50 protein-coding genes and 1 pseudogene (2 of these 51 running past the window's edge) are annotated in these 57671 nt (G+C 45.4%); 28 read left to right on the top strand and 23 right to left on the bottom strand.

Features of this window, described 5'->3' with window-relative positions; all coding sequences use genetic code 11:
• A protein-coding gene (panB, locus tag NBH01_RS04270; protein ID WP_008761374.1) for a 3-methyl-2-oxobutanoate hydroxymethyltransferase crosses the window boundary here: on the top strand, positions 1 to 629 show its 3' portion. It extends 193 nt beyond the left edge of the window; the window shows 629 of its 822 coding nt (coding positions 194-822); its start codon lies off the left edge, out of view; its stop codon occupies positions 627 to 629.
• Between the two features lie 8 nt (positions 630 to 637).
• Entirely contained in the window at positions 638 to 1795 is a 1158-nt protein-coding gene (locus NBH01_RS04265) for an MFS transporter (protein ID WP_055298344.1), read from the top strand.
• Positions 1796 to 1923: 128 nt separating this feature from the next.
• Here the strand turns inward: NBH01_RS04265 and NBH01_RS04260 are convergent, their stop codons facing one another.
• On the bottom strand, positions 1924 to 4140 hold the full coding sequence (locus NBH01_RS04260; protein ID WP_011107405.1) for a RelA/SpoT family protein: 2217 nt from the start codon (positions 4138 to 4140) through the stop codon (positions 1924 to 1926).
• A gap of 106 nt (positions 4141 to 4246) precedes the next feature.
• On the opposite strand from NBH01_RS04260, the gene NBH01_RS04255 reads away from it, so the two are divergent.
• From NBH01_RS04255 to NBH01_RS04235, 5 genes are all read left to right on the top strand, one after another.
• Complete coding sequence (locus NBH01_RS04255) at positions 4247 to 5764, top strand: DUF4301 family protein (RefSeq protein ID WP_225658505.1); 1518 nt, start codon at positions 4247 to 4249, stop codon at positions 5762 to 5764.
• A 265-nt stretch (positions 5765 to 6029) separates the two neighbouring features.
• The gene (locus NBH01_RS04250) at positions 6030 to 6653 is read left to right on the top strand and encodes a chloramphenicol acetyltransferase (protein WP_008765580.1); all 624 of its coding nucleotides are present in this window, start codon (positions 6030 to 6032) and stop codon (positions 6651 to 6653) included.
• Positions 6654 to 6737: 84 nt separating this feature from the next.
• Positions 6738 to 7913, top strand: a complete 1176-nt coding sequence (locus tag NBH01_RS04245) for an acyloxyacyl hydrolase (protein ID WP_229036350.1) — start codon at positions 6738 to 6740, stop codon at positions 7911 to 7913.
• Positions 7914 to 7963: 50 nt separating this feature from the next.
• Positions 7964 to 9130, top strand: a complete 1167-nt coding sequence (purT, locus tag NBH01_RS04240) for a formate-dependent phosphoribosylglycinamide formyltransferase (protein ID WP_196044951.1) — start codon at positions 7964 to 7966, stop codon at positions 9128 to 9130.
• 97 nt (positions 9131 to 9227) lie between these two features.
• On the top strand, positions 9228 to 10163 hold the full coding sequence (locus NBH01_RS04235; protein ID WP_008765583.1) for a hypothetical protein: 936 nt from the start codon (positions 9228 to 9230) through the stop codon (positions 10161 to 10163).
• Between the two features lie 130 nt (positions 10164 to 10293).
• On the opposite strand, the gene NBH01_RS04230 is transcribed toward NBH01_RS04235, so the two are convergent.
• The 3 genes from NBH01_RS04230 to NBH01_RS04220 all read right to left on the bottom strand — a co-directional run bounded on the left by NBH01_RS04230 (position 10294) and on the right by NBH01_RS04220 (position 11488).
• Positions 10294 to 10395, bottom strand: a complete 102-nt coding sequence (locus NBH01_RS04230; RefSeq protein WP_149192761.1) for a smalltalk protein — start codon at positions 10393 to 10395, stop codon at positions 10294 to 10296.
• Positions 10396 to 10464: 69 nt separating this feature from the next.
• Positions 10465 to 10914, bottom strand: a complete 450-nt coding sequence (locus NBH01_RS04225) for an N-acetylmuramoyl-L-alanine amidase (RefSeq protein WP_055298347.1) — start codon at positions 10912 to 10914, stop codon at positions 10465 to 10467.
• A 64-nt stretch (positions 10915 to 10978) separates the two neighbouring features.
• Positions 10979 to 11488, bottom strand: coding sequence for an HU family DNA-binding protein (locus NBH01_RS04220; RefSeq protein ID WP_225658507.1), 510 nt, complete (start codon positions 11486 to 11488; stop codon positions 10979 to 10981).
• A gap of 278 nt (positions 11489 to 11766) precedes the next feature.
• Here NBH01_RS04220 and NBH01_RS04215 point away from each other — a divergent pair, with 278 nt between their 5' ends.
• Positions 11767 to 12012, top strand: coding sequence for a DUF4248 domain-containing protein (locus NBH01_RS04215; RefSeq protein ID WP_008761384.1), 246 nt, complete (start codon positions 11767 to 11769; stop codon positions 12010 to 12012).
• Positions 12013 to 12236: 224 nt separating this feature from the next.
• Here the strand turns inward: NBH01_RS04215 and NBH01_RS04210 are convergent, their stop codons facing one another.
• Together NBH01_RS04210 and NBH01_RS04205 are read right to left on the bottom strand one after the other, a co-directional pair.
• Positions 12237 to 14612 carry a DUF3987 domain-containing protein gene (locus NBH01_RS04210; RefSeq protein ID WP_250700006.1) on the bottom strand — a complete coding sequence of 792 codons (2376 nt, stop codon included), beginning with the start codon at positions 14610 to 14612 and terminating at the stop codon, positions 12237 to 12239.
• A gap of 99 nt (positions 14613 to 14711) precedes the next feature.
• Positions 14712 to 15122: a hypothetical protein gene (locus tag NBH01_RS04205; RefSeq protein ID WP_008765587.1), complete on the bottom strand. Its 411-nt coding sequence runs from the start codon at positions 15120 to 15122 to the stop codon at positions 14712 to 14714.
• Between the two features lie 622 nt (positions 15123 to 15744).
• On the opposite strand from NBH01_RS04205, the gene atpD reads away from it, so the two are divergent.
• The 11 genes from atpD to NBH01_RS04150 all read left to right on the top strand — a co-directional run bounded on the left by atpD (position 15745) and on the right by NBH01_RS04150 (position 27985).
• Complete coding sequence (gene atpD / locus NBH01_RS04200; RefSeq protein WP_008761388.1) at positions 15745 to 17262, top strand: F0F1 ATP synthase subunit beta; 1518 nt, start codon at positions 15745 to 15747, stop codon at positions 17260 to 17262.
• Between the two features lie 18 nt (positions 17263 to 17280).
• The gene (gene atpC, locus NBH01_RS04195; RefSeq protein WP_011107410.1) at positions 17281 to 17526 is read left to right on the top strand and encodes an ATP synthase F1 subunit epsilon; all 246 of its coding nucleotides are present in this window, start codon (positions 17281 to 17283) and stop codon (positions 17524 to 17526) included.
• 42 nt (positions 17527 to 17568) lie between these two features.
• The gene (locus tag NBH01_RS04190) at positions 17569 to 18003 is read left to right on the top strand and encodes a hypothetical protein (RefSeq protein ID WP_008765589.1); all 435 of its coding nucleotides are present in this window, start codon (positions 17569 to 17571) and stop codon (positions 18001 to 18003) included.
• Positions 17987 to 19093, top strand: a complete 1107-nt coding sequence (atpB, locus tag NBH01_RS04185; RefSeq protein WP_011107411.1) for a F0F1 ATP synthase subunit A — start codon at positions 17987 to 17989, stop codon at positions 19091 to 19093. The genes NBH01_RS04190 and atpB overlap by 17 nt, the downstream gene beginning before the upstream one ends.
• 58 nt (positions 19094 to 19151) lie before the next feature.
• A complete protein-coding gene (gene atpE, locus NBH01_RS04180) occupies positions 19152 to 19409 on the top strand; it encodes an ATP synthase F0 subunit C (protein WP_004295758.1) in 258 nt (85 codons plus the stop codon).
• A 12-nt stretch (positions 19410 to 19421) separates the two neighbouring features.
• Positions 19422 to 19925: a F0F1 ATP synthase subunit B gene (gene atpF, locus NBH01_RS04175; protein WP_008761391.1), complete on the top strand. Its 504-nt coding sequence runs from the start codon at positions 19422 to 19424 to the stop codon at positions 19923 to 19925.
• Between the two features lie 5 nt (positions 19926 to 19930).
• Positions 19931 to 20491, top strand: a complete 561-nt coding sequence (locus NBH01_RS04170) for a F0F1 ATP synthase subunit delta (protein ID WP_008761392.1) — start codon at positions 19931 to 19933, stop codon at positions 20489 to 20491.
• A complete protein-coding gene (gene atpA / locus NBH01_RS04165; RefSeq protein ID WP_008761393.1) occupies positions 20491 to 22074 on the top strand; it encodes a F0F1 ATP synthase subunit alpha in 1584 nt (527 codons plus the stop codon). Before NBH01_RS04170 ends, atpA begins: the two co-directional genes overlap by 1 nt.
• A gap of 89 nt (positions 22075 to 22163) precedes the next feature.
• The gene (locus NBH01_RS04160) at positions 22164 to 23060 is read left to right on the top strand and encodes a F0F1 ATP synthase subunit gamma (protein WP_008761394.1); all 897 of its coding nucleotides are present in this window, start codon (positions 22164 to 22166) and stop codon (positions 23058 to 23060) included.
• 165 nt (positions 23061 to 23225) lie between these two features.
• The gene (locus tag NBH01_RS04155; RefSeq protein WP_250700005.1) at positions 23226 to 25193 is read left to right on the top strand and encodes an LruC domain-containing protein; all 1968 of its coding nucleotides are present in this window, start codon (positions 23226 to 23228) and stop codon (positions 25191 to 25193) included.
• Between the two features lie 233 nt (positions 25194 to 25426).
• Entirely contained in the window at positions 25427 to 27985 is a 2559-nt protein-coding gene (locus NBH01_RS04150; protein WP_234141092.1) for a helix-turn-helix domain-containing protein, read from the top strand.
• A gap of 98 nt (positions 27986 to 28083) precedes the next feature.
• Here NBH01_RS04150 and NBH01_RS04145 read toward each other — a convergent pair whose 3' ends face one another.
• The 3 genes from NBH01_RS04145 to NBH01_RS04135 all read right to left on the bottom strand — a co-directional run bounded on the left by NBH01_RS04145 (position 28084) and on the right by NBH01_RS04135 (position 30417).
• Positions 28084 to 28704, bottom strand: a complete 621-nt coding sequence (locus NBH01_RS04145) for a LysO family transporter (RefSeq protein WP_008761396.1) — start codon at positions 28702 to 28704, stop codon at positions 28084 to 28086.
• Complete coding sequence (locus NBH01_RS04140; protein WP_008765593.1) at positions 28701 to 28979, bottom strand: LysO family transporter; 279 nt, start codon at positions 28977 to 28979, stop codon at positions 28701 to 28703. The genes NBH01_RS04145 and NBH01_RS04140 overlap by 4 nt, the downstream gene beginning before the upstream one ends.
• A gap of 529 nt (positions 28980 to 29508) precedes the next feature.
• On the bottom strand, positions 29509 to 30417 hold the full coding sequence (locus tag NBH01_RS04135; RefSeq protein ID WP_008765594.1) for an SDR family oxidoreductase: 909 nt from the start codon (positions 30415 to 30417) through the stop codon (positions 29509 to 29511).
• A gap of 204 nt (positions 30418 to 30621) precedes the next feature.
• On the opposite strand from NBH01_RS04135, the pseudogene NBH01_RS04130 reads away from it, so the two are divergent.
• Positions 30622 to 30738: pseudogene (locus NBH01_RS04130) on the top strand (RtcB family protein); the annotation flags it as partial.
• A 225-nt stretch (positions 30739 to 30963) separates the two neighbouring features.
• Here NBH01_RS04130 and NBH01_RS04125 read toward each other — a convergent pair.
• The 3 genes from NBH01_RS04125 to NBH01_RS04115 all read right to left on the bottom strand — a co-directional run bounded on the left by NBH01_RS04125 (position 30964) and on the right by NBH01_RS04115 (position 34331).
• A complete protein-coding gene (locus tag NBH01_RS04125) occupies positions 30964 to 32145 on the bottom strand; it encodes a clostripain-related cysteine peptidase (RefSeq protein ID WP_250700004.1) in 1182 nt (393 codons plus the stop codon).
• Between the two features lie 349 nt (positions 32146 to 32494).
• Positions 32495 to 33394, bottom strand: coding sequence for a helix-turn-helix domain-containing protein (locus NBH01_RS04120; RefSeq protein WP_048695520.1), 900 nt, complete (start codon positions 33392 to 33394; stop codon positions 32495 to 32497).
• Between the two features lie 34 nt (positions 33395 to 33428).
• A complete protein-coding gene (locus NBH01_RS04115) occupies positions 33429 to 34331 on the bottom strand; it encodes a helix-turn-helix domain-containing protein (protein ID WP_048695516.1) in 903 nt (300 codons plus the stop codon).
• Between the two features lie 248 nt (positions 34332 to 34579).
• On the opposite strand from NBH01_RS04115, the gene NBH01_RS04110 reads away from it, so the two are divergent.
• Positions 34580 to 35596 carry an SDR family oxidoreductase gene (locus NBH01_RS04110; protein ID WP_113748480.1) on the top strand — a complete coding sequence of 339 codons (1017 nt, stop codon included), beginning with the start codon at positions 34580 to 34582 and terminating at the stop codon, positions 35594 to 35596.
• Between the two features lie 150 nt (positions 35597 to 35746).
• Here the strand turns inward: NBH01_RS04110 and NBH01_RS04105 are convergent, their stop codons facing one another.
• From NBH01_RS04105 to NBH01_RS04095, 3 genes are all read right to left on the bottom strand, one after another.
• Complete coding sequence (locus NBH01_RS04105) at positions 35747 to 36283, bottom strand: occludin (protein WP_250700003.1); 537 nt, start codon at positions 36281 to 36283, stop codon at positions 35747 to 35749.
• Positions 36284 to 36485: 202 nt separating this feature from the next.
• Positions 36486 to 37181 (bottom strand): response regulator transcription factor, encoded by a 696-nt coding sequence (locus tag NBH01_RS04100; protein ID WP_016267442.1) that lies wholly within the window; start codon positions 37179 to 37181, stop codon positions 36486 to 36488.
• 12 nt (positions 37182 to 37193) lie between these two features.
• Positions 37194 to 38708 (bottom strand): sensor histidine kinase, encoded by a 1515-nt coding sequence (locus tag NBH01_RS04095; RefSeq protein ID WP_234141094.1) that lies wholly within the window; start codon positions 38706 to 38708, stop codon positions 37194 to 37196.
• 133 nt (positions 38709 to 38841) lie between these two features.
• Between NBH01_RS04095 and NBH01_RS04090 the strand changes: the two genes are divergently transcribed.
• Complete coding sequence (locus NBH01_RS04090; protein ID WP_113748481.1) at positions 38842 to 40950, top strand: outer membrane beta-barrel family protein; 2109 nt, start codon at positions 38842 to 38844, stop codon at positions 40948 to 40950.
• Positions 40951 to 40956: 6 nt separating this feature from the next.
• Here the strand turns inward: NBH01_RS04090 and aspD are convergent, their stop codons facing one another.
• Together aspD and aspT are read right to left on the bottom strand one after the other, a co-directional pair.
• On the bottom strand, positions 40957 to 42585 hold the full coding sequence (gene aspD / locus NBH01_RS04085; RefSeq protein WP_234141095.1) for an aspartate 4-decarboxylase: 1629 nt from the start codon (positions 42583 to 42585) through the stop codon (positions 40957 to 40959).
• A gap of 60 nt (positions 42586 to 42645) precedes the next feature.
• Complete coding sequence (gene aspT, locus NBH01_RS04080; protein WP_011107422.1) at positions 42646 to 44340, bottom strand: aspartate-alanine antiporter; 1695 nt, start codon at positions 44338 to 44340, stop codon at positions 42646 to 42648.
• 206 nt (positions 44341 to 44546) lie between these two features.
• On the opposite strand from aspT, the gene NBH01_RS04075 reads away from it, so the two are divergent.
• On the top strand, positions 44547 to 46214 hold the full coding sequence (locus NBH01_RS04075) for a formate--tetrahydrofolate ligase (protein ID WP_055218080.1): 1668 nt from the start codon (positions 44547 to 44549) through the stop codon (positions 46212 to 46214).
• Positions 46215 to 46600: 386 nt separating this feature from the next.
• On the opposite strand, the gene glyA is transcribed toward NBH01_RS04075, so the two are convergent.
• The 5 genes from glyA to pyrB all read right to left on the bottom strand — a co-directional run bounded on the left by glyA (position 46601) and on the right by pyrB (position 50856).
• On the bottom strand, positions 46601 to 47881 hold the full coding sequence (gene glyA, locus NBH01_RS04070; protein WP_008761412.1) for a serine hydroxymethyltransferase: 1281 nt from the start codon (positions 47879 to 47881) through the stop codon (positions 46601 to 46603).
• Positions 47882 to 48101: 220 nt separating this feature from the next.
• Positions 48102 to 48839, bottom strand: coding sequence for a porin family protein (locus NBH01_RS04065; RefSeq protein WP_008761413.1), 738 nt, complete (start codon positions 48837 to 48839; stop codon positions 48102 to 48104).
• Positions 48840 to 48855: 16 nt separating this feature from the next.
• Positions 48856 to 49422: a flavin reductase family protein gene (locus tag NBH01_RS04060; protein ID WP_008761414.1), complete on the bottom strand. Its 567-nt coding sequence runs from the start codon at positions 49420 to 49422 to the stop codon at positions 48856 to 48858.
• Positions 49423 to 49456: 34 nt separating this feature from the next.
• The gene (pyrI, locus tag NBH01_RS04055; protein ID WP_008761415.1) at positions 49457 to 49918 is read right to left on the bottom strand and encodes an aspartate carbamoyltransferase regulatory subunit; all 462 of its coding nucleotides are present in this window, start codon (positions 49916 to 49918) and stop codon (positions 49457 to 49459) included.
• The gene (gene pyrB / locus NBH01_RS04050) at positions 49915 to 50856 is read right to left on the bottom strand and encodes an aspartate carbamoyltransferase (protein ID WP_008761416.1); all 942 of its coding nucleotides are present in this window, start codon (positions 50854 to 50856) and stop codon (positions 49915 to 49917) included. The genes pyrI and pyrB overlap by 4 nt, the downstream gene beginning before the upstream one ends.
• Before the next feature lie 205 nt (positions 50857 to 51061).
• Between pyrB and NBH01_RS04045 the strand changes: the two genes are divergently transcribed.
• From NBH01_RS04045 to NBH01_RS04025, 5 genes are all read left to right on the top strand, one after another.
• Positions 51062 to 53401 carry a transglycosylase domain-containing protein gene (locus NBH01_RS04045; RefSeq protein ID WP_016267452.1) on the top strand — a complete coding sequence of 780 codons (2340 nt, stop codon included), beginning with the start codon at positions 51062 to 51064 and terminating at the stop codon, positions 53399 to 53401.
• Between the two features lie 10 nt (positions 53402 to 53411).
• Positions 53412 to 53792 (top strand): 2-amino-4-hydroxy-6-hydroxymethyldihydropteridine diphosphokinase, encoded by a 381-nt coding sequence (locus NBH01_RS04040; RefSeq protein WP_008761418.1) that lies wholly within the window; start codon positions 53412 to 53414, stop codon positions 53790 to 53792.
• Positions 53789 to 54541 carry a 3-deoxy-manno-octulosonate cytidylyltransferase gene (gene kdsB / locus NBH01_RS04035; RefSeq protein ID WP_008761419.1) on the top strand — a complete coding sequence of 251 codons (753 nt, stop codon included), beginning with the start codon at positions 53789 to 53791 and terminating at the stop codon, positions 54539 to 54541. The genes NBH01_RS04040 and kdsB overlap by 4 nt, the downstream gene beginning before the upstream one ends.
• A 3-nt stretch (positions 54542 to 54544) precedes the next feature.
• Positions 54545 to 55828, top strand: coding sequence for a M16 family metallopeptidase (locus tag NBH01_RS04030; protein ID WP_054959078.1), 1284 nt, complete (start codon positions 54545 to 54547; stop codon positions 55826 to 55828).
• A gap of 83 nt (positions 55829 to 55911) precedes the next feature.
• On the top strand, positions 55912 to 57081 hold the full coding sequence (locus NBH01_RS04025; protein ID WP_250700002.1) for an MORN repeat-containing protein: 1170 nt from the start codon (positions 55912 to 55914) through the stop codon (positions 57079 to 57081).
• A 212-nt stretch (positions 57082 to 57293) separates the two neighbouring features.
• Here NBH01_RS04025 and NBH01_RS04020 read toward each other — a convergent pair whose 3' ends face one another.
• A protein-coding gene (locus NBH01_RS04020; RefSeq protein ID WP_225679888.1) for a ribose-phosphate pyrophosphokinase crosses the window boundary here: on the bottom strand, positions 57294 to 57671 show its final stretch. It continues 561 nt past the right edge of the window; only the last 378 of its 939 coding nucleotides appear in the window; the start codon falls outside the window, past its right edge; it ends in the stop codon at positions 57294 to 57296.

Raw genomic sequence — 57671 nt, 5'->3', positions numbered from 1 at the left:
CATTGCCTATTACTCTCGATCAGATGATTTATCACGCTAAATCAGTAGTACGTGGCGTAAAACGCGCTATGGTCGTAGTAGACATGCCTTTCGGTTCCTATCAAGGTAACGAAATGGAAGGTCTTGCTTCTGCCATCCGCATTATGAAGGAAAGCCATGCCGATGCTTTGAAACTGGAAGGCGGAGAAGAAATCATCGATACGGTGAAGCGTATCATCAGTGCGGGTATTCCGGTGATGGGACACTTGGGACTGATGCCTCAGTCTATTAATAAATACGGTACTTACACGGTACGTGCCAAAGATGACAACGAAGCTGAAAAGCTGATTCGTGATGCTCATCTTCTCGAAGAGGCAGGCTGCTTTGCCATCGTACTCGAAAAGATACCGGCTACTCTTGCAGAACGTGTGGCTTCCGAACTGACGATACCTATTATAGGTATTGGTGCCGGTGGTCATGTTGACGGACAAGTATTGGTCATTCAGGATATGCTTGGAATGAACAACGGATTCCGTCCGCGCTTCTTACGTCGTTATGCAGACCTGTATACGGTGATGACTGACGCTATCAGCCGTTACGTATCCGACGTGAAGAATTGCGACTTCCCTAACGAGAAGGAACAATATTAAAACAGTATATGGCAGTTAAATTGTGGACAGTTCATTTTATGCGGATATGCGTAGCTAATTTGCTGTTGTTTATCTCCTTGTATATCTTGTTTCCGGTACTTTCCGTTGAGATGGCAGACCGTCTCGGAGTACCGGTGGCACAGACAGGAGTGATCTTTCTTTTTTTCACTTTAGGAATGTTCCTTATCGGTCCGTTCCATGCTTATCTCGTAGATGCTTATAAGCGTAAGTACGTATGTATGTTCTCTTTTGCCACGATGGTGGCAGCAACGGCAGGATACGCCTTTGTGACGAACATCACGGAACTTATCTTGTTGAGCACCGTACAGGGACTGGCTTTCGGAATCGCTACCACCGCAGGAATCACACTTGCCATTGACATAACGAACGCTACACTTCGCAGTGCCGGAAATGTCAGTTTCTCCTGGATGGCACGTCTGGGGATGATTATAGGCATTGTTCTGGGTGTCTGGCTTTATCAGAGCTATTCCTTTAAAAATCTATTGTCCGTATCGGTGATTACCGGAGCAGCAGGTGTTTTGATGGTATCCGGAGTGTATGTGCCTTTCCGTGCACCGATTGTGACCAGGCTTTATTCATTCGATCGCTTTTTGCTGTTGCGGGGATGGGTGCCTGCCATCAATATGATTCTGATCACCTTCGTTCCGGGGTTGTTGATTCCGCTTGTACACCGTTTCCTTAACGATTCCGTATGGGGAAGCAGTGGAATCCCTATACCGTTCTTTGTCGGTACGGGCATCGGATATCTTGCCTCCCTGCTGCTGGCGCGTCTGTTTATTCTGAAAGAAAAAACTTTGCGGCTGGTGCTCGTCGGCATCATACTGGAGATTGTAGCCATCACTCTACTGGCCTCCGGCTTTCCGGTAGGCGTACCTTCCATACTCTTGGGTTTGGGACTGGGGTTGGTGATGCCGGAATTTCTGGTCATGTTCGTGAAACTGTCACATCATTGTCAGCGGGGTACGGCAAATACCACTCATCTGTTGGCCAGCGAAGTCGGATTCGCATCCGGAATAGCTGTTGCGTGTTACTTCGATTTGGAAGCGGATAAGATGCTCTATACAGGACAGGTGGTAGCTGTGATTGCTTTGATTTTCTTTATACTGGTTACATATCCATATTATAAGAGAAAGAAAGTGAGATAAATCGTTTCGCACTATTTCCGTGACATGATTGTCTATCATAAATAAAAAGACTGGCGTTATCCTGACGGAGATAATGCCAGTCTTTTTATTAAAGACCTGTCAACAGATTTGCTGTTAGCATAGAGTGCTTAGTTTCTGCTTACCTGTTTAACTCCCTTCACTGTCCGCAGCTTTTTGATCAGCGCTTCCAGTCGTCCGGTATCACCCACCATGACCGTAAGCGTTCCGGAGAATAGTCCGTCGTTGGAATTGATTCCGATGGACCGCAGACTGATTCCATTCTCTTTGGAAATGATGGAAGTAATATTGGTAACAATGCCGATATCATCATGACCTACTACGCGCAGCGTAATCGGATACTGCGTACCGACTGACTTGCCAGCCCAACGCGCTTTAACAATCCGGTATCCGAACCGTTCGCGCATCTGATTGGCATTCGGACAGTCTGCCCGGTGAATCTTGATACCTCCGCTCACGGTTACAAATCCGAATACATCATCCCCATAGATCGGGTTACAGCATTTGGCCAGTTTAAATTCCAGTCCTTTCAGATTCTGATCAATGACTAGTACATCCTCTTTTGAACTAGGTTCTTCCTGAGTTGCCTGCAAATTATATCCTTCGGCACTGCGATACACAATCTCATCGTGCGTGTCATTGTCCCGTCTCTGCTGTTCAAGGTATTTGTCCAGAATGTCGTTGACATCCAATGTCTCGTCAGCAATCTTCTGATAAAACTCTGTCACATTTTTAAAGCCCAGCCGCTTGATCAGGCGCATCATGGTGGCTTCGTCATACTCCATCTTCCGGTTCTTGAACTTCCGTTCCAGTGTCTCTTTGGCGAAATCGTGCTGGCGTGCTACCATCTCTTTGAGTGCCTGCCGTATCTTGGTGCGGGCTTTGGAAGTCGTCACGATGTTGAGCCAGTCCTGTTTGGGAGTCTGGGTATTCGACGTCATGATTTCTACCTGATCACCGCTGTTCAGTTTCTGTTTGAGCTGTACATTTTTGCCGTTTACTTTCGCACCGATACACTTGCATCCCAGTTTGCTATGGATGTGGAATGCGAAATCGAGCACAGTAGCTCCTTTGGCAAGTTTGAATAAGTCTCCTTTAGGCGTGAATACAAATACCTCATCCTCGTAGAGGTCCATTTTGAACTGATCCATCACTTTCAGTGAGTCGTTATCCGCATTTTCAAGCGCTTCACGTACCGAAGTCAGCCATTCGTCCAGTCCTGTTTCCCCTTTGATACCTTTGTATCTCCAGTGTGCGGCGAGTCCCCGTTCAGCGATCTCGTCCATCCGGCGGGTACGGATCTGTACTTCCACCCATCTTCCTTCCGGGCCCATCACGGTAATGTGCAACGATTCATAACCGTTGCTCTTTGGAATCGAGAGCCAGTCCCGCAGACGTTTCGGGTTCGGCTGATACATATCCGTTACGATAGAATAGACCTGCCAGCATTCCTGCTTTTCTTTGGCCGGGTCCGGTTCGGAATCCAGAATGATACGGATAGCGAACAAGTCATAGATACCTTCAAACGGAGTCTTCTGCTTCTGAATCTTATTCCAGATGGAATGGATGGATTTGGTACGTCCCTTGATGTCGAACTTCAGTCCGGCTTCCTTTACCTTCTTCTGGATAGGATCGATGAAAGAAGCGATATACTTGTCGCGGGATGCTTTCGTCTCGTTGAGCTTCTCCTTTATAAAGTAGTAGGTTTCCCGCTGCGTATATTTCAGCGACAAGTCTTCCAATTCCGATTTCAGCTTGTAAAGTCCCAGTTTGTGGGCCAGCGGAGCATATAGGTAAGCAGCTTCGTTCGCTACTTTCACCCGGTCTTCCTCGTTGCCTGTATCCTTGATTTGGCGCATGATGTTCACACGGTCTGCGATCATAATCAGGATGACGCGCATATCTTCGGCAAAAGAGAGCAGGAGATTGCGGAAATTCTCCGATTCTATCGCCGGACTTTTGGAGTACAGTTCGTTTGTTTTCACCAGTCCTTTGATGATACTGCCTACATCTTCGCCATATTCGGCATTCACTTCTTCGATAGACAGGATATGTGCCTTCACTATTTCGTGAAGCATGATGCCGACCAGACACGAACCTTTCATGCCGATTTCTTCGGCTACGATAACTGCCGTTTGTAAATCTCTGATGACGGGATTCATCCCGAAGTTATTGCGTTGCAGCCCGTTACACTGGGCGGCTTTGATAAGATGTTTCTTTAATTTTTGGCAATCCCTCCAGAAAATCGTATCTCCGGCAGATTGCAACAGATGCCTGTAGAGTGAAAAAAGCTCCTTCTTTTCCTCCGATGTAAAAAAGTCGTCCATATTCAATCTTGTTAATTCGACGTAAAATTACTTTTTTTCCCGGTTATTCGGCAAGAAGTAAATAACATTTTGTATTTTTGGGCATCAATTAATAAAAATAGATATTATGATAACGACACAGGACAAAGAGTTGCTTGCCAAGAAAGGCATCACGGAGGCGCAGATAGCAGAACAGCTGGCTTGCTTCCAGACGGGTTTTCCTTATTTGAAACTGGACGCTGCCGCTTCCATAGAAAAAGGCATATTGGCTCCTGACGCAGAAGAAAAGAACGCATATCTGACTGCATGGGATGCTTATAAGAATACGGATAAAATCATCGTGAAGTTTGTTCCTGCTTCGGGCGCTGCCAGTCGTATGTTCAAGAATCTGTTCGAGTTTCTGTCCGCAGAGTATGACAAACCTACTACAAAGTTTGAGCAGGCATTCTTCGACGGAATCAAGGATTTTGCTTTCTATGACGACTTGAATGTAGCTTGTCAGCGTACAGCCGGAAAAGATATTCCGGGGCTGATGGAAGAAGGTAATTACAAAGCCGTAGTAGCTGCCCTTCTCGAAACTGCCGGACTCAACTACGGAGCACTTCCGAAAGGTCTGCTCAAATTCCATAAATATCCCGAAGGTTCACGTACTCCACTGGAAGAACATCTTGCCGAAGGCGCTATGTATGCAGCCGGAAAAAGTGGTAAAGTAAACGTACACTTCACTGTCTCTACCGAACATCGAGAACTCTTCAAGAAACTGGTGGAAGAGAAAGCCGAAGCATTCGGCAAACGTTACGGAGTAGACTATTACATCACCTTCTCCGAACAGAAACCAAATACCGACACCATCGCTGCCGATATGGACAACCAGCCGTTCCGAGACAATGGTAAACTCCTGTTCCGTCCGGGTGGGCACGGTGCACTGATCGAGAACCTGAACGATCTCGACGCTGATATTATCTTCATTAAGAATATCGACAACGTAGTACCCGATAAACTGAAAGCCGACACCGTTACTTATAAAAAACTGATTGCCGGCGTACTCGTGTCCTTGCAGAAAAAGGCATTCGAATACCTCGAACTGCTCGACAGCGGAAAGTATACGCACGAGCAAATCATGGAAATTCTCCAATTCCTGCAAAAACAACTTTTCTGCAAGAATCCCGAAACGAAGAACCTCGAAGATGCCGAACTGGTGATCTACCTGAAGAACAAATTGAACCGTCCGATGCGTGTATGCGGTATGGTGAAGAATGTAGGTGAGCCGGGTGGCGGTCCGTTCCTTGCTTATAACAGTGACGGAACTATCTCACTGCAAATCCTCGAAAGCTCTCAGATCGACATGAACGATCCTGCCAAAAAGGAAATGTTCGAAAAGGGTACGCACTTCAATCCGGTAGACTTGGTTTGTGCCGTACGCGATTATAAAGGTCACAAGTTCGACCTGGTGAAATATGTAGATAAGGCGACCGGCTTCATTTCTTATAAATCAAAGAACGGAAAAGACCTGAAAGCGCTTGAACTTCCCGGCTTATGGAATGGTGCGATGAGCGACTGGAACACAGTATTCGTAGAAGTTCCTCTTACCACTTTCAATCCGGTGAAAACGGTGAACGATCTGTTGCGTGAACAGCATCAGTAGGATTTAAAACAAGATTGGGTCCAGTCTGTCATTCTTCCTCCTCCGCGGTCGTCCGAATGGCAGATACAGACAAATGTCTCTCCCAATCATTATAATTACTAATTAAGTAAAAGCAAAATCTGAGAGGCTGACTAAAAAGTCAGTACTATCTTAAATCTCCTCCTTCCCGAAGGAGGAGATTTAAGATACTGCCGACTTTTAGTCAGCCCTAGTGTAGATACAACCGACTTTTTAGTCACTACTTATAATAAAAAGAGTATTTAGGATGAATCAGATAGAAAAGATCATTGACATTGCAACATGGAACAGAAAAGAGCATTTTGAACATTTCAGCGCATTCGATGATCCCTTTTTCGGAGTGACAGTTCATGTAGACTGTACCCGTTCTTATCAGGAGGCTAAAGACAAAGGCGTCTCCTTTTCTCTTTTACTATTACATCGTATCATCACTGCCGCAAGCAAAGTCGAGGAATTCCGTTACCGCATCGAGGGCGACAAGGTAGTCTGCTATGACAGTCTTCTTCCCGAAGCGACAGTAGGGCGTGCCGATCATACTTTTTCTTTTGCCGCCTTTGAGTACGATCCCGATGAGCTCACTTTTATCCGTAAGGCGAAAACCGAAATGGAGCGGCTGCAAGCCACCACCGGACTGAACAAAGGAGGAACTTTCCATCCCAACGCCATTCACTATTCGGCTGTCCCATGGCTGGCCTTTACAGATATGAAACACCCTTCGAACATGCGTTCGGGCGATAGCGTCCCCAAAATATCCACCGGAAAATACTTTCGGGAAGGAGAGAAGCTGATGCTCCCCATTTCCGTCACTTGTCATCACGGACTGATGGATGGTTATCATGTTGCCAAGTTTATTGAGACCCTTGATTTATGAAACCGTCAGGATCTGGAGACTAACAATGACGGCACTATGAGAAACAAGACCCTGAGATGGAAAACCATCGCTCTTTGTTCCATCATGTTTTGCCTGCCGAAGACTCCTTTGGCAGGGCAGGAGTCTTCTGGTTTTATCCATCGTTTGGGAATGGAAGCCCGTCCGCAATATGTATTTCCTACCAACCCCTTCCTGCAAGGAGAGAACGAACGCTGGAAACCGATTCAGATATCGTTTGCCGCCCACTTGAAATACTCGTTCAAGTTTCGCCCCAATACTTGTGCCGACCGTATTTACGGTGGAGCTTATCAGGGTATCGGCGTATCCCTTACCACCTTTGGCGATAAAAAACAGTTGGGCGATCCTTTCTCATTTTATGTGTTTCAGGGAGCACGAATTGTCCGTTTCTCTCCCCGTGCCTCGCTCAATTATGAGTGGAATTTCGGTTTGTCCGCCGGATGGAAGCCATACGACAATTATTATAATTCCTATAATGGTGCGGTCGGTTCACGGATGAATGCTTATATCAATGCCGGAGTTTACATAAACTGGGCGTTTTCCCGTTACTTCGATCTGATTGTCGGAGGCGATTTCACGCACTTCTCCAATGGTAACACTAAATTCCCGAATGCCGGAATCAATACTGCCGGAGCCAAGATCGGACTCGTCTACAATTTCAATCGTACGGAAGAAGACCTCTCGAAATCACTCTATCAGCCTGTCATCACCCGTTTTCCCCGGCATATCAGTTATGATGTCGTGCTGTTCGGGTCATGGCGTCGGAAGGGAGTGTGGGTAGGAGAGAAGCAGATCGCATCTCCCAATGCGTATCCCGTTGCCGGATTCAATTTTACCCCGATGTATAATCTGGGTTATAAGTTTCGCGTGGGAGCTTCACTGGACGGTGTCTATGATGGCAGTGCCAATGTATATAGGGAAGATGTAATTGTAGAATATGGAAGCAGCAGTTCTAAACGTGAGTTCCTGAAACCGGGCATTCAGCATCAGCTGGCCTTGGGACTTTCGGGACGTGCGGAATACGTGATGCCTTATTTTACCATTGGTGTCGGCATGGGAGCCAACGTGCTCAGCCGTGGCGATATGAGAGGCTTTTACCAGATTCTTGCATTGAAAATAGCCGTTACCCGCAGTTCCTTTCTTCACATCGGATACAATTTGCAGAACTTCCAGACGCCCAACTATCTGATGCTCGGACTCGGTTTCCGTTTCCACAATAAATATCCTAAGGTACGTCATTAATAAAAAGAAATATACTAATTTTGCATCACTAACATAAAACACTCAAAATAATGAAGAAAATACTGTTACTCGGTTCCGGAGAGTTAGGAAAAGAGTTTGTGATCTCTGCACAGCGCAAGGGGCAACACGTCATTGCTTGTGATTCTTATGCCGGAGCACCTGCTATGCAAGTTGCCGATGAATTTGAAGTCTTCGACATGCTGGACGGTGAAGCATTGGAACGCGTTGTCGAAAAACATCATCCGGACATCATCGTTCCGGAGATAGAAGCCATCCGCACAGAGCGTCTCTATGACTTTGAAAAAGAAGGAATTCAGGTAGTGCCCAGTGCCCGTGCCGTCAACTTCACGATGAACCGTAAGGCGATCCGTGACCTTGCCGCCAAAGAACTCGGCTTGAAAACAGCCAACTATTTTTATGCCAAGACACTGGACGAACTGAAGGAAGCAGCCGCCAAAATCGGTTTCCCTTGTGTCGTCAAACCGTTGATGTCTTCTTCCGGCAAAGGACAGTCTCTCGTCAAGAGTGCCGACGAGCTTGAACATGCCTGGGAATATGGATGCAGTGGCAGCCGTGGCGATATCCGCGAACTGATCATCGAAGAATTTATCAAATTCGACAGTGAAATCACCCTGCTCACCGTTACACAGAAAAACGGACCTACGCTGTTCTGTCCTCCTATCGGACACGTACAGAAAGGCGGTGATTACCGTGAGAGTTTCCAGCCTGCACACATCGACCCTGCACACTTGAAAGAAGCCGAAGAAATGGCGGAAAAAGTAACCCGTGCCTTGACTGGTGCCGGACTTTGGGGAGTGGAATTCTTCCTGAGCCATGAAAACGGAGTCTACTTCTCCGAGCTTTCTCCCCGTCCGCACGATACGGGCATGGTGACATTGGCAGGAACACAGAATCTGAATGAGTTCGAACTTCACCTGCGTGCCGTACTCGGTCTGCCCATCCCCGGCATCAAGCAGGAGCGGATCGGTGCAAGTGCCGTTATCCTTTCTCCGATAGCGAGTCAGGAACGTCCTCAATATCGTGGCATGGAAGAAGTGACGAAAGAAGAAGACACTTATCTGCGCATCTTCGGCAAGCCGTTTACCCGCGTCAACCGTCGCATGGGAGTCGTACTTTGCTATGCACCGCTGAACTCCGATCTGGATGCGTTGCGTGATAAAGCGAAACGAATCGTCGAGAAAGTAGAGGTATACTAAATAAAAAGAATGAGAGTGAGTCAAAAGCAAAAGGATAGTGAATATTGCTTTTGATTCTCTCTCATCATCTTCTCTTATATAACTAATAATGAAAAACATGAAAAAGACTAAACTATTGGCAGCTACTGCTATGCTATTACTGACTTCCTGTTCACCTAAAGTGGTCACTAACATTGTAAGAACCTATCCGGATATTATTCCGGCAGATTCGGTCTATGTCATCGGTTTGGGAGAAAAAGTGCCCAATACAGCCGAGACTATCGGGCGTGTATCAGTAGTGGATCGGGGTACTTCTACGAATTGCCGTTATGATCAGGTATTACATCTTGCACAAGAGGCTACAGGAAAGATTGGTGGCAATGGACTCGCCATCACTAATCACCAGAAACCTTCTTTTTGGGGAAGTTCCTGTCATCAGATTTCCGGACTGATGCTGCGGTTGTCGGATAAAAGTGTGGATACACTGAAAACAAATCCTGTACAAGACGTAATAGATCTCGACCTGGTTATTGCTAAAGACTATGCAGAAAGCAGAAAAGCGCCTGCCAACACGTTTGAAGCGAGCTTCGGATATGGATGGGTGATCAGCAAGATTTATGATATCAACGGTAGGGCGTTAGATTCGAAAGGAGGAGTTGAATGGAAGCTCGCTTACGAACATGTCTGGAACGGTGGGATGGGAATCGGACTTCAATATGCTGGTTTCAAGAAGTCATTCTCCGGTGGCGACATGATGTTCTCCTATATAGCTCCGGAGTGGGTAAGCCGTACAAAATTTGACAGATGGATCTTAAAATCAGGCGTTGGTGTCGGCGTTTTCCTTTATCATGATCCTTTCTACAATGCTGCCGGATTCGGCCTTCATGCCACATTAGGATTTGAGTACATGCTTTCATCTAATTGGGGACTCGGCTTGACTCTGAACGGGATCGGTGGAAGTATGCCCAAACAGGACTGGATGCTGCTGAAAGAAGACGAACGTTGTGGAATCACCCGCTTTAACCTGCTGGGTGGGCTGCGCTACTACTTCTGATGATAACTCCTTCTTTCTAGGAAGAATATCAACGTTTATACTGTACTTAGATTTATAAATAAAGAGAGAGGACAGAAGTCTGAACCTGCATCCTCTCTCTCACGTTTATGACATTGTTATTTCTCTGATCTTACAGACTCATCGCATTACCGCCTACAATACCCAGCACTGCCGAAGCCACCGCGATGACTACTTTCAAAATGGTATCCCAAAGGGATCTCTTGACTGCCATAACTCTACACACCTCCTTTCCGACTCTTTATATGATTGATTACTAAGTGAATCATTACCGAATGATCGATTACTCCCGATAACTTTCCTCCTTTACCTCAAAGCACGGGCACGCCTTGATCCACTCCTCCGGCTCAATCTCTCCATTACCGTTGCGATCCGGCGACAAGTCGCGATGACCGCACACCCGGCAACCGGGGAATCTCTCTTGCAACTGATGCACCAGCAGCCGGAGCGCTGCCCGCTGTTCCGGTGTCCGTGTGTCCGCCGGGCGTCCCCGGCAGTCCAGGCCGCCTTCGTAGCAAATTCCGATACTCTCCGCATTAAAACCTTTCGCATGTGCCCCGATCCGTTCCACCGGACGGGTAAGATGCGTTGTTCCATCCTTGCGGATATAGTAATGATAACCTGTCCCGTTAAATCCCCGCCGGCGGTGCATCGTATCCAGATCAAAAGCCGTCAACTCCTTGTCTGCCCGCGTTGCAGAACAGTGAATCACAATTAAATGAATCTTCCTCATAAAGCCACTAATTCTAACTATCAACCTCTCGTACATTGATTACCAACTCTCAACTCTCCACTTCTTACACTGTCGGGTCCGGAGCTTCCTCGTCGCCTCCGCCGCCTTCGTTTCCACCGCCACCGGGGTTGTTGTCCTCTCCTGATTCGTCGCCTTTCTTCTTTTTCGGGGCTTCGAGGTCGAGAAACTCGATCTTGTCACCGGCACGGGTAGACGTCAGGTTGGGGCGGACGCTGCTGGAAGGGCGGAAGTTGATCTGTATAGATTTGATATTCTTCACCGTACACTCTTCTTTCGTGGTTGCTCCCAGCGTATGGGCGGATAGGCTGAATACACCGAAGTCTCTGATATTGACCGATTTTCCGTCGAAGAGCGCCGCTCGCATTGCCTCCACATAGTTGGTCAGTACGCTTTGGATGTCGCCCAGGGAGAGGGAACTCTTGTCTTTCATGATGTAGGCGATGCCGTCAAGGTCTACACTTTGGCCCATCGTCACCAGTTGGGGGTGGTACTTCAGCACCCCGTCAATTTTTCGCGGGTCTTTACGACCCATTCTTTTAAATGGTATTGCCATAATGATAAATTAAAGATTTAGAAAAATATAAATTAATAATTACTGATTGCTGTCACTCGATCAGTGTCGGGAGAGAGAATGAGCTCTGTTTCTTTCTTTCGATGTGTCAAAGATAGCCTGTTTCTAAGCCATGAGAATACGTACTTTATCGTACTTCGTCGTACTTTCGTTCAGAATGTATTTACTTTATTTCTGATTGATTTTATTTTACTTGTTTGCTTGTGTGCGCAAATATGTTTTAGTATATTTGAAGTACGAAAGAACTTAATAACAACGATATGAAAACAGAAAAAGAAGAAGCGGAAGAAGAACCGTTTGTCATCCGTCCGTATTTGAAGTCGGAGCTGGCTCACAAATACAATCCACATTTGCCATTGATTTATGCCATGCAGAAACTACGGGGATGGATCAGAAATAATAAAGAACTTTATGACGCTATGTATAGCGGTGGAGAAGGAAAAAACGATCATGCTTATAGCAGCAGACAGGTGAGGCTGATCGTGAAGTTTCTCGATGAGCCGTGAATCTGTTTTTCGATGAGTCGTGAATCTGTTTCTTGATAAGTCGTCCGTCTGTAAGGAAGAAACAAATTAGCTATTAGCATATTTCGATTAGCTATTAGCTAATTTGTTTTTGCTAATAGCTAATTTCGATATGCTAATAAGACTTATTGTTTTTTTCTTGTGACAATGAAGTAAAAGTCACGAATTTCCCCTTTCAAAGTCCAGTAAAGTCCAGAAAGTCCATATTAGATTTTCAGAATATACGAACCGTGACCTAACTTGCTGATTCTCCCTGCTTTAATGCCTTTATTCAATAAGTAGTAAACGGTGCTTCTTGAGAGGTTCAATTCCTCTCCCAAAGCACATGCTTCTTTGGCTGAAAAACTCTTTTTGAGTTTCGTCAGAAGTCGCGAGAGATTATCGGGCGATTGTAATGGTTTCGTATCTTCGGCAGAGCTTTTTACCGAAGTACTGACCAGTTTGCTATGTTCGAAGCAACACAGCACGATGGCGAGCGCTGCTTTGAAATGTGCGTCCGAGCAGTATACTTCGGGTGTTTCCATTCTCATGGTTCCCTTGTCGATGGCGGAGAAAATGCAGCAGATGCGTGCCGTTATCACTCCATAACGTTTCACCACCCCCAGCAGGTCATCATTACCTAACTGGTCCGTATCTTTGAGCAGTTGCGTGAATACCCGGTTGAATTCTTTTTTCTGTGTATCTGTCAGCTTTACTTCCGTAGGAGAATCTTTCAGAAACAATGCCATCTGTGCGAAGCGCATGGACAACTCGTTGAAGAGATCGTCCGCCCGCACCTTTTCCTCCGCGAACACATCCTGCCATGCTGCCGGAAGTCTGAAGGTATTGATCAGAAAGCGGTTGTACAGCCCTGTCTCCATGGTCGGGATGAATAAAATGAGGCTGGATGGAGTGCCGGTGAGAAAAGCCGACAGGGAGGGATATTCCACTTTCAGCGGATGTCGTCCGTTGATCTTGTAGGACGAACTGATCAGTTCGTGCTCGAATGCCTTGCAGAGGATATCGTCGAAGTGTCCGTAATCTTGGTTGCGGGCTGTGCTGACGCTGCTGGCTTCGGTACTGGTGAGCAAGGAAGAACAACTTTGGTTGTTGATGAGGTGAGTGATGAGCTGTGCACGGCTGATGTCGGCAGGGATCAGCGGAAATGCCAGCTTCGGCTCCTCCGGTTCGTCCGGCAGGTTGGTGGCGGCAGTATTCTTTTTGCGTATCGCCTGCAAGGAGAGGGTGTAGTCCCTGAGTGCTTTCTTGTATTCCTTTTCGATCTTCAGACTCTGCTTCTCCCAATACTCACAATAGTGCTTGTGCAGGCGTATGCCATAGCCGATGAGGTTCTTGTTGGCACCGGAGGAAGCTACGACGATACAGTAGATATTGGGCTGATAATTCCGTCGGTTGTAGCGGATGCTTACACTGGGGAGCATGCTGCTTATCGTGGTAATACATGACAACAAGAGTCCGTCCCTTTCACGCTCGTCTCTTGCGATGGAGACGCACTCCTTGAAGATGGCGGGAATGAGATCGTAAATTTCGTCAGGAAAGGTCGGAGTCTGCTCTCTGAGCTCTTCTCCGATGATTTTATCCTCCTTTTCTGCCGGATTTTCGTTTTCTGAAAATCCTATAACGGACTTTTGGACTTTACTGGAATTTGAAGGAGGATTTTCGAAGCTTTCCGTCTCTGCCGCAGTCATTACATTCTGGTAAGCTGATTTTACAGTACGTGCGATTTCGGGCTCACGGAAGTTGTCTTCTTCCAAGGTGCGAACCAATTCGGTGGTCAGTTCGTTACGGTCGATGCCGCGTTTGCAGGCAGCGCAGCTGAGCCGGAAAACGGTTCCGTTCCGGTCGCCCGTTGCGGCAGGGTAGAGGGTGAGGTAGGACTGTACGAAGGGAGCGGCGGAAATCCGGTTACCCGGCATCGCAGGCGGATGTCCGTTGGAGAAAGAGGTGGGAGTGCAGGTGGTGCGGGGAGCGGAAGTGACGGGAGCGTAGGTGACGCGCGGAGTGAGTGCACCGTTCGGCAGAAAGTCGTTGACGGCCTTTGCGTCACCGTTGTAGTATGCGTCCGGGTCGTATGATCCGAAGCAGGGATGGGTGATATCCTTGCATTTCCCGTCGTTCTCTACGCCGAGAACGGTGGAAACGAGCTTTGCCGTCGCTTCATAAATGGCAGGATAATCGTTTACTCCATCGATATCTATACGAATGAACAACTTAACACCACGTCCGGAGATGCTGATAAACGCTCCCAGTACGTATTCGAGCAGGCAGGCACGTACGAAAATATCCTTTGTCTGTTCGTCCGTATGGTCGATGTCGATGCAGAGTGCGAGTGACAGGGAGGTAAGGTTGTTTTTTGCGTGTCCATTCTTACATATGCCTGCGGGGATGACACATGCCATGCTGTCTTTGATGGTTTGCGCGTCGTGTTTGCGGTCTTTTGCCAGACAGCTGCGGTGGCCTTCCGTAGGCACTTTCCAATGTCCGTTGCGTACCATTGCGAAAAAATCTTCAAAAGTTATAGTCGTGGGAGTTTTACTCCAAGTGTTGATAAATAGTGACACTTGGTACATGTGCTTTCTCATTTGAAATATAATATATAAGTTGCCGGAAGCGGGTGGTGTAGTTATCACGGGCTTCCGGCTGCGAAGGTAGGAACTTCTCTTTTTTTACCAAATCGATTATTAGGACTGATTTCTGTTCCAATCGTCCCATTGGTCTTTCACCATCTCCTCCAGTTTTCCCAGACAGCTTTTATAGGCTATGGCATGCTTCGGAGAGCGTTCGTCGCGGATTTCGATGCAATGGAACAGCCCTTTCAGTACATCCGGACAGCGTGGCATCAGCGGTATCTGCTTGATGATCCGTTCTTCTTTGTTGCACTCTTTGATGTCTTTATCCTGTACGGATTTCCAAAGAAACTGTTGCTTGAAAATCTCTTTTGCAAGGATTTCAAGTAATTCATTTTGAGTGAATAAGATGGGGAATCCGGGTAGGTGACATTGAGATATATCATCTACTGTCAACGGATTGCCTGCTTTGTCTACCATTGTTACGTTTAACGTAAAGTTGCCGATTTTTTCGGCAAAAGCCAAAAGGTTTTTTTTACCATAATTTTTAGGATTAATAATGCAGCAAATTTCTTCTTTTTTTATCAGAAGAGTGTTTTTTGCTTCTTATTTTTTCTGCTGACATTTAACAAAGTGGCAAAATTAAGGAATTTATAATTTTCTTGCCGAAAACTTTTCCGCTTCAGGCAAATGGGGAGTGTTTAATAGGACGTACGTGCCCGGATATAAAACTAGTTGCATATGCTACTATTTTATCACTCGTTTAAGTGTTTGAATATTACCGTTGAATGGGAAAACTTGATGTTAAGTCATAGTTTTAATGATATTTTATAACTAACAGGCTTGTTTTACTATACAATCGTAATTGGAATGTTCCGATATTGGTCTGTTTGTAGTCTTTGTTGGCCTAACAAGTGTTATTGAACGACAAATAATGAAAAAGGAAGAACAACGATGCTAATTTGTTTCTACATTTGCGCGGTTGTTTATTAAACTATTTTGTTAAAAAGAAATCGGGCATGATTGAACAAAAGCTAAATTTAACTGTTTACTATAGTAGATTAAAGTAGATAAAACGCGAAACGTTCCTTGTCATGCTACTAAAATTCGATAGGTAAAGAAAGAATAATATAAATAAAGATTGCTTATGTCACAGATTATCGGACATATCTCACAGGTGATCGGCCCTGTGGTCGACGTGTACTTTGAAGGTACGGACGCAGAGTTAATGCTGCCAAGCATTCACGACGCACTGGAGATAAAGAGGCCAAACGGCAAAATACTGGTTGTAGAAGTTCAGCAACACATCGGCGAGAATACGGTTCGTACCGTGGCTATGGACAGCACTGACGGACTTCAGCGAGGCATGAAGGTGTATCCCACCGGAGGCCCGATCACAATGCCGATAGGCGAACAGATTAAAGGACGACTGATGAACGTAGTGGGCGACTCTATCGACGGTATGAAGAGTCTCGACCGTACAGGCGCATATTCCATCCACCGTGATCCCCCAAAGTTTGAAGATTTGACAACTGTGCAGGAGGTACTCTTCACGGGTATCAAAGTAATCGACCTGCTGGAGCCGTATGCCAAAGGTGGCAAGATCGGACTCTTTGGCGGTGCCGGTGTAGGAAAGACCGTACTTATTCAGGAACTGATCAATAATATTGCCAAGAAACATAACGGATTCTCCGTATTTGCCGGAGTCGGCGAGCGTACCCGTGAAGGTAACGACTTGCTGCGTGAAATGATCGAGTCGGGCGTTATCCGCTACGGCGAGGCTTTCAAGGAAAGTATGGAGAAGGGCGACTGGGACCTTTCGAAAGTAGACTATAATGAACTGGAAAAGTCGCAGGTATCCTTGATTTTCGGACAGATGAACGAGCCTCCGGGCGCACGTGCCTCTGTGGCATTGTCCGGACTGACGGTAGCGGAATCTTTCCGTGATGCCGGCAAGGAAGGTGAGAAACGCGATATCCTGTTTTTTATCGATAACATTTTCCGTTTCACGCAGGCGGGTTCGGAAGTCTCGGCTCTGCTGGGACGTATGCCTTCTGCCGTTGGTTATCAGCCGACACTTGCCACGGAAATGGGTGCGATGCAGGAACGTATCACTTCCACCCGGAAAGGTTCTATCACCTCCGTACAGGCAGTATATGTGCCTGCGGATGACTTGACGGACCCTGCTCCGGCAACAACCTTCAGCCATCTGGATGCAACGACCGTGCTCGACCGTAAGATTACGGAATTGGGTATCTATCCGGCTGTCGATCCACTGGCTTCTACGTCCCGTATCCTTGACCCGCACATCGTGGGACAGGAACATTATGACGTAGCACAGCGCGTGAAACAGATTTTGCAGCGCAACAAGGAATTGCAGGACATCATCTCCATCCTTGGTATGGAGGAACTTTCGGAAGAAGATAAACTGGTCGTGAACCGTGCGCGCCGTGTGCAGCGTTTCCTTTCGCAGCCGTTTGCCGTTGCCGAACAGTTTACAGGCGTTCCGGGCGTGATGGTAGGCATCGAGGATACAATCAAAGGGTTCAGAATGATTCTCGACGGTGAGGTAGACAACCTCCCCGAACAGGCTTTCCTGAACGTGGGCACGATTGAAGAAGCGATAGAGAAAGGCAAGAAATTGCTGGAACAAGCGAAAAAGTAATCGAAACAACATTCCATGATGAAAGAATTGCATTTAAGTATCGTATCGCCCGAAAAGAGCGTATTCGACGGAGAAGTGAAGATTGTCACACTGCCGGGAACGGTAGGATCGTTTTCTATCCTGCCGGGACACGCGCCGATCGTCTCGTCATTGAAAGCGGGAACGTTGGGTTATACCACGATGGACGGTGAGGAGCATACATTGGATATTCAGGGTGGTTTTGTTGAAATGAGTGACGGGACAGCTTCGGTGTGTGTCTCGTAAGGAAGACGAGATGGATAATATACAGCAGAAAAACACAACGACATGGTGAACATTAGTAAGACTAAACGGAATTTTATCGCACTGAATACGCTGTTTGCTATACTAAGCGGAGCAGCGGGAGCAGTGATTTTACACATAGCCTTGCCGGGGCATTATTTCGGAGGATATCCGTTTATACCGGTATATTTCTATATCTTCGGTTTGTTTAGTATTTATATGTTCGATGCGTGTCGGCGGCATGCTCCGCAGAAGTTGTCGCTGCTGTATCTGGCAATGAAGATGATAAAAATGATTCTCTCGCTGATTCTGCTGCTGATTTATTGTCTGGCAGTACGCGAAGAAGCCAAGGCTTTCTTGCTGACGTTTATCTCGTTCTATCTGTTGTATCTGATATATGAAACGTGGTTCTTCTTCTCCTTTGAAGTGAACCTGAAACGGAAAAAGAAAAATAAGAATAAAAATGAAACAGTTGCGTAACATAGTAGCTCCGATATTTCTGCTCTGCCTGATGTTGGTAGCCGGTCTGCCGGTCTTCGCGCAGACACAGGAAGATGTGACTCCGCAGGAGCAGAAAGAGAATACGGTCGATGTGAAGGAGATCGTGTTCGGGCATATCGGCGACTCATACGAATGGCATATTACGACGTGGGGTAAAACGCACATTACTATACCATTACCTATCATTGTTTATAGTTCTACTACAGGTTGGCATACGTTCCTTTCTTCCCGTCTCGCTGAGAATGGAGGCACTTATGAAGGGCTCTCCGTCGCCCCCGAAGGAAGTAAGTACGAAGGCAAACTGGTGGAGTATAATGCAGCCGGAGAGCAGGTTCGTCCGTGGGATATTTCCATTACGAAGGTGACATTCGCTTTGTTGTTCAACAGTGTGCTGCTGCTGGTTATCGTGCTGAGTGTGGCGCAATGGTACAGGAAGCGTCCGCAGGGAGCATTGGCACCGGGTGGTTTTATCGGATTCATGGAAATGTTTATCATGATGGTGAACGATGATATCATCAAGAGTTGTGTCGGACCCAACTACCGGAAGTTTGCACCGTATCTGCTGACTGCGTTTTTCTTCATTTTCATTAATAACATCATGGGGCTGATTCCGTTCTTCCCCGGTGGTGCGAATGTGACGGGAAACATTGCCATCACTATGGTGCTTGCAATCTGTACGTTCCTTGCAGTCAACATCTTTGGAACGAAACATTACTGGAAAGATATCTTTTGGCCGGATGTGCCCTGGTGGCTGAAAGTGCCTGTACCGATGATGCCTTTCATCGAGTTCTTCGGAATCTTTACGAAACCGTTTGCCTTGATGATCCGTCTTTTCGCCAATATGCTGGCGGGACACATGGCGATGCTGGTACTGACTTGCCTGATCTTTATCTCGGCAAGCATGGGACCTGCGCTCAACGGTACACTGACGGTAGCTTCCGTACTGTTCAACATTTTTATGAATGCGCTTGAACTGTTGGTAGCTTTCATCCAGGCATATGTATTCACCATGCTTTCGGCCGTATTTATCGGACTGGCGCAGGAAGGTGCAAAAGTAAAAGCAGAATAAACGCGAAGAGAGAGCAAATAAATAAACGAGAAAATAAACCATTTTAAAACTGAAAATTATGTTACTATCAGTATTGTTACAAGCCACTGCAGCAGCAGTAGGAGTAAGTAAATTAGGTGCAGCTATCGGTGCAGGTCTTGCAGTAATCGGAGCTGGTTTGGGTATTGGTAAGATTGGTGGTTCGGCTATGGAAGCTATTGCACGCCAGCCGGAAGCCTCGGGTGACATCCGTATGAATATGATTATCGCCGCCGCCTTGATCGAAGGTGTGGCTCTGTTGGCGGTAGTAGTATGTCTGCTGGTATTCTTCCTGTAATATTAAATAGATATGTCATTACTATTACCTGATAGTGGCCTGTTGTTCTGGATGTTTGTCGCATTCGGGGTTGTGTTCGTGATATTAGCGAAATACGGTTTCCCCATCATCATCAAGATGGTGGAAGGCCGTAAAACCTATATCGACCAGTCCTTGGAGGTGGCAAGGGAAGCCAACGCCCAGTTAGCTCATTTGAAGGAAGAGGGCGAGGCGCTTGTGGCTGCTGCCAACAAGGAACAAGGACGAATCTTGAAGGAGGCAATGGAAGAACGTGACAAGATTGTTCACGAGGCCCGTAAGCAAGCAGAGATAGCCGCACAGAAAGAACTGGATGCGGTGAAACAACAAATCCAGATAGAGAAGGATGAAGCGATCCGCGACATCCGTCGACAGGTAGCTGTGCTTTCTGTCGATATCGCCGAGAAGGTGCTCCGCAAGAACCTTCAGGACAAAGAATCCCAGATGGGAATGATCGACCGTATGCTGGATGAAGTATTAACCCCTAATAAGAACTAAGGAAGATGGAAGTCGGAGTACTCTCAATGCGATATGCCAAAGCGATGATCGAATACGCTCAGGAGAAAGGTGTGGAGGATAGACTCTACAACGAATTCTTCACATTGTCTCACAGTTTTCGTGTCCAGCCGGGACTGCGCGAAGTGCTTGATAATCCTGTGGTGTCGGTAAAGGACAAGTTGGCGCTGATATGTACGGCTGCCGATGGTAACGGTGAATCCAGCAGAGAGTTTGTCCGTTTCATCACGCTGGTTCTGCGAAACAGGCGCGAAGGCTATTTGCAGTTCATCAGCCTGATGTATCTCGATCTTTACCGGAAACTGAAACACATCGGAGTAGGCAAACTGATTACGGCAGTCCCGGTGGACAAGGAGACAGAAAACCGGATCCGTTCCGCAGCAGCACATATTCTGCATGCCCAAATGGAACTGGATACTGTGATCGATCCCTCGATAGAGGGGGGCTTCATCTTCGATATCAATGATTATCGGCTCGATGCAAGCATTGCCACGCAGTTGAAACGAGTGAAACAACAGTTTATTGATAAGAATAGGAGAATTGTATAATGTCTGAAAATATAAGAGTAAGCGAAGTATCCGATATATTGCGCAAGCAGCTCGAAGGTATCAATACCAACGTGCAGCTCGACGAGATCGGTACGGTGCTCCAGGTAAGCGACGGAGTGGTACGTATCTACGGATTGCGGAACGCCGAAGCCAACGAATTGCTGGAGTTTGACAACGGCATCAAAGCCATTGTGATGAACCTCGAAGAGGACAACGTAGGTGCCGTTCTGCTGGGACCTACCGACAGAATCAAGGAAGGCTTTATAGTGAAACGTACCAAGCGTATCGCCTCAATCCGTGTAGGTGAAAGCATGCTGGGACGTGTCATCGACCCGCTGGGCGAACCGCTCGACGGAAAAGGGCTGATCGGCGGAGAACTGTATGAAATGCCGTTGGAACGCAAAGCGCCGGGAGTTATCTACCGTCAGCCGGTAAACCAACCGTTACAGACGGGCTTGAAAGCTGTAGACGCTATGATTCCTATCGGACGCGGACAGCGTGAGCTGATTATCGGCGACCGTCAGACAGGAAAAACTTCCATTGCGATTGATACGATTATCAATCAGCGCAATAACTTTCTGGCAGGTGACCCGGTGTACTGTATTTATGTAGCTATCGGTCAGAAAGGTTCTACCGTGGCTTCTATCGTAAATACGCTCCGTGAGTATGGAGCGATGGATTACACGATTGTCGTAGCCGCTACGGCAGGCGATCCGGCTGCGTTGCAGTATTATGCACCGTTTGCAGGAGCTGCCATCGGTGAATATTTCCGTGATACCGGCCGCCATGCGCTGGTGGTTTATGATGACCTTTCCAAGCAGGCAGTTGCTTATCGGGAAGTATCGTTGATTCTTCGCCGTCCGTCCGGACGTGAGGCGTATCCGGGTGATATCTTCTACCTGCACTCACGTCTGTTGGAACGTGCGGCAAAGATCATCAAGGAAGAAGAAGTGGCACGCGAAATGAACGACCTTCCGGAGAGCCTGAAAGGTATCGTGAAAGGTGGTGGTTCACTCACGGCTCTGCCTATCATTGAGACGCAGGCAGGAGACGTTTCGGCATATATCCCGACGAACGTGATTTCTATTACCGACGGACAGATATTCCTCGAAACGGACTTGTTTAATCAAGGTGTCCGTCCGGCTATCAATGTCGGTATTTCTGTATCCCGTGTAGGTGGTAACGCTCAGATTAAGGCGATGAAGAAAGTGGCCGGAACCTTGAAGATGGACCAGGCACAGTATCGTGAACTGGAAGCCTTCTCCAAGTTTAGCAGTGATATGGACCCCATTACGGCGATGACTATCGACAAGGGACGTAAGAATGCACAATTGCTGATTCAGCCTCAGTATAGTCCGATGCCGGTAGAACAACAGATTGCTATTCTGTATTGCGGCACGCACGGTCTGCTCCACGATGTTCCCTTGGAAAACGTACAGGATTTTGAACGCAGCTTCATCGAATCTCTACAACTCAATCATCAGGAAGATGTGCTGGACGTTCTGAGAACCGGTGTGATAGACGATAACGTGACCAAGGCTATCGAAGAGACTGCCGCTATGGTTGCCAAACAATATTTATAAAATGAAGACGCTGTGTCAAAAGTCAATAGTAACTGAACTGGGACTGACTTTTGACACACACTCATTCTTAATTCTTAATTTAAATAGTTATGGCTTCACTGAAAGAAGTAAAAACCAGAATAAATTCGGTAAAGAGTACCCGAAAAATCACTTCAGCAATGAAGATGGTGGCTTCTGCCAAGTTACACAAGGCACAAGGAGCCATTGAAAATATGCTGCCTTATGAAAGGAAGCTTAACAAGATTCTGACCAACTTCCTGAGTGCCGACCTTCCTGTTGAATCTCCTTACATCAAGGCGAGGGAAGTGAAGCGTGTGGCAATCGTTGCCTTTTCTTCGAATACGTCGCTCTGTGGTGCTTTTAATGCAAATGTGATTAAGATGCTGCTGCAAACAGTCGGTGAGTTTCGTACACTGGGACAGGATAATATCCTGATATTCCCGGTAGGGAAGAAGGTGGATGAAGCAGTGAAACGCCTGGGATTCGAACCGCAGGAGACTTCACCGACGCTTTCCGACAAACCATCGTATCAGGAGGCTTCCGAACTGGCACATCGCCTAATGGAAATGTACGTATCCGGAGAAATAGACCGGGTAGAACTGATCTATCATCATTTTAAATCAATGGGCGTGCAGATTCTGCTTCGCGAAACTTATCTGCCTATTGACCTGACACGGGTCGTGGATGAGGAAGAGAAGCAAAAGGAAGAAGAAGTACAAGGAGGTGAAATAGCGAATGATTACATTATCGAACCTTCTGCAGAGGAACTGATCGCCAATCTGATCCCAACGGTATTGAGCCAGAAGCTTTTTACGGCTGCCGTGGATTCGAACGCTTCGGAACATGCGGCACGCACATTGGCGATGCAGGTGGCTACGGACAATGCGAACGAATTGATCCAGGATTTGACGAAGCAATATAATAAGAGTCGCCAGCAGGCTATTACCAACGAATTATTGGATATCGTGGGTGGCTCTATGCAGTAAATAAAGATTGCACGATAACACTATTTTGTGAATCGGTATTCCGTTTTTAAGCTTTGTCCGGCTGGTAATTAAATAATCTATATATTTGAAAATTATTTGAGAGGTGAGATTGTTTTGATGGGAACAAAACAAGCCTTGATAACTAACAAAACAAATATATAGATTATGACACAAAAGCGATTATTTGGCATTTCTGGTGCTATTGCTACGGCAGCATTGATTGGTGGGCTGTTGGCTGGATGTATGGAAAAAGATCTGTACGATCCTAATTATGGAAAAGAACCTCTTCCGGACCCTAGCGAGTATTTCGGATTTGAAACACGTGGCGACGTGAAACTCTCAGTAAACTATGATGTCCCCGGACTTGTGGCTCTACTTGAAGTGTATGATGAAGACCCGATGGAAGTAGTGGACAACGTTCCGGTAAAGAAAGAAGGAGTTGATGCTTTATTCAAAATTTTCACGGATGGAAATGGAAAATATGAAGGGAAAATGAATATTCCGACTTCCGTAGAGACTGTTTACTTGTATACATCAAGCTGGGGAGTGCCCCGATGCGTAAAACTAGATATCAAAGATGGGGTGGCTAGTTTTGATATGAGTAAAAAGGATTCTTCTACTGCCAATACTAAAGCTGTAACGCGTTCTTATGACTTTTCGAAAGGTAGCGTGCCGTATCTTATCAATTCCGGTGCTAATTTGTATTCATTGTGTAAGTGGGGAGAAGGAGGAAATCTCACCAATATTTATAATAGTCAAACAGGAAAGCAAGACCCTATTAATAATGGATATGTAACACCTCAAAAACAAGTGGGTAATGAATTGATTGGAAATTTTGTAGAACGTTTAAACTCTTTTTTCAAGCCATCCGGAGGTTCTGTAGACAACGCTTATTTGTATAAGGGATCTGAAATCACTAATATTAATGTAACAGAAGAGGGAACTACGTTAGATTTGGTCTTTCTTGACAGGGATGCTTCATTTAATAATTCATTTGGATATTATTATTATAAAACAAGTGATGGAGTTAGTAACTCTAATATGAGGAAGTATATCGTATTTCCAAATGTTGCTTTTTCCGTATATAATGGGGCTTTATCTATTTTGAAGTGTGGAGATAAAGTACGTCTGCTCTTTTGGGGTGAGGATGGTAAACCAAGTGAAAAATTTCCGAAAGGATATACAGTAGGATGGTTTATATATGCAGATGGGTATCATCAAAATGAGAATGAAATTGACATTACAAAGCCATTAATAACTTCTAATGGGTATTCTAATGGTGGTTTCGTATCTGTAAAAGATGAAAAGAGTGGAAAAACCATTATTGGTGTGGAAGATGGAGCAAACAGAAGTTTTTGTGATCTACTATTTTATGTAGATGCTTCTCCGGAAAGTTCTATTGATAATCCGAACAGACCCAATATCCCGAGTGATGATAAACCAATAGAAAAGCCGGATGCACAGGAGAACTTAAAGGGGACTTTAGCCTTTGAAGATATTTGGCCTGACGGGGGAGATTATGACATGAACGACGTGATCGTAGAATATAATCGTGCCATATATTTCAACACAGAAAACATGATAAATAAGATTGTAGATACATTTACGCCCACACACGACGGAGCGATGTATGATAATGCATTTGCTTATCAGATAGATGGAGGACAGTTTGGTAAAGTGACTTCGGATAAGGATATAAAAGTGGAGAGCGAAACGTCCTCTATTATTGTATTCCCAAGTGTAAAACAAGCTGTTAAGGGCAAAGTGGGGCCATGTACGATAACCAGAACCTTTGAAAAGGCCACTTTTAATAAGGAGAATCTGAAGATATATAATCCGTACATTATAGTAAAATATGCGGCAGGGCAACAGAACCGGACGGAAGTACATCTGCCTAAATATTCACCGACATCTTATGCTGACAAATCGCTGATAGGTTCTAGTAAGGATGTCTATTACATTGATCGTGACGGAGCTTATCCGTTTGCCATCGATATTCCGATGTTGAATTTCATTCCGGTGACGGAAACGCATAACATTGATACGGAATATCCTTATTTCAAGAACTGGGCTGATTCTTGGGGATCAAAATCTACAGATTGGTACAAGAGATATCAGTCTCCCAAGAATTAAGAAACAAAAACAATTTCGATATATAACTGTGACACGACTTTGTGTTCTGATTTGATCCGGTCCCGGTGTACTTCAAGCGAGAAGAAACCGGGACCTTTTTTGTTTATTTGTATACAAATATTTCGGGAGTAAAGAAATGATGATGAAAATACCGGCTTGATTATTGCTTTTCCTTACATTCAATTTCGGTGGTTGGAATCTATTCAGTACCTTTACCGAAAATTAGAGGAAACATGGAAAATAATCCTGAACTACAACTAGCTTGGCAGTTCATTGAAAATACAGGCACGCATCTGTTTCTTACCGGAAAAGCCGGAACCGGAAAAACTACATTTCTAAAACGATTGAGAGAACATACCCCCAAGCGCATGGTCGTATTGGCTCCAACAGGAATCGCAGCTATCAACGCCGGAGGGGTGACGATTCATTCATTCTTTCAGTTGTCTTTTGCTCCGTTTGTGCCGGAAACAACTTTCAATTCTGCCAAGATGCACTACCGTTTCAGCAAAGAGAAACGGAATATTATCCGCAGCATGGATCTGCTTGTTATCGATGAAATCAGTATGGTACGTGCAGATTTGCTGGACGCTGTGGACGCGGCTTTGCGTCGCTATCGTGACCGTGAAAAACCTTTCGGAGGTGTGCAGTTGCTGATGATCGGCGACTTGCAGCAGTTGGCTCCTGTGGTAAAGGACAATGAATGGGAACTACTGAAGAATCATTACGAGACTCCATACTTTTTTGCCAGCCGTGCACTGAAGGAAACGGTGTATATGACTATCGAACTAAAGAAAGTCTACCGTCAGAGTGACACCTTCTTTCTTTCTCTTCTGAACAAGATACGCGAAAATAAAGCAGATGATGAAGTGCTGAACGAACTGAACCGTCGGTATCAGCCCGGTTTCCGTCCACGGAAGGAAGAGGGATATATCCGACTGACAACGCATAACTATCAGGCGCAGCAGGTGAACGACCGTGAACTGGCATCACTGTCCGGACGGGCTTATAGCTTTCGGGCGGAGATAGAGGGAAATTTTCCTGAGTACTCGTACCCTGCGGATGAAGTGCTTACAGTCAAAGAAGGAGCACAGATCATGTTCCTTAAGAATGATGTTTCATCAGAAAAACGTTACTATAACGGCATGATAGGCGAAGTGATGAGTGTTGACGAAAAAGGAATGTCCGTACGTGGAAAAGACAGTAGTGATGTCTTTCAGTTGTTGCCCGAAGAATGGGGGAATTATAAGTATGTGCTGAACGAAGAAACGAAGGAGATCACGGAAGAAATAGAAGGTGTGTTCCGGCAATATCCCATCCGTCTGGCGTGGGCTATCACGATTCATAAGAGTCAGGGTCTGACGTTTGAGCGGGCGATTATCGATGCTCGTAACTCTTTTGCTCATGGGCAGACGTATGTAGCATTGAGCCGTTGCAAGACCCTGGAAGGAATGGTGTTGGAGACTCCTTTGCGTAGGGAGGCGATAATCAGCGATAGCATTGTAGATAATTTCACAAGAGATGTGGAACAGAATAAACCGGGGAGCAAGCAGTTGAACAACATGCAAAAGGCTTATTTCTATGATCTGTTGAATGATTTATTTAATTTCTATTCGCTTGAGCAGGCTTATAAGCGGTTGCTCCGGATGATGGATGAAGAGCTTTATAAACTTTATCCGAAGTTGCTTGCCGAGTATAAAGAACTGGCTCCGCATCTCAAAGAGAAGGTGGTGGAAGTTTCCAATCGCTTTCGTAATCAATATACGCGTCTGATTAACGGGAATGAAAATTATGCCGGAAATGAGGAGCTACAGCAAAGGATTCATTCCGGTGCTGCTTATTTCTGTGAAGCATTGCTTCCTGTCCGGGCGCTGTTTGACAAGACCAGTATGCCTCTTGATAATAAAGAGTTGCGGAAACAACTGAATGAACGTTTGCAGGCATTGGACGATGCTTTATGGATTAAAGAGTCTTTGCTGGATGCGATGCGGACGGAGAAATTTACGGTAACGGATTATCTGAAACGGAAGGCGAAAGTGATGTTGAGTCTCGAAGGGGAAACTGCTTCTTCCGGTTCTTCTACCAAGGCTCCGAAGGAGAAAAAAGAACGGAAAGAACGCACTCGCAGCAATTCAGGAAAGGTGAAAATAGAAGTTCCGACGGATATTCTGCATCCGGAACTTTATCGTGCTCTGTCGGAATGGAGAACGGCAAAGACGCGCGAAGTGAATATGCCGGCTTATGTGATCATGCAGCAAAAGGCATTGATGGGTATTGTGAATCTGTTGCCGGATACACCAGTAGCTTTGGAAGCGATACCTTATTTCGGTGCGAAAGGAGTGGAGAAGTACGGACTTGAAATTTTGGGCATTGTGCGCAAATATATGAAGGAGAACAAACTGGAACGACCGGAGATCTTTACTTCTGTTTCGGGCGGAGAGGATGTACGTGAACAAAAGCTGGACGCGCAGCATCATGAGGATAAGAAGAAGCAGAAAGAGAAGAAGAAAGATTCAAAGCTGGTGAGTTATGAAATGTTCTGCCAAGGGATGACTATAGAGGAGATAGCCAAAACCCGTGATTTGGTGACAGGAACGATTGCTGCTCATCTGGAACATTATCTCCGCGAAGATAAAATAAAATTGGAACAGGTAGTGACAGCGGACAAGATTAAGAAGGTCCGGACTTATCTGGAAACCCATGAGTTTATGGGAGTGGTGGCTATTAAAGCTGCATTGGGAGATGAAGTTTCTTACGCTGATATTCGCTTTGTATTGGCGACGGCGGGGCATTAAAAAACTCATTTTAATAAAAAAATAATGTCCGAAAAGCTACTGACAGAATGATAGGTCAGATATGCTTTTCGGACATTATGGTATGATGGGGTACAGAGTTATAAGTTACAGAAGAAAGAAACGAATACAGGCACGCTGATATCGATCAGAATACCATGCAAAATAGCGATAGGAATCATTTCTTTTCCCGAATATCTGCTGATGGAAGGTAATAATACATCCATTGAGTTGACTCCTGCCGCTGAAATGGGAGCAAGTTTCCCGAAATACTTCTTGATAAGCGGTGTACCCAAAAGTGCCATCATTTCGCGAAAGATATTAGTCAGCAGGGCAATGGTACCCAGCTCTGTAGCCAACTGTATTCCGATGGTCGGTTCCTTGAACTGAGTGATCAGGATGGAAGACAGCGAATAATAGGCGAATCCGCTTCCTACTGCCATACAGTCGAATACACTCCATTGACTTAGCAAAATGCTTGCCAAGGCAGAAAACAACAATGTGCCGGTAATGGTACCCAATGGAATCAGCAGCATTTTCGGGTGCAAATGTGAGATGATCGCTTTCAGGTTCTTATTGGAACCGATGCTGATTCCTACTTGCAGCATCAACGCATATAGTATATACATGGAAACAGTATGTGTGTCGAACTGGAATTTATTAAAAACTCCCATGATACAGCCTACACAGAAAAATACGATAACGATGAGACTTCCTTTCATTGTTTACCTCCTTTCTTGAAAAATAGTTGTAACACAAGCCGGGCAGCCAACAAGCTCCCTAATACGCCGGATACGGCAAGAATGATCGCCTGCCATCCAAACTTACCGAGATTATTCACAATCAGGCTATTAGAGCCAATGGATACTCCAAGGATAAAGAGTAACAGGAATATTGTAAGAGAAATTGTCTTTTCAGTCTTTTGTAAGATACTCCAGTTACGTAATCCGTATCCGATACCGATTCCCAAAAACATGGTAGATATAATAGAGAACATATTGTAATATATTTTAGTTGGTTAGGTTAAACAATTCATAAATAGCATAGATAATCCCCAAAAAGACATACATCTTATTGACAATCAGATGGAAATACTGTCTGTGAGTAACGAAATAAGTCAACAGGCAGTTAGGGGTAAGAATGAGTAAGGGGAATTTAGATGAATCCGCTGAACCAATGTACATGCACGCAACATGACGTGCAGAAATTGGGAATTTCCGCATGAAATATAAGGGCGTTATGTAATTGTAATGTTTGATTCATCTTCTGGTTCTTTAATTCGGGTGCAAAGATAAGAACTTATTGCATATTTTCAAAATAAATATGCAATAATTAGAATGGGAAAGGTAGCTGAAACTAGGAATAGAATGTAGTAAAAACTTGGTTATGTAGACCTTAACCTTTATATATTATGTGTTTATATCATTTTTATTTAGTTGCCAGTTCGATGCCTGAGTCAAATTTCTATGTTGTGTAGAGCACATACTTTTATTTGTGCAAACAATCTGATTAATAGGATTTGTCGGTTAATGTTTCCACTCCATGAGGATGTCTTTCAGCTTTCGTGGCTGGTAACCAAGTATAGTCCGGGCTTTTGCTATACTCATCCCACTGAAACGGGGACGGGGAGTAGCTTCTTGCATTTCTTCTGTTGTGGCAGGGTGAACGAGCGAACGGTCCAGCTTCATGTAGTCTGCTACCTGAAAAGCAATTTCTGCGATGGTCAGGCATTCCTCGCCACAGATATGAAAAATTCCGTTTGCGGCATTTTCTACCAGGTGTTGTACTCCGGCTGATACGTCACCTACATAGGTGGGCGTGCGCCATTGATCTGATACGACACGGATTTCTTGTCCTGCATTCAAACGATTCATCACCAGTTGCACGATGTTTCCATGTTGTCCCGGCAATGCTTTTCCGTAGACAATCTCTACGCGGGCAATAGCATAGTTACTACAGATTTCAGTCACTTTCTCTTCTCCTTTCCATTTGGTGAAACCGTAATAGTTGACGGGAGCAGGGAGACTTTTTTCTGTATAAAGCTGTCCGGACTTCTCGTCTATCTTTCCGTCAAAGACGAAGTCTGTAGATAAATGAATGAACCGGCTTTTGTAACTTTCGCAAAGATGTGCCAATTGTTCTACTGCCGTAACATTTGTTAGCCAGGCTTCTTCGTGATGCGTTTCGCAATAATCGGGGACGGATAAGGCGGAACAGTTGATGACTACATCGGGTTGTACGTCTTTAAAAAGTTGCTTTACGACTGCTTCATCCCGTATATCTGTGGTGATGAAATGATAGTTGCCTCCATTCTTCGGAAGGATATCCGGATGCAGGGAACATCCTGTTACCTTATATTGTGCCTTGCTCGACAGGTCATTCAGTATTTGGCGTCCGGTGAATCCATTGGCACCGATAATTATTATATTCTTCATGGGCTGTTTTATAGTCGTTCGTTTCAGTCATATGAGTTTTTCTCAGTCACATGAGTGAGTTTCGGTTCAGAAATGGCTTTTCTATATTTATTTTCACAAAAGTAGAAAATAATTTTAGTTACGCAAATAGATTTCGTAGTTCCCTTTTTCTTTTGCTCTTTTGCGAATTTAAGCATATCATTATCAGGTCCGATGCGCATGCCGGATGGATTGGATGAAGCACCGGGAGCTTACAAAGATATTGCGCAGGTAATTGCTAATGAGCGGGATTTAGTGAAGCCTTTGGTGGAATTGGCGCCTATGGCGGTGATCAAAGGATAAAATAAGCTGACGAGATGAGGTATGGACATAAAAAAAGGAGCAACGCCTTGCTCCAACCTTTGTTAACCTTAAATCTAATACTATGAAAAACACATTGCAAAGATACGGACTTCTGCGAACTTTGCAAATTATCCAAGAAAAATAGTATGTTTTATAACATTGATTAAGAATTTGAATTCTCGATTCTATTTTTATTAAGAGATTTCCTGATCTTATCTTTTGTTCTTAATGAGTAGCTGCATACCACGCTGTTTCTTCTTTTTTTGAGGCCAGTGAGTGCGTACTTGGATCGGAGATTGTGATACCGGAGAAGGTATTTATTTTCACTTGTCCTCTGCTCATCGAATAGAAATATTCTGTATTTCTTTTGAATGGCACCGTACGATTGAGCTGTTCGTTGAACTGTGCCACTAGAGTTTCATCGGGGCATAATTTTGAAACATAGTCACCATAGTCAAAGAAGATAACCGGATAATATCCGTCCAGTCTCTGTAAAGAACTGGTTAGTGAAGGATCAAAAGTATATCGATGATTAATTTCTTTCATAATAGTTGCCAGGTTATCAAGTTCTGAGCAATCAGTGACAGCGATTGTTCCGCAGGGTGTGCTATAAGTGGAATAAAAAGAGTAAAAAACGTCACAGATATCGGCATAATCTACTTTCCCAATTAGATACTGACCTATCTCGGCGTATGGCATACCATACGCCATCACTTCACTTGTAGATCCTATCAGATAATCAGTCACATCTTTGAGAGCGTAGGCTACTTCAATGCTTGACATATAGCAGTCGTCAAAGAGTATATATTCCATTTTAAGTCCGGCATTGGATATTCCTTTGGCAAGTGTGGTTATATCAGTCTGATATTGGGCATTTAATCCTCCGAAGTAGCGTGTCATTGGTACATTTTCGTATTCCCAGTGCATTTTGGTAGGAAGACCGCTACGTGATTTAGAATTTGATACGGGTATCCATCCCATGCCATGACAGCCGATAACCATCGAATAGCGTTTGGTGGGAGAGTAGCGTTGCACGTCATTTAGGATAGATGTGATACCTTCTGCTGTGGTATATGCAGGATCTGTATAGTTCTTTAGAGTTTTACGCACACTCTTGCCGTTCTCATAAGCGAGTTCAAAAAGAGTGGCTTTTGTTGCTGTGGTACACATGAAAATAATTACCCGTTCATCCTTCAAGATATTCTTTTCAACTACACTTTCAAGGTCGCTGATGTTCTGATAGAAATTGGATGTGAGATTATCAGACCAGGGGAGATACATGAATACCGTTTGTTCTGTAGGTACCGGAACTGGCTCTTCCTTTTCGCACGAAGTCATGCCAAAAGAAAGGAATAGTACGATGATAACTGATTTAATCAAATGGTGATATTTCCGCTCTGTCTTCATTGTTTTGTCAGGATTAAAGTTACTTCTTGATATATAACGTAAAAAGAGCACTTTTTGATTTATATATTCAGAATATAATCTGAATGTATCCTTTTCAAGTGTTACTGCAAATCTACTGAAAAATAACGTAATTCTACTATATACGAAAGTCCAATAGCTCACGTATGGACATAAAAAAAGGAGCAACGCCTTGCTCCAACCTTTGTTAACCTTAAATCTAATACTATGAAAAACACATTGCAAAGATACGGACTTCTGTGAACTTTGCAAATTATCCAAGAAAAATAGTATGTTTTATAACATTGATTAAGAATTTGAATTCTTAATTCTATTTTTATTAAGAGAAAAGTCAGTTAGGCATCTTGAAATCATTCGGCAAACAACCGGTGATCTTCTTAAACAGGCGGCTGAAATATTGCGGATTCCGGAAACCGAGTTCCTGCGCTATCTGGCTGAGTGTTTTATCTGTATTTATCAACCACTCTTTAGCTATCTCGAAACGCTTGAACTGAAGATATTCTTTGTACGATTTCCCCGTTTCATATTCCAGCAAATCATTGAAATATGCGGGAGAAAGACGAAGTACTCTGACGCACTCCTCAATAGTGGGAAGATCGGAGGACTGACTTTGTATAGTATTGAAATGATCATCCAAAAGACGGTCAAACCGTTCGATAATCTTTTTGTTAGCCTCATTGCGTGTGATGAACTGGCGTTCGTAGAAGCGTTCGCAATAATCAAGCAGTAGTTCGATGTATTTGGAAATGATCTTCTGACTATAGCAGTCGATACAGCGTTGCAATTCTTCATTTATTTTATCCAGAAGTTCCAGTATGACCTGCTTTTCACGTAATGAAACATGCAGTGCTTCTTCGGGACGATAAGAGAAGAAAGTATAGTCACGAATGTTCGCTCCAAGCACAGTGCCGCAGATCAAGTCGGGATGAAACGCCAGTATCCATCCTTTGGAAGGACATGTGTTGTCACTATCCTTCATACTGATTGACTCGCCGGGAGTCAGACAGAGAAGTGTCCCGTCCGAGAAGTCGTAGTATTGATGTCCGTATCTGTAGGCTTCACATTTGCATTCGCTCAACAGAATCGTGTAAAATCCGAATTTGAAATCCGTATGGGAGGATAAATCGGCTTTTGAAAGGTCGATGACACTGACCAGAGGGTGCAGCGTCTTACTCCCCATGCAGCAATTACATTGATGCACACTTCCTATCTTAAGTACTTTATCTCCCATGACGTAACTAATATCCTGATTAGTGGAGCTGTTTTTAGTTCTGTTGCTTATATTCGTTTGGCGTACATCCGACATTCTTTTTGAACAACCGGCTGAAATGCTGCGGATACTGGAACCCCAGTTCATACGCAATCTGGCTGACCGTCTGGCTGCCTTCTAATATCCGTTCCTTGGCAAGTTCTATGATCCGGTGCTGGATATATTCCTGTGCCGTTTTTCCTGTTTCTTTCTTGATCAGGTCTCCGAAGTAATTGGAAGAAAGGCAGACCTTGTCCGCAAAGTATTTTACAGAAGGAAGTCCTTCGGTAAGTGCAGTCTGATTCTGAAAATACTCGTCCAATAACTGTTCGAACTTCACGATGATATCTTTATTAGCCTGATTACGGGTGATGAATTGCCGTTCGTAGAAGCGCATGCAATAGTCGAGCAATAGTTCTATATTGCGGACAATGAGCTGCTTGCTGTGTTTGTCGATGGCATGTTCCAGTTCGATTTGTATTTTGTGGATACAGTCGGTCACGATTTCCCTTTCCTGTTCGGAGAGATGCAGTGCTTCATTCACTTCGTAAGAGAAGAAATTATAGTGTTTGATGTTCTGCCCTAAAGAAGTTCCCCGGATTAAATCGGGATGAAATAAAAGGCCGATAGATTTTGTACGAATTGGTGTCTGCTTGCGGTTATCTATCCCGATAACCTGTCCCGGAGCCATGCAGACAACGGTTCCTTCCTGATAGTCATAATACTTCCGTCCATATCTGAGATCGCCACATTTTGCGTCTTTCAGAAACAGAGAGTAGAATCCGATATTCATACGATAGTAGTCTACCGTCTTTGTCGCTTTCGAAAAGTCGATCACGTTTACCAGCGGGTGCAAGGTCTCTAGTCCGAACAGTTGGTCATACTGGTCAATGCTTTCAATTTTTGTTATTTCTTCCATACGGCTTACAGTTTTGATCTGTCACAAAGATAAGGCTTTTAAATGTATCTTTCTCATTCCGGATTTGCAAAACAGTAATTTGGGTATAAGATTCAGTAATTTGTATACAATGCCGGCGGGCAGTGGGATGCAAACTCACTTTTTCCAGCTAAATATCAGCGTGTCGGAAACAAAAAAACGGGATAATCACGGGATGTGAATAGTAGAATTAATATATTTGTTCCTGCGAATTTAAAAAGACTTGTTTTATGAAAGCATTATTCATTGGAGGAACCGGTACGATCAGTACCGATGTAGTAGAATTGGCTCAACAGAGAGGGTGGGAGATAACACTGCTTAACCGGGGCTCAAAAAAACTGCCGGAAGGTGTGGGCAGTATCATTGCCGACATTCACGATGAGGAAGCTGTGGCGAAAGCTATTGCAGATGAAAGTTATGATGTCGTAGCTCAGTTCATCGCTTACACGGCAGAAGATGTAGAACGTGATATCCGTCTGTTCCGTAATAAGACGAAACAATATATTTTTATCAGCAGTGCATCCGCCTACCAAAAACCGTTGGCTGATTACCGTATTACGGAAAGTACCCCTTTAGTGAATCCTTACTGGCAATATTCACGGCATAAGATTGCCGCCGAAGAAGTGTTGATGACAGCATACCGTACCACCGGTTTCCCGATTACGATTGTCCGTCCCAGCCATACGTATAATGGAACGAAACCTCCTGTAAGCCTGCATGGAAATAAGGGGAACTGGCAGATACTTAAACGTATCCTTGACGGGAAACCGGTTATTATCCCCGGTGACGGAAGTTCCTTGTGGACACTGACACATTCCAAAGATTTTGCCAAAGGATACGTAGGACTGATGGCGAACCCTCATGCCATCGGGAATGCCTTCCATATCACCACAGATGAGAGTATGACTTGGAATCAGATTTATCAAACCATTGCCGATGCGCTGGGGAGACCTTTGAACGCACTCCATGTGGCTTCCGATTTTCTTGCGAGACATGGCGGGAACTATGACTTTCGGGGCGAACTGTTGGGGGACAAAGCCGCAACGGTAGTCTTTGATAATTCGAAAATAAAACGCCTTGTGCCGGACTTTATCTGTACAACTTCGATGGCGGACGGTTTAAAGCAGTCAGTACAATACATGCTTTTGCACCCCGAAACACAGACTCCTGATCCGGAGTTCGATTCATGGTGCGACCGTGTAGCCGACGCGATGGCTGCGGCAGACAGAGCTTTTGAAGCAGAATAAACGTTAGTTGAGTAAATAACTCATCTTGTTATTGATGATTGAAATATCCTATTAGCATATTCTGATTAGCTATTAGCTAATCGGATTATGCTAATAGCTAATCAGAATATGCTAATAGCCGAAACAAGTCGATCATAATGAGTAGCGTAGTTAATAAAGACCGTTCCGTCTCTGCTGAACCTCGATCCGGATACCGAAATTACCATTGGAGGACTTCAGTTCGAATGCTCCCCGGAAATTATTCTTCTCCCAAGGCATGGCACTACGGTTGGGCACTTTCCATCCGTCTTTGTCATAGTCTCCGTATGTATTGATTTTCCATCCGTTTTTCAGTTTGAAGGTGCCCATCTGCATGAACTGCGGTGAAGACGACAATCCCCAGCCATACCCATATCCGAAACCGGAGAAAGGGGAAGAAAATGCGTCGGTGAATCCCTGTGTATAGCTGGCGTCTGTATTCAGACGGAATATCTGATTATAGTCTTTACTCACATCCGGTACATCGAGACTGAATTTCGGAAGTTTGGGAGGGGTCACATTCATTAATCCCATATCGAGCAGGAAGCCACCGAATTCCTTTATATTGCTCGACGGAGCACGACGAATACTATCGGAAGGAACTTCCGACTGTGCGGATGCAAAACCGACCGATAATATCAGCGAAAGAAATAGAATCAGTTTTCTCATCTTCGTAAAGGTTGATTGATGACAAAGATAGAGATTTTTAGTCTGACTGCCTGCTTCCGTTATGTTTTCTTAGAGAAAAATCCTTTAAAAAGGAGTGTGCCGCTGTCTCGTCGGGATGGTGTCACTATCCCGCTGAGATAGTGTAAGTATCCTGTGGGGATAGTGACACTATACCAGTAGGATAGTGACACTATTTTAGAGCTTAGTTTGCAATGAGTTTATAGCCGATTCCCCGCACATTGACGATACGTATTTGCTCATCCTGTGACAACTTATGCCGCAGTTTCGTGATGAACACATGCAGACTCCGGGAATTGAAGAAACTGTCATCTCCCCAAAGTTCCAGCAGAACGTCCTGCGTATTGACCACCTGATTCCGGTTCTCACAAAGCCGTTTCAGTATTTCCGACTCGCGGTGGGAGAGTTCCTGTCTCACTCCGGCATGCAGCAATGTCTGCGCGACCGGATCGAACAGATAACTTCCTATCTCAAAACGGCTGGATACTTTTGTCTCCGTGAAGCTGAACGCTTTTCCCATCAGCGCCTTGATACGTATGATCAGTTCCTGCATGCCGAAAGGCTTTTTCAGATAATCGTTTGCTCCGAGTTCGAATCCTTCTACTACATCGTTGATGGCCGAACGGGCAGTCAGAAACAGTACAGGTGTCTGCTTGTCCGTCTGCCGGATGCGGCGTACCATTTCGAAGCCGTCCATTTTGGGCATCATCACATCGGCCACCAGCACGTCCGGCCGAAGTTCAAAGAAAAGATGCAATCCTTCTTCGCCGTCGGAGGCGGTATGGATGGTAAAACCGTTTTCCTCGAGCGTATCTTTGATAATCATGGCGAGTGTCAGTTCGTCTTCCACCAACAATACTGTAATGTCGTTTTTGCTCATGTTTTTGATGTTTTAGATAGTAATGGTAAATGTACTTCCTTTGCCGGATTCACTTTTGACGGTGATGGTGCCTCCATGTTTTTCGACCATGCTTTTGACATAGAAAAGTCCTAAGCCGTATCCTTTCACGTTATGAAGATTTCCGGTCGGAACGCGATAGAATTTGTCGAATATATGTTTCTGCTTGTCAAGCGGAATACCTATTCCATGATCGGAGACGGTGATAGTCACTGTTTCCCCCGTTTGGCGGCACTGAATCATAATCTCTGCTTCTTGTTTCGAATATTTCACGGCATTGTCTATCAGGTTACTGATGATATTGCTGAAATGAGTGCGGTCGGCTACTATCGTCAGTGCTTCCGGTTCTGTTTCCAGTGTTATGTGTACGGGGATATCCGCTTTTAGCTGGTGCTGCTCTATTAAAGAAGTAATCAGTTCTTTCAGACAAATCTCTTCGGGGTGCAGTCTGAACGTCTTGCGGCTTTCCATGCTCATGGAAAGAATCTGTTCGACGAGTCCGCTCAAGCGCTGTAGCTGTTCTTGGCTGATGCGCAGATATTGGTCACGTTTGCTCTTCTCTTCCGCCTGGTTGAAATTCAGCAGCGCATCGTTGGCGGCATACGCCACGGCAATCGGGGTCTTTAACTCATGCGTGATGTTGTTCGTAAAGTTGCTCTTCATTTCTTCCAGCGTCTTTTGTTTCAGCAGTGTGCGGATGAGGAACCAGAAGGAAAATCCGAGGATGAGGAAGATGACAAATGAAGTGACCAGGATGCCGGTCATTTGTTTCCATACCAGGGAGGTGATGGGTTCCATTATCAGTTGGTAGCGTTGACTGTGATGCCTGTTGAATTCGTAGTCGTAGCGGATGGCTTTCGGGCTGGGGATATAGGTGCTGTCTCCTGCGATGCCCAGTGTATCTATGAATGTCTGGGATGAATCCTGAGTGGCTCCGCTGTATATATATAAGGTGCGGTGAGGTACATCTATGTTGTGTGCTTTCAGTACATCGGTCAGTAGACTGTCATATTTTTGCAGGTTGATGTCGATGTAGGTGTCCACGCCGGAGTGCATACCTTGTTGGACGCTGAGTATGAGTTCTTTCATCGAGTCCTGTCTCTTTAATAATACATCGAGTCCGCTTTCGCTGGAGGCAACGGTGCTGGCATCCGGATCATTGTCATTGACGGCCAGGGTATCTACTGCTGTTTCCGTGCGTGTATGCAGGGTGTCTTTGTAGGTACTGTCTGTATAAGAGACAGTCTGGCTTGTCACCAGCGACTTGCCGTCTGCACCATATCCGGCGGAAACGGTGACCGAACCATGTTCCACATTATCCTTTTGCAGTTCGTTGACGCGAAGCACGATTTCATTAAAGTCGCTCGTACGCATGGCGTCTTTGATATTATTGTTCATTTCCTGCTTCATCGTGCGGTAAAGCCCTGTCAGCCAATATGTCTGGTAAACAAAGATGCCTGTCAGCGAGCAGATGACAAGGATAATGATATGTTTCAACGGTAGTTTCATACGGACAAAGATAGTATGAAACTGTTATTTTTCTTCTCTTTGATAAGACTAAATAACACTAGATAAGCCGGCGATAACGTAAAGTTTCGTTTTTTCTCCCGTATTTTGCAGCATACTCAAAAATAAATGCGATATGAAACGAACTTATTTACTGCTTTTGTTACTTTTCATGTATTGGATGTACGCTTCTGCACAGCAGGTACAGACAGCGCAGGAACCTGCCGACAGCGTAAAAAACGTAGCCTATATAGACAGCCTGTATCGGGAACTTCCCGAAGTCATGATCACCGGCGAACGTCCGGTAGTAAAAGCCGAACAGGGGAAACTGGTATACGACGTTCCGAGACTGGTCAGCAGCCTGCCGGTAGACAATGCCTATGATGCGGTAAAGAACCTGCCGGGAGTTGTCTCCATGAATGATGCCCTGACGTTGGGAGGGCAACCGGTCACTGTGGTTATCAACGGAAAAGTGACCACCCTCTCTGTAGAGCAATTAAGCACCCTGCTGAAATCAATGCCCGTCAGTCGGATTGAAAAGGCGGAAGTGATGTATTCCGCTCCGGCACGTTATCAGGTGCGCGGACCGATGATCAATTTGATACTGACTTCGGGCATGGGAAAAGAACCTTCTCTTCAGGGAGAACTATATACTGCCTACAGCCAATTACACTACGAATCTCTGGCAGAGCGTGCGAGCCTTCTATACTCCGGACGCAAATTTTCTGCTGATCTTCTCTACTCTTACTCTTACAGCCGCGAACGGAGGGAGACAGACAAGGAAGCGCTTCACACGCTCGCCGACGGTTCGGTGCATCCGATGAATATGTATGATATCACTACTTCCCGCCACAACAATCACCAGATACGCCTTGGGATGGACTATGCCTTTACCGACAAGCATTTGCTGAGCTTGGTTTATACCACTGCTTTCACCGATGTCAAACCTTACGCCACAGTCACCGGTGCGCAGAACTCGGTCACCGATTCGCACTCGGAAGGACAGCTTCATAATGCCAAACTCGACTATCAGACTCCTTTCGGACTGAAAGCCGGAGCGGAATTTACCTATTATCATGCTCCCGGCAGTCAGCTGCTTTACAGCACACTGGGAGAAGAAACACTGAACTTCCTGAGCAAAGATAACCAACGGATCAACCAATGGCGTTTCTATGCCGGACAAGAACATACTTTGGGCGCAGACTGGGGATTGAATTATGGTATTGCTTATACGACCGCATTGGACAATAGTTATCAAATGTATTTCGATCCCGAAACGGAAACTTTACTGCCGGACAACAACATGCAATCCCGTCGTCGCGAGCAGACGCTGAACTTTTATGCCGGACTCAGCAAGAGCTTCGGTGAGAAACTTTCAGCGGATGTCTCTCTGGCTGCCGAGCAATATCATACGGATATGTGGAACGAATGGAGCCTGTATCCGGTTGCCAACCTGACTTATTTGCCTGCTCCGGGACATATCCTGCAATTTTCATTGAGCAGCGACAAGGAATATCCGGAATACTGGAGTATGCAGAACTCCACTTCCTACATGGGCGCTTATTCCGAGATTCAGGGAAATCCCTTCCTCAAACCGGCAACCAACTACGAAGCTAACATTAGCTATATATTAAAAGGTAAATATGTGCTGACCGCCTATTACAGCCGCACGAAAAACAAGGAAATGCAGACGCTTTACCAGTCTCCGGAACGTCTGGTCGAGATCTATAAATGCTTTAACTTCGACTTCTCGGAACAGGCGGGCTTGGTAATGGTAGTTCCCTTTAAAGTGAAGAAATGGCTGGACTCCCGCATCACGGCAATCGGCTTCCGTTACCGTCAGAAAGACAGTGATTTCTGGGATATCCCGTTCGACCGCAAACTATATACGTTTGTATTGACCATGAACAATACCTTCACTCTCTCCACCAAACCTGATTTGAAGTTTACCCTAAGCGGATTTTATCAGAACAAAGCGATACAAGGCATTTTCGACCTTCCCCGTTCGGGAAATCTGGATGCGGCCCTGCGCTATACTTTCGCAAAGGGAAAAGCACAACTGACCTTGAAATGCGACGACATATTTAATACTTCCACCATTTCGACTAATGTCCGTTTCGGACAACAGAATGTGAAGAATCACTATATGAAGACTACCCGTGCCTTCGGTATTTCCTTCAACTACAAATTCGGAGGATACAAGGAGAAAAAGCGGGAAGAGGTGGATACTTCCCGCTTTAAATAATAAGTATTACCTATTTTCTGCATACTCATCCAGTACGCGCTTGATACTTTGTCCTATTTTTACGTAATCGGCTTCGTTCAGATTGGCGAGCGAAACACGGACACTCCATTTCGGTCCGGCAAATCCGCCGCCGTTCAGCAGGACGAGCGAAGTCTCGTTGGCAAGGCGGAAAACAACGTCGAGCGGATTGTAGGTCTTTTGCAGATAGTCTGCAAATTCGTCACCGTAGAATTTCTTCGCCCATACCAGCATATCGATTTCCGAATAATATCCGGCACGCAGCGGGTCTTCTATCAACGTGAAGCCGGTGCTGTCCCAGAGTGCATGCAGTCGACGGTGGATGATTTCCTGCATCTTTGCCTTGTACCGGTCTTCCTTGTCGAGAAGGGAGAAAGCGGCGAACAGGCTCATCTGCATTTGCTGAGGCAGCGAGAGTCCTGCGGTATGGTTCAGCGCAATCTGCCGGCTGTCGGCTACCATGCGGTCAATAAACTTCATCTTCTCGGGGTGTAAACTGAGGCTTGCATAACGCTTGTTTAAGATTGCTGTTTGCTCCTCCGACAGGCGGGCAATCATTTTGTCGTAGATGTTGTCTTCGTGTAGGGCTATCACTGCATTTCTCCATCCTGTGGCTCCGAAATACTTGGAGAAGGAATAGACGCAGAGTGTATTATGCGGCAACTCCGCCATCAACGAACGGAAGTGAGGTATGAATGTTCCGTACACATCGTCCGTAATGATCATCAGATTCGGATTGTCATTCTTTACGATGTTGACAATACGTGCGGCAGTCTCCGGACTCAGCGCATAACTGGGCGGATTGCTCGGATTGGTGATGAACAACGCTTTTATCTGCGGATTCTTCAGCTTATCGATATCTTCATCTTTATATTGCCAGGTATGCAGCCCGTCCGGTGTCATCTGATCGGCAGATATTTCGGTAACATCGAACTGATAGCGGCGTAATTCCGGAATCTCGATGTAGGGCGTGAAGACAGGAATCATCAAGGCGATGGAATCCCCTTGATTCAACAGAAAGTTTTCCTGCAATGAATCGAATACATAGCACATGGCAGCCGTTCCGCCTTCGGTAGCGAAAAGGTCGAATGTGCCTTTAGGGGGACGGCGGTCGCACATTTCCTGTGCCAGATAATCCTGTACGATCAGTTCGGTGAAGTGCAGGATACGGTCGGGGACAGGATACTGGTCGCCGATGACCGATTCCGCCCATTCATGAACCAGTCTGTCCGGATCGGCTGCGTGCTCCATCAGCATATAATTATAGGTTTCTTTCAGTAACCTGGCTCCGGATTCTTTCTCGTTCTCTTTGAGGAAAGCCTCGAAGCGGGCGGCTATTCCTTCCTGTTGTGGGATGCCTGCAATTCCTTCTTCCAGGGATTGGACACGGCGACATTCGCAAAGTCCGAATTTTCCTAACAGGAAGAATGCTTCACGCGGTTCGGTCGCAATCCAGTTCGGGTTGCCTCGTCCTGCGTTCAGCATGGTATGGGCCATTTTCTTGATACTCTCGTCAGCCATTTCGATGAGCTTGTTTTTAAGTTCGAAAGGGCTGATCGTTTCCATCTTTTTGGCAAAGTTCTTGGTGATAACTGTGCCAGTTGTTTTCTTTTCCATAATGGTTCTTATTGTTTTGATACTTAATTTTGATTTCCTATACATTCATTATACTGACATTTACATGAGCAATACGATGGCTACTCCCCAGATAATCAGTAGTGTATTACCGACTGCATACGTCACGGTGTATCCTAACGCGGGAGTGTCGCTTCCCAATGCGTCCTGAATAGCTCCCAGTGCGGCAGTTGTGGTGCGTGCCCCAGCTGTACATCCCAGAGTGAGGGCAGGGTGGAACTTGAACAGATATCTTCCCATCAGCAGTCCGCTGAGAAGAGGGATGGCGGTTGCCAGTGCACCGACGATAAACAGGCTGAATCCTACTTCCTTGAACCCTGTCACGAAGCTGGGACCTGCGGCGATGCCGACAACGGCGATAAACATATTCAGTCCTACATTATTCAATACCCATAACGAAGGTTCGGGGATACCGCCAAAGGTAGGATGTTTGCTACGCAGCCAGCCGAATACGAGTCCTGCGATCAAGGCACCTCCACTGGTGGACAGGCTGATCGGGATACCTCCCAGGTGAATGGCAAGTGCACCGACCAGACCACCGAGCAGAATACCCAGTCCCACGAAGATCATATCTGTCTGGTTGGTGGGGCGATCGATATAGCCCATCTGTTTGGCGGCAGTTTCTACTTCGAGTTTTGTTCCGGTCAGTTCGAGGATATCGCCGGAGTCGATCACTGTCTGAGCGAGTACCGGAACATTGATGCCTGCCCGCTTGATGCTGCGGATGCTGACACCGTGCATGAATTTCAGCGCACGGATCGTGGAGACCTTTTCGCCTGCGAATGTGCGGTGGGTGACCATTACCGGAAGCGTCTCTGCCGGGAAGTCGAGCAGTTGGGCGTCGATCACTTCCGGACCGATCCAGTCCTCTTCGCCGATTGCATATTCACGGCGGCCGCTTAACACGACTTCATCGCCCGGTTGTAGAAGCATATCCGGAGTGACTTCTTCTATGACGCCCTTTTGCCGTACGCGTTCTACAAACAGCCGTTTATCGTTTTCCACCAGATAGTTCTCCAGTTCGCTGACCGTTTTTCCTTTGCCGAACCATTCGTTGTCTATTTTATAAGCACGGAATACGACGGGGCGGAGGGCGGTGTAAAATCCGGGTTCATCTGCTTCGGAAGTTCCCATTTTGGCTTCCAGTTCTTTGCAGTCCGCTTTCACCTTCTCCAGTCCGCCCAGCATTTTGGGACCGAGTGAAGCCAGAATCCATGCGGAACCTGCCGTACCGAAAATATAAGTCACAGCGTATGCTACGGGGATAGCATTGATAAATGTCGCTTTTTGCGCATCGCTGATGCTTAATTGATTGATCGTGTCGCTTGCCACACCGATCACTGCGGAGATGGTCTGTGAACCTGCCAACAATCCGGCAGCTTCGCCTACATGATAGCCCATGATTTTGGCAAGTATCCATGGGGCGATGAGGCTGACAATGCACATCAGGACGGCAAATCCTACTTGCGGCAATCCGTCTTTCTTCAATCCGCGAAAGAATTGCGGACCTACCTTATAGCCCACAGCGAATAAAAACAGGAGGAAAAAGACAGCTTTCATCGGGCCGTCTACACTAATGTTTAATTGTCCCACCAGTACTCCAACCAGTAGCACGCTGGTTACTGTTCCCAACGAAAATTTTCCTATTTTGAATCTGCCCAGCCAGAAGCCGGCGAATAAAGTGAGGAAAATGGCAAGTTCGGGATGATCCCTTAATTGATTAATAATCCATTCCATATATGTTGTTCTTGTTTAGGTTATGTTCTTAACAACAGTTCTTGTACAAAAAGAGTTTAGGGGAGTATGTGCGTTATCGTCATAGTTTATAAAAATATAAATTAATTGTGCGGAAGTTCCGGGCAAACGAGAGAGCGTCTTAAATTTCTCAGTTTCGCTTTTTTGTTATACTTTTGTCACTTCAAATAAAACTAATCATATTCTGTATGAAATCAGACATAGAAATAGCTCGCAGTGTCGAGTTGAAAAAGATCAAGCAAGTTGCCGAAAGCATCGGAATCCCTCGTGAAGAAGTCGAAAATTATGGTCGCTACATCGCGAAGATTCCCGAACAACTGATCGATGAGGAGAAAGTGAAGAAAAGTAACCTTGTCCTGGTAACTGCCATCACAGCGACAAAGGCGGGTATTGGCAAAACTACAGTATCTATCGGTCTCGCCCTGGGACTGAACAAAATCGGAAAGAAGGCGATTGTCGCTTTGCGCGAGCCGTCTCTCGGTCCTTGCTTCGGCATGAAGGGAGGAGCAGCGGGTGGGGGATATGCACAGGTGCTTCCGATGGAGAAGATCAATCTGCATTTTACGGGAGACTTTCATGCGATTACTTCCGCGCATAACATGATTTCTGCTTTGCTCGATAATTATCTTTATCAGAATCAGGCGAAAGGTTTCGGATTGAAAGAAATTCTCTGGCGTCGGGTGCTCGACGTGAACGACCGTTCGTTGCGCAGCATCGTAGTCGGACTCGGACCCAAGTCGAACGGCATCACGCAGGAGTCAGGCTTCGATATTACTCCGGCTTCGGAAATTATGGCCATTCTCTGCCTTTCCAAAGATGTGGAAGACTTGCGCCGCCGCATTGAAAATATTCTGCTTGGTTTTACATATGATGACCAGCCCTTTACGGTGAAAGATCTCGGAGTGGCGGGAGCTATCACGGTATTGCTGAAAGACGCCATCCATCCGAATCTGGTGCAGACGACCGAAGGTACCGCCGCTTTCGTACACGGCGGACCGTTTGCCAATATCGCTCATGGCTGTAACTCTATTCTTGCCACCAAACTGGCAATGTCATTCGGTGACTATGTGATCACGGAAGCCGGATTCGGCGCAGACCTCGGTGCTGAAAAGTTCTATAACATCAAATGCCGCAAAAGCGGACTCCAGCCTAAACTGACCGTGATTGTCGCTACGGCACAAGGACTGAAGATGCACGGTGGTGTCAGCCTCGACCGCATCAAGGAACCGAACATGGAAGGATTGAAAGAAGGATTGCGCAATCTGGATAAACATATTCGTAATCTTCGCTCTTTCGGACAGACGGTAGTAGTTGCTTTCAATAAGTTTGCCACCGACACGGACGAGGAAATGGAAATGCTGCGCGAGCACTGCGAACAGTTGGGTGTAGGTTACGCCATCAATAATGCGTTCAGCGAAGGTGGTGAAGGAGCGGTAGATATGGCCCGCCTCGTAGTCGATACGATAGAAAATAATCCGTCCGAACCTTTGCGTTATACGTATAAAGAAGAAGACAGTGTACAGCAGAAAATAGAGAAAGTGGCTACCAACCTTTATGGAGCCAGCGTCATTACGTATAGCAGCATCGCCCGTAATCGCATCAAACTGATTGAGAAAATGGGAATCACTCATTATCCGGTTTGCATTGCCAAGACACAATACTCCTTCTCTGCCGATCCGAAGATTTATGGTGCCGTGAATAATTTCGAATTTCATATCAAGGATATAGTGATTAATAACGGCGCCGAAATGATTGTAGCGATTGCAGGAGAAATCCTTCGTATGCCGGGGTTGCCCAAAGAGCCGCAAGCGCTGCATATTGACATTGTAGATGGTGAAATTGAAGGACTGAGCTGATTTTTACTATTTCATTTAGTATATTTCTGTACTGTCAATCATCCAATATAAATCCCCGTCTTTCCACTTCTGATAGTTTGGGAAGACGGGGATGATTGTATATAGAGTCCAGTGTACCGGTATGTTGACCTTGTCTGATACACTGTACGATTGAAGTTGCTGCTTTCCGGAAAAGTATAGTGCGTATTTCAATTTCTCTTTTTGTAGTAAGAAAACATATTTTTGGGCAGATAGTTTGTCTGACTCTGTTAATAAATAAAAAAGAAAAGCCTGTTTTCTTCACAGAAAGCAGGCTTATAAAATTCAAAAGAAATTCTTTATGAAATGTTGAACACAAATGCTGCTAATTCACATTACCGGCATTTGGTTACTCAAAGAAAGAAATCTTAATCAGCAAAAAGAGGATATTTCTTCATTGTCTCATTGACACGTGCACGTACTTGTGCAATCACCTCTTCATTTTCCACGTTAGACAGAACTGTTTCGATCATTTCGGCAATTTCGATCATCAGGTCTTCTTTCGCACCACGGGTTGTGATGGCAGGAGTACCCAGACGGATACCGGAAGTTTGGAAAGCAGAACGGCTGTCAAACGGAACCATGTTCTTATTCACGGTAATGTCAGCAGAAACCAATGCTTTTTCTGCTACTTTACCTGTCAGATCAGGGTATTTGCTACGCAGGTCAACCAGCATGGAGTGATTGTCCGTACCACCGGAAACGATTGTAAAACCACGGTCTATCAAAGCCTGTGCCAGTACGGCAGCATTCTTCTGAACCTGTTTTGCATATTCCTTGTATTCCGGTTGCAGGATTTCGCCGAAAGCTACGGCTTTGGCAGCGATTACGTGTTCCAACGGTCCGCCCTGTACACCTGGGAATACAGCTGAATCCAGTAATTGAGACATCATTTTGATCTCACCCTTCGGAGTTTTCTTTCCCCAAGGATTAGGGAAATCTTTTCCCATCATGATGACCCCACCACGAGGTCCGCGAAGTGTTTTATGTGTAGTCGAAGTGACGATGTGTGCATATTTAACCGGGTTCTCCAACAGTCCGGCAGCGATCAGACCCGCTGGGTGAGCCATGTCGATCATCAGGATAGCGCCTACTTTATCTGCGATTTCACGCATACGTTTGTAGTCCCATTCGCGGGAATAAGCAGAGCCGCCGCCGATAATCATTTTCGGCTTTTCGCGCAACGCAACTTCTTCCATCTGGTCGTAGTCTACACGGCCGGTTTCCTGATTCAGATTGTATTCGCAAGGAGTGTAAATGATACCGGAAGTGTTTACTAATGAACCGTGAGAAAGGTGTCCGCCGTGTGCGAGGTTTAATCCCATAAATTTGTCGCCCGGATTCAAAACAGCCAGAAATACGGCTGCATTGGCTTGTGCTCCTGAATGCGGTTGTACGTTTGCCCATTCGGCACCGAAGATTTCTTTCAGGCGGTCGATAGCGATTTGTTCGCTCTGGTCAACTACTTCACAACCTCCGTAGTAACGTTTGCCCGGATAACCTTCTGCGTACTTGTTAGTCAGGCAAGAACCCATTGCCTGCATTACCTGGTCACTTACAAAGTTTTCAGATGCAATCAGCTCGATACCTTTCAGCTGACGTTGGTGCTCTTTTTCGATGATATCGAAAATTAAGTCGTCTCTTTTCATTCTTTTTATAAGTAATATTAAATTTCTAATTCGAGATACCTATTTTAAGCGCACAAAGTTAGTGAAAATAAATAAAGAACGAAGGAACTATAAGAAAAATGTTAGTAAATGGAGGAAATTAATAGATAATGGATAATTTATCGTACAGAATGAATAGGAGGTGTCTGTTTTTGTCGGTTGCCGACTATCAAAAGTTAATCAGCCGGCTGTCGGATGTTTCTTAAAGAATGAATCCGAACGAGAAACTTAATGCGCTGTCGCGGCGGCGGAAAATGATAGGGCTGACTCCCGTGCTGCCGTCTGAATTGATATTGTCATATACGATGGATTTGGAGATATTTCCTATCCCCTGTTCGTAGCGGAAGTCGAAAAAGATGCGGGAGATATTGACGCCGACACCGATCACGACGCTGACATTGAGCGGATACAGCTTTTCATGAATCCCTTTCTGGTCGAAGTTTGTGAAAGTGATTTCGTTCTGCTTTCCCCATAGATACCGGAGTTTTGGACCGGCAAAGATAGACATTCCGTATGGTCCTTTTTTCACTACGTTATATCCGTAGAGAATAGGGAAGTCGATACTGTGAAGTACGGACTGTACCGAAGCATAATCGGGTTCGATGGCAGGGTGTTGCGAACCGAGTTTGTCAAAGGTGATCTCGCCTTTGCTGACATTATAGGATGCTTCCGGCTGAATGAAATGCTTCTTTATATTAAAGCGCATGAAGATCGCGCCAAAATAGCCGATCTTATAATTATTTTGTACTTCGTCGATCGTTACGTCTTTGATTTTCAATTCGGATACCATAAACATGGAAGAATTAAATCCGGCTTTGATACCAAAGTTGATTTTCTTTGTGTTGGGACGTTCCACTTTATCTGCGTTACGATCTTGGGCGAAAGCTGTGCAAGCTATCGCCATCCAACCGAAAAGAATTATGTTGCGCAGTATATTCATGGCAGTACTTTTTTCTTTATTTCTTCTTTTCTACACTCCAGCCGAATTTCCCTATTTTTTCTCCCAGGTCGTAATATCCTCCGTGCACATATACCAGCGGGTTCGCTTCCGCCAGTTCGAACTTGCCGGTTTCGGGATTCAGGTTCCGGTCGTCTGCACGGACGTTTACCACATCGGCGATAAACATATCATGTGAACCGAGCGAAACAATTTCCTTCACGCGACATTCGATGCAGAGGGGAGACTCTTCGATCAGCGGTGCGCTGACTACGGTGCAGCGTCCCGGAGTGAGTTTCATCTCTTCGAATTTACGATAATTCCGTCCCGAACGTACTCCGCACCAGTCGGTGGGGAACGCCATATCTTTAGTTGTCAGATTGATGACGAACTCCATATTTTTCTTGATGATGTCGTAGGAGTGTCGTTCCGGTCGTACGGATATATAGCACATGGGCGGGTTTGTGCAAATCGTACCCGTCCATGCTACTGTTATAATATTATATTCACTTTCATCTTTTCCGCAACTCACCAATACGGCAGGCAGCGGATAGATCATCGTTCCCGGTTTCCAGTCTTGTTTCAATTTAATAAAAAATTAAGAATGAGGAATGGAGAAACTAGAGGATGGTGATTTCCTCGCGTTTCTGTTCTTTCTCGCAATAATGGCACTTCACGATGCAATTATCCTTGTCTATCACATGAAATAACGTAGGCATAGGTTCATTGTTCGTGATGCATTTCGGATTGGCGCATTTTACGATGCCGTGCAGTTCGTCCGGCATTCTGACTTCTTTCTTTTCAACGACTTCATAGTCGCGGATAATGTTCAGTTTTACGTAAGGTGCTACTACCGATATGCGGTTGATTTCTTCGTCGCAGAAAAACTTGTCGGCGATTTTGATAATGCCTTTTTTTCCTAGCTTTTTGCTGTCGAGGTTGAAGCCGATGGTGATGTTACATTTCATTTGCTCCACGCCCAGTAACTGTACGACAGTAAAGAGTTTTTCTGATGGGATATGGTCAATCACTGTCCCGTTTTTCAGGGCAGCTACTTGCAATGCTTGTTTATTTTCGCTCATAATAAAATATCGTTTTTAACGTCCTCTAATGTGATACCTAATACGTCGCAAAGGATGGCTTCACGGGCATACAGACCGTTTTGCGCCTGTTGGAAATAATATGCTTTCGGGTTGTTGTCCACGTCGTAAGCAATCTCGTTGACACGGGGCAGCGGGTGCAGGATGCGGAGGTTCGGACGGGTGTTCTCCAGCATCTTGTTGCGCAGGATATATACATTTTTCACTCGTTCGTATTCCATCAGGTCGGTGAAGCGTTCGCGTTGCACACGGGTCATGTACAGGATGTCGGCGTCAGCGATAATTTCTTCGGTAAATTCGGTATGTTCAATGTATTTGATCTGATGCTCTTTGCAGTATAGCTTATATTCTTCCGGCATTTTCAGTTCATCGGGGGCGATGAAGTGGAATGTAGGATTGAAGTGACGCATAGCCATCAGTAGTGAGTGGACGGTGCGTCCGTATTTCAAGTCTCCCACCAGAAAGATGTTCAGGTTTTCCAGTGTTCCCTGAGTTTTGTAGATGGAGTAGAGGTCGAGCATCGTTTGTGACGGGTGCTGGTTGGCTCCGTCTCCTGCATTGACGATGGGTACGGGTGCTACTTCGCTGGCATATCGGGCAGCTCCTTCGAGATAGTGTCGCATGACGATGATATCCGCATAGCTGCTAACCATCATGATCGTGTCTTTGAGTGTTTCTCCTTTTGAGGAGCTGGTTGCTTTCGGATCAGTAAATCCGATGACGCGTGCGCCGAGGCGATTGGCTGCTGTTTCGAAACTCAAACGGGTACGGGTGGAAGGTTCGAAGAACAGGGTTGCTACTACCTTACCTTGCAATAACCGGCGGTTGGGGTTCATTTCAAACTGCTTCGCCATTTCGAGCATGTAGAGGATTTTTTCTTTAGAATGTTCGGCAATGGTTACTAAACTTCTGTTTTCCATTTTGTTATCTTTTATGTGGATAGAACTTGTTTTACCGGAGTGTAAAGGTACGAAGAAAATGTAAAATACAAACTTTTTTTCTCTTTTTATTCGTTTTTCGGTTGGTTTTAAAATATCAAATAAATCAAAAACTCGTTTGCTGTATGCTATATTTTATCTACCTTTGCGGCTTAATTATAAGCATCTTTTTTAAGCTAGAAGAAACATGATTCGAAAAATAATAAACGCTCTTTGGGGATTGTTGGCAGTTGCTTTAATAGCTATCGTAGTTGTTTTTGTGTCTATCTCTAAGGGCTGGATAGGCTATATGCCTCCTGTGGAAGAACTGGAAAATCCCAATTATAAATTTGCAACTGAGGTATTCTCGGAAGACGGGAAAGTACTGGGTACCTTCTCAATGGAAAAAAACAATCGTGTATACAGCAGCTATGCCGATCTTTCTCCCAACATCATTCATGCGCTGATTGCGACGGAGGATGTTCGCTTTGCCGAACATTCCGGTATTGATGCGAAGGCACTTTTCCGTGCCATCGTCAAGCGTGGATTATTGTTGCAGAAAAGTGCGGGTGGAGGTAGTACGATCTCACAACAGTTGGCAAAACAGTTGTTTACGGAAAAGGTGGCAAGCAATACTATGCAGCGTCTGTTGCAGAAACCGATCGAATGGGTGATTGCCGTAAAACTGGAACGTTACTATACGAAAGAAGAGATTCTGACAATGTATCTTAATAAGTTCGACTTCCTGAATAATGCTGTCGGTATAAAGACAGCCGCGTCTACTTATTTCGGCTGTGAACCCAAAGATTTGAAAATAGAGCAGGCAGCGATGTTGGTGGGAATGTGTCAGAATCCGTCCCGTTATAATCCGGTATCCCGAAATCCGAAAATCCGTGAGAATGCATTGGGACGTCGTAACGTCGTACTGCGTCAGATGGAAAAAGCCGGTTACATCTCGGATGCGGAATGTGATTCTTTGCAGGCACTTCCGCTGAAACTTGCATATACCCGTGTAGACCATAAAGAAGGTCTGGCAACCTATTTCCGCGAATATCTTCGTGGTGTGATGACTGCCAAGAAACCGGTTAAGAGCGAGTACCGCGGCTGGCAGATGCAGAAGTATTATGAAGATTCACTTTCATGGGAAACAAATCCGCTGTACGGCTGGTGCGCCAAAAATAAAAAGAAAGACGGCTCGAGTTATAATATCTACACGGATGGTCTGAAGATTTATACCACCATCAATTCGCATATGCAGCAATACGCTGAGGATGCTATCAAAGAACATTTAGGCGACTTCTTGCAACCTCTGTTCTTTAAAGAAAAACAAGGAAGTAAGAACGCCCCGTATGCAAGGGCATTGCCGCAGGCGCGGGTGGAAGAATTGCTGACCAGAGCCATGAAACAAACCGAACGTTATAATGTAATGAAGTCAGCGGGTGCTTCTGAACAGGAGATTCGCAAAGCATTCGATACTCCTCAGGAAATGTCTGTTTTCACCTGGGCAGGTGAGAAGGATACGATTATGACTCCGATGGACTCTATTCGCTATTACAAACACTTCCTGCGTACAGGATTCATGTCGATGGACCCGATGACCGGATATGTGAAGGCGTATGTTGGAGGACCGAATTATACATATTTCCAATATGACATGGCAATGGTGGGACGCCGTCAGGTAGGTTCTACTATCAAGCCGTATCTGTATACACTGGCGATGGAGAACGGATTTTCACCTTGTGATCAGGTGCGTCATGTAGAACAAACGCTGATTACCGAAACAGGAGAGGCATGGACTCCCCGAAACGCCAATAATAAACGTTATGGTGAAATGGTGACTCTGAAATGGGGACTGGCCAATTCGGATAACTGGATTTCGGCTTACCTGATGGGTAAACTGAATCCTTATAACCTTGTAAGGCTGATTCATAGTTTTGGTGTACGAAACAAGGCGATCGACCCTGTTGTTTCACTTTGTTTGGGTCCCTGCGAAATTTCTGTCGGTGAAATGGTAAGCGCATATACAGCTTTTGCCAATAAGGGGATTCGGGTAGCTCCGTTATTCGTCACCCGCATTGAAGATAGTGACGGCAATGTGCTTTCTACGTTTGCACCGCAGATGGAAGAAGTTATCAGTGTTTCGAGCGCATACAAGATGTTGGTAATGCTTCGTTCCGTTATCAATGAAGGAACAGGCGGACGTGTTCGCCGTTACGGAATTACGGCCGATATGGGCGGTAAAACAGGTACGACCAATGATAACTCGGATAGCTGGTTTATGGGCTTTACTCCATCATTGGTGTCCGGTTGCTGGGTAGGAGGTGATGAACGTGACATCCACTTTGGTACAATGACTTATGGACAAGGGGCTGCCGCCGCATTGCCTATCTGGGCAACTTATATGAAGAAAGTCTACGATGACCCGACTTTGGGATACAGCCAGACGGAAACGTTTAAACTGCCCGAAGGTTTTGACCCTTGTGCCGGTTCGGAAACACCGGACGGAGAAGTCTTCGAAGAAACGGGACTGGACGATTTGTTTAATTAAACCTCTCATCGTGCATAAATGTATCATTTGTATCGGAAGTAACTACAACCGGAAAGAGAATCTTCTTCTGGCTCGCAGGAGACTGGTGGATTTGTTTCCTACCATCCGCTTTACGTCTGAACAGGAGACACGCCCTTTGTTTTTCAGAAGTCCGGCATTGTTCTCCAATCAGGTGGCGATGTTCTTCTCGGAAGCGGAGGAGGAAAGAGTGCGCAAGGAGCTGAAAGCTATCGAGCAGTCCGCTGGGCGTCGTCCGGAGGATAAGAAGGAAGAAAAAGTCAGTCTGGATATTGATTTGCTCTCTTTCGATGACCGGGTGTTGAAGCCGGAAGACCTGAAAAGAGAGTATGTTGTGAAAGGATTAGAAGAATTAAAATACAATCAGATATGAAATTTCTGGGAATAATACCTGCCCGCTACGCATCCACCCGTTTCCCTGCGAAACCATTGGCTATGCTGGGGGGGAAGACGGTGATACAGCGTGTATACGAACAAGTAGCGGGCATCTTGGATGATGCTTATGTGGCTACCGATGACGAACGTATTGAAGCTGCCGTAAAAGCATTCGGAGGAAAAGTTGTCATGACTTCCATTGATCATAAAAGTGGTACCGACCGCTGCTATGAGGCGTGCACAAAGATCGGGGGCGACTTTGATGTGGTAGTCAATATACAGGGGGACGAACCTTTCATCCAGCCTTCCCAGCTGAATGCTGTAAAGGCTTGTTTCGAAGACCCTACCACGCAGATTGCTACGTTGGTGAAGCCTTTCACAGCCGATGAACCGTTTGCCGTACTGGAGAATGTCAACTCCCCGAAAGTGGTGCTCAACAAGAATTGGAACGCACTTTATTTCAGCCGTTCCATCATACCTTTTCAGCGCAATGCCGATAAGGAAGACTGGCTGAAGGGACATACCTATTACAAACATATCGGTCTGTACGCTTATCGCACGGAAGTATTGAAGGAGATCACCGCTCTACCGCAATCCTCTCTGGAGTTGGCAGAATCACTCGAACAGTTGCGCTGGCTGGAGAATGGATATAAAATAAAGGTAGGCATCAGTGACGTGGAAACGATCGGTATCGACACACCGCAGGATCTGAAACATGCAGAAGAATTTTTGAAGAACAGAAGCTGATTTATGGATCGTACGATACAACCTGAAATACAAGCCCTGAAAAATTTCCATATCCTTTCTCCCGTCCGGACTACTTTGCCGAACGGTGTCCCGTTGACGGTTGTCAATGCCGGTGAACAGGAGGTGGTCCGTATGGATATTCTTTTTGCCGGAGGGCGCTGGCAACAGTCGCAGAAGTTGCAGGCGCTGTTTACAAACCGGATGCTACGCGAAGGCACGCAGAAGTATACGGCGGCAACCATTGCAGAGAAACTGGATTATTATGGTTCATGGCTCGAACTGTCCAGTTCGTCGGAGTATGCTTATATCACTGTCTACTCGCTGAACAAGTATCTGGCAAAAACGCTGGAAGTCGTGGAATCCATGATTAAGGAACCTGTGTTTCCGGAGAAAGAACTGCATACCATCCTGGATACGAATATCCAGCAATATCTGGTCAATACTTCTAAAGTAGACTTCCTTGCACACCGTGGCCTGTTACAGGCGCTTTACGGGACACAGCATCCATGCGGGCAAATTGTAGTGGAGGAGGATTATCATGCCATTATACCGGAAGTACTCCGTGATTTCTACGGACGGCATTATCATTCGGGCAACTGTTCCATTTTCCTGTCGGGTAAGGTGACGGAAGATATCATCCGCCGGGTGACCGGTGCTTTCGGGACTCCTTTCGGACAATATCAGCTGAAAGCATCAAAACCGATATTTTCATTCGTTGCCGTTCCCGAAAAACGAATATTCATAGAGCGTGAAGACGCTTTGCAAAGTGCGGTGAAGATGGGATGTACCACCATTACCCGTCAGAATCCTGACTATCTGAAATTACGCGTACTGATGACGCTGTTCGGAGGATACTTTGGCAGCCGTCTGATGTCTAATATCCGTGAAGAGAAAGGATATACTTATGGGATTTCTGCCGGAATTATGTTCTATCCGGATAGCGGTTTGCTGGGAATCTCGACCGAAACGGATAATGAATACGTGGAACCGCTGATACAGGAAGTATATAATGAGATAGACAAACTACACCGGGAGCCTGTTCCTATGGAAGAACTGACGATGGTGCGCAACTATATGCTGGGCGAAATGTGCCGGAGCTATGAATCGCCTTTCTCGCTGGCGGATGCGTGGATTTTTATTGCTACTTCGGGGCTGGATGACCAGTATTTCTCCCGTTCTTTGCAGGCTGTAAATGAGGTGACACCTCAGGAAATACAGGAATTGGCACAGCGCTATTTGTGCAAAGAGACATTAAAAGAGGTCATTGCTGGTAAAAAGTTGTCATAATTTGCTTTCCGGTATGGCACTTTTTGGGAGAGAAGTTGTATCTTTGTCCAAACTGTAATTTTAATGAGTAACGAGTAAAACTAATGAGGAAATATCTATATACTACACTTTTTTTGACTCTTCTTGCACAGGGAGGAGTGATGGCACAAGATAACAATACCAGCAAAGGTGGGTTCTTCGGAAAGTTGAAAGACACATTCTCTACAGAAATAAAAATCGGAAATTATACTTTCAAAGATGGTAGCGTCTATACAGGAGAGATGAAAGGACGCAAACCGAACGGAAAAGGGAAAACGGTCTTTAAAAATGGGGATGTCTACGAAGGGGAATATATCAAAGGAAAACGTGAAGGCTACGGAATCTATTCTTTTCCGGATGGAGAGAAGTACGAAGGTCAGTGGTTCCAGGATCAGCAACACGGAAAAGGAATCTATTATTTTATGAATAATAACCGTTATGACGGAATGTGGTTCCAGGATTATCAGCATGGTGCCGGAACGATGTATTATCATAATGGCGACTTATACGTGGGCAACTGGGCGAACGACAAGCGTGAAGGCGAAGGTACTTATACGTGGGCGAACGGTGCTAAATACAGCGGTCACTGGAAGAATGACAAGAAGAACGGCAAAGGTACCATGAACTGGGACGATGGCTGCAAGTACGACGGTGACTGGAAAGATGATGTACGTCACGGAAAAGGCGTATTCGAATATACCAACGGAGACAAGTATGACGGTGACTGGGCAGATGATATCCAGCATGGAAAAGGTACTTATTTTTTCCATACGGGAGATCGCTACGAAGGTTCTTATCTTTTGGGAGAACGTACCGGAGAAGGCGTTTACTATCATGCCAATGGAGATAAATATGTAGGAAATTTCAAAGACGGTATGCAGGATGGAAAAGGTACCTTCACGTGGGCAAACGGTGCTATGTATGAAGGTGACTGGAAAAACAATAAACGCGAAGGCAAAGGTATCTATAAATGGAGTAACGGGGATGTTTACGAAGGAGACTGGAAAAATAATCGTCCTCACGGTCAGGGCTCTCTGAAAACCGTTGCCGGTATGCAATATAAAGGTGGTTTTGTAGACGGACTGGAAGAAGGACAAGGCGTTCAAATCGACAAAGACGGTAACCGCTTCGAAGGCTTCTTCAAACAAGGAAAGAAAGATGGTCCTTTTGTAGAAACGGATAAAGACGGAAAGGTGATCAAAAAAGGAACCTATAAAATGGGAAGACTTCTTTAATGGATAATTCTTAAATGGAAAATGGATAATGGGCTGCGCGAAAAGTGTAGTCCATTTTTTTATGGGATGAGGAGAGAAATTGTGGTAATAATGATAATCAGCGGAGGGCAGGTATATAATGAAAATAAATCATTTAATGGATAATGAAAATGGATAATGAAAATGTCCGCATGGCCATTATCCATTATCCATTATCCATTATCCATTATCCATTAAATAATGTACTGTGAACTGATGGACTCGTTATTCATTACCCGCTTGATTGTTTCGGCAAACATATCAGCGATGCTCAGTTGTTTCACTTTCGCACATTTCTTAGCGTAAGGGATACTGTCTGTAAATACCATTTCAGTCAGTCCGGATTCCTGTACACGGAAGGAAGCAGGGTCAGACATTACACAGTGGCTGGCAATAGCGCGTACAGATTTGGCTCCGGCCTCTATCATGATATTGGCAGCTTTGGTGATGGTACCTGCTGTATCTACGATATCATCGATCAGTACTACGTTTTTGTTTTTCACGTCACCGATGATTTGCATAGAAGCTACTTCATTGGCTTTTTCACGTGACTTGTTGCAGAGTACCAAAGG

The sequence above is a fragment of the Bacteroides sp. B1-V-101 genome, from assembly GCF_023656585.1.
GTDB classification, from domain to species: domain Bacteria; phylum Bacteroidota; class Bacteroidia; order Bacteroidales; family Bacteroidaceae; genus Bacteroides; species Bacteroides thetaiotaomicron.
Note: the sequence above shows the minus strand (reverse complement) of the source record. Positions and strands in the feature narration are given on the sequence as shown.

Bases quoted from the DNA above. Each gene is read 5' to 3' on its own strand.
- NBH01_RS04265 (WP_055298344.1), top strand. From the start codon at position 638: ATGGCAGTTAAATTGTGGACAGTTCATTTTATGCGGATATGCGTAGCT.
- NBH01_RS04260 (WP_011107405.1), bottom strand. From the start codon at position 4,140: ATGGACGACTTTTTTACATCGGAGGAAAAGAAGGAGCTTTTTTCACTC.
- NBH01_RS04255 (WP_225658505.1), top strand. From the start codon at position 4,247: ATGATAACGACACAGGACAAAGAGTTGCTTGCCAAGAAAGGCATCACG.
- NBH01_RS04250 (WP_008765580.1), top strand. From the start codon at position 6,030: ATGAATCAGATAGAAAAGATCATTGACATTGCAACATGGAACAGAAAA.
- NBH01_RS04245 (WP_229036350.1), top strand. From the start codon at position 6,738: ATGTTTTGCCTGCCGAAGACTCCTTTGGCAGGGCAGGAGTCTTCTGGT.
- purT (WP_196044951.1), top strand. From the start codon at position 7,964: ATGAAGAAAATACTGTTACTCGGTTCCGGAGAGTTAGGAAAAGAGTTT.
- NBH01_RS04235 (WP_008765583.1), top strand. From the start codon at position 9,228: ATGAAAAAGACTAAACTATTGGCAGCTACTGCTATGCTATTACTGACT.
- NBH01_RS04230 (WP_149192761.1), bottom strand. From the start codon at position 10,395: ATGGCAGTCAAGAGATCCCTTTGGGATACCATTTTGAAAGTAGTCATC.
- NBH01_RS04225 (WP_055298347.1), bottom strand. From the start codon at position 10,914: ATGAGGAAGATTCATTTAATTGTGATTCACTGTTCTGCAACGCGGGCA.
- NBH01_RS04220 (WP_225658507.1), bottom strand. From the start codon at position 11,488: ATGGCAATACCATTTAAAAGAATGGGTCGTAAAGACCCGCGAAAAATT.
- NBH01_RS04215 (WP_008761384.1), top strand. From the start codon at position 11,767: ATGAAAACAGAAAAAGAAGAAGCGGAAGAAGAACCGTTTGTCATCCGT.
- NBH01_RS04210 (WP_250700006.1), bottom strand. From the start codon at position 14,612: ATGAGAAAGCACATGTACCAAGTGTCACTATTTATCAACACTTGGAGT.
- atpD (WP_008761388.1), top strand. From the start codon at position 15,745: ATGTCACAGATTATCGGACATATCTCACAGGTGATCGGCCCTGTGGTC.
- atpC (WP_011107410.1), top strand. From the start codon at position 17,281: ATGAAAGAATTGCATTTAAGTATCGTATCGCCCGAAAAGAGCGTATTC.
- NBH01_RS04190 (WP_008765589.1), top strand. From the start codon at position 17,569: ATGGTGAACATTAGTAAGACTAAACGGAATTTTATCGCACTGAATACG.
- atpB (WP_011107411.1), top strand. From the start codon at position 17,987: ATGAAACAGTTGCGTAACATAGTAGCTCCGATATTTCTGCTCTGCCTG.
- atpE (WP_004295758.1), top strand. From the start codon at position 19,152: ATGTTACTATCAGTATTGTTACAAGCCACTGCAGCAGCAGTAGGAGTA.
- atpF (WP_008761391.1), top strand. From the start codon at position 19,422: ATGTCATTACTATTACCTGATAGTGGCCTGTTGTTCTGGATGTTTGTC.
- NBH01_RS04170 (WP_008761392.1), top strand. From the start codon at position 19,931: ATGGAAGTCGGAGTACTCTCAATGCGATATGCCAAAGCGATGATCGAA.
- atpA (WP_008761393.1), top strand. From the start codon at position 20,491: ATGTCTGAAAATATAAGAGTAAGCGAAGTATCCGATATATTGCGCAAG.
- NBH01_RS04160 (WP_008761394.1), top strand. From the start codon at position 22,164: ATGGCTTCACTGAAAGAAGTAAAAACCAGAATAAATTCGGTAAAGAGT.
- NBH01_RS04155 (WP_250700005.1), top strand. From the start codon at position 23,226: ATGACACAAAAGCGATTATTTGGCATTTCTGGTGCTATTGCTACGGCA.
- NBH01_RS04150 (WP_234141092.1), top strand. From the start codon at position 25,427: ATGGAAAATAATCCTGAACTACAACTAGCTTGGCAGTTCATTGAAAAT.
- NBH01_RS04145 (WP_008761396.1), bottom strand. From the start codon at position 28,704: ATGAAAGGAAGTCTCATCGTTATCGTATTTTTCTGTGTAGGCTGTATC.
- NBH01_RS04140 (WP_008765593.1), bottom strand. From the start codon at position 28,979: ATGTTCTCTATTATATCTACCATGTTTTTGGGAATCGGTATCGGATAC.
- NBH01_RS04135 (WP_008765594.1), bottom strand. From the start codon at position 30,417: ATGAAGAATATAATAATTATCGGTGCCAATGGATTCACCGGACGCCAA.
- NBH01_RS04125 (WP_250700004.1), bottom strand. From the start codon at position 32,145: ATGAAGACAGAGCGGAAATATCACCATTTGATTAAATCAGTTATCATC.
- NBH01_RS04120 (WP_048695520.1), bottom strand. From the start codon at position 33,394: ATGGGAGATAAAGTACTTAAGATAGGAAGTGTGCATCAATGTAATTGC.
- NBH01_RS04115 (WP_048695516.1), bottom strand. From the start codon at position 34,331: ATGGAAGAAATAACAAAAATTGAAAGCATTGACCAGTATGACCAACTG.
- NBH01_RS04110 (WP_113748480.1), top strand. From the start codon at position 34,580: ATGAAAGCATTATTCATTGGAGGAACCGGTACGATCAGTACCGATGTA.
- NBH01_RS04105 (WP_250700003.1), bottom strand. From the start codon at position 36,283: ATGAGAAAACTGATTCTATTTCTTTCGCTGATATTATCGGTCGGTTTT.
- NBH01_RS04100 (WP_016267442.1), bottom strand. From the start codon at position 37,181: ATGAGCAAAAACGACATTACAGTATTGTTGGTGGAAGACGAACTGACA.
- NBH01_RS04095 (WP_234141094.1), bottom strand. From the start codon at position 38,708: ATGAAACTACCGTTGAAACATATCATTATCCTTGTCATCTGCTCGCTG.
- NBH01_RS04090 (WP_113748481.1), top strand. From the start codon at position 38,842: ATGAAACGAACTTATTTACTGCTTTTGTTACTTTTCATGTATTGGATG.
- aspD (WP_234141095.1), bottom strand. From the start codon at position 42,585: ATGGAAAAGAAAACAACTGGCACAGTTATCACCAAGAACTTTGCCAAA.
- aspT (WP_011107422.1), bottom strand. From the start codon at position 44,340: ATGGAATGGATTATTAATCAATTAAGGGATCATCCCGAACTTGCCATT.
- NBH01_RS04075 (WP_055218080.1), top strand. From the start codon at position 44,547: ATGAAATCAGACATAGAAATAGCTCGCAGTGTCGAGTTGAAAAAGATC.
- glyA (WP_008761412.1), bottom strand. From the start codon at position 47,881: ATGAAAAGAGACGACTTAATTTTCGATATCATCGAAAAAGAGCACCAA.
- NBH01_RS04065 (WP_008761413.1), bottom strand. From the start codon at position 48,839: ATGAATATACTGCGCAACATAATTCTTTTCGGTTGGATGGCGATAGCT.
- pyrI (WP_008761415.1), bottom strand. From the start codon at position 49,918: ATGAGCGAAAATAAACAAGCATTGCAAGTAGCTGCCCTGAAAAACGGG.
- pyrB (WP_008761416.1), bottom strand. From the start codon at position 50,856: ATGGAAAACAGAAGTTTAGTAACCATTGCCGAACATTCTAAAGAAAAA.
- NBH01_RS04045 (WP_016267452.1), top strand. From the start codon at position 51,062: ATGATTCGAAAAATAATAAACGCTCTTTGGGGATTGTTGGCAGTTGCT.
- kdsB (WP_008761419.1), top strand. From the start codon at position 53,789: ATGAAATTTCTGGGAATAATACCTGCCCGCTACGCATCCACCCGTTTC.
- NBH01_RS04030 (WP_054959078.1), top strand. From the start codon at position 54,545: ATGGATCGTACGATACAACCTGAAATACAAGCCCTGAAAAATTTCCAT.
- NBH01_RS04025 (WP_250700002.1), top strand. From the start codon at position 55,912: ATGAGGAAATATCTATATACTACACTTTTTTTGACTCTTCTTGCACAG.